At 72.7% G+C, this 54985-nt stretch carries 56 protein-coding genes and 1 pseudogene (1 of these 57 cut by a window edge); 27 read left to right on the top strand and 30 right to left on the bottom strand.

The features are described from left to right. Positions 1-1238 carry the 5' portion of an MFS transporter gene (locus ACYVNR_RS16650; protein ID WP_461049478.1) on the bottom strand. The gene continues 313 nt to the left of window position 1, outside the view, so only the first 1238 of its 1551 coding nucleotides appear in the window; the start codon lies at positions 1236-1238; the stop codon falls past the left edge of the window. A 91-nt stretch (positions 1239-1329) separates the two neighbouring features. Between ACYVNR_RS16650 and ACYVNR_RS16645 the strand changes: the two genes are divergently transcribed. From ACYVNR_RS16645 to ACYVNR_RS16635, 3 genes and pseudogenes are all read left to right on the top strand, one after another. Next, complete coding sequence (locus tag ACYVNR_RS16645) at positions 1330-2127, top strand: deoxyribonuclease IV (protein WP_461049476.1); 798 nt, start codon at positions 1330-1332, stop codon at positions 2125-2127. A 345-nt stretch (positions 2128-2472) separates the two neighbouring features. After that, positions 2473-3183, top strand: a pseudogene (locus ACYVNR_RS16640) (phosphotransferase); the annotation flags it as partial. A gap of 10 nt (positions 3184-3193) precedes the next feature. Then, positions 3194-3595, top strand: a complete 402-nt coding sequence (locus ACYVNR_RS16635; protein ID WP_461049474.1) for a DUF3224 domain-containing protein — start codon at positions 3194-3196, stop codon at positions 3593-3595. A 74-nt stretch (positions 3596-3669) separates the two neighbouring features. On the opposite strand, the gene ACYVNR_RS16630 is transcribed toward ACYVNR_RS16635, so the two are convergent. Beyond that, positions 3670-8790 (bottom strand): GH92 family glycosyl hydrolase, encoded by a 5121-nt coding sequence (locus ACYVNR_RS16630; protein WP_461049472.1) that lies wholly within the window; start codon positions 8788-8790, stop codon positions 3670-3672. 191 nt (positions 8791-8981) lie between these two features. Here ACYVNR_RS16630 and ACYVNR_RS16625 point away from each other — a divergent pair, with 191 nt between their 5' ends. Further along, positions 8982-10013 carry a LacI family DNA-binding transcriptional regulator gene (locus ACYVNR_RS16625; protein ID WP_461049470.1) on the top strand — a complete coding sequence of 344 codons (1032 nt, stop codon included), beginning with the start codon at positions 8982-8984 and terminating at the stop codon, positions 10011-10013. A 59-nt stretch (positions 10014-10072) separates the two neighbouring features. Beyond that, positions 10073-11104, top strand: coding sequence for a class I mannose-6-phosphate isomerase (locus ACYVNR_RS16620; protein WP_461049468.1), 1032 nt, complete (start codon positions 10073-10075; stop codon positions 11102-11104). Positions 11105-11107: 3 nt separating this feature from the next. Here ACYVNR_RS16620 and ACYVNR_RS16615 read toward each other — a convergent pair whose 3' ends face one another. Together ACYVNR_RS16615 and ACYVNR_RS16610 are read right to left on the bottom strand one after the other, a co-directional pair. Then, positions 11108-11965 (bottom strand): ABC transporter permease, encoded by an 858-nt coding sequence (locus ACYVNR_RS16615; protein ID WP_045192080.1) that lies wholly within the window; start codon positions 11963-11965, stop codon positions 11108-11110. Continuing rightward, entirely contained in the window at positions 11962-12975 is a 1014-nt protein-coding gene (locus tag ACYVNR_RS16610) for an ATP-binding cassette domain-containing protein (RefSeq protein WP_461049466.1), read from the bottom strand. The genes ACYVNR_RS16615 and ACYVNR_RS16610 overlap by 4 nt, the downstream gene beginning before the upstream one ends. A gap of 240 nt (positions 12976-13215) precedes the next feature. Between ACYVNR_RS16610 and ACYVNR_RS16605 the strand changes: the two genes are divergently transcribed. Continuing rightward, positions 13216-13602, top strand: a complete 387-nt coding sequence (locus ACYVNR_RS16605) for a helix-turn-helix domain-containing protein (protein ID WP_045192082.1) — start codon at positions 13216-13218, stop codon at positions 13600-13602. 15 nt (positions 13603-13617) lie between these two features. Here the strand turns inward: ACYVNR_RS16605 and ACYVNR_RS16600 are convergent, their stop codons facing one another. The 5 genes from ACYVNR_RS16600 to ACYVNR_RS16580 all read right to left on the bottom strand — a co-directional run bounded on the left by ACYVNR_RS16600 (position 13618) and on the right by ACYVNR_RS16580 (position 17904). Continuing rightward, the gene (locus tag ACYVNR_RS16600; RefSeq protein ID WP_461049464.1) at positions 13618-14571 is read right to left on the bottom strand and encodes a phage tail tip lysozyme; all 954 of its coding nucleotides are present in this window, start codon (positions 14569-14571) and stop codon (positions 13618-13620) included. 4 nt (positions 14572-14575) lie between these two features. After that, the gene (locus ACYVNR_RS16595; protein WP_045192083.1) at positions 14576-15325 is read right to left on the bottom strand and encodes a D-Ala-D-Ala carboxypeptidase family metallohydrolase; all 750 of its coding nucleotides are present in this window, start codon (positions 15323-15325) and stop codon (positions 14576-14578) included. A gap of 105 nt (positions 15326-15430) precedes the next feature. Beyond that, positions 15431-16033 carry a ClpP family protease gene (locus tag ACYVNR_RS16590; RefSeq protein ID WP_045192084.1) on the bottom strand — a complete coding sequence of 201 codons (603 nt, stop codon included), beginning with the start codon at positions 16031-16033 and terminating at the stop codon, positions 15431-15433. Next, positions 16030-16638 carry an ATP-dependent Clp protease proteolytic subunit gene (locus ACYVNR_RS16585; RefSeq protein ID WP_461049461.1) on the bottom strand — a complete coding sequence of 203 codons (609 nt, stop codon included), beginning with the start codon at positions 16636-16638 and terminating at the stop codon, positions 16030-16032. Before ACYVNR_RS16585 ends, ACYVNR_RS16590 begins: the two co-directional genes overlap by 4 nt. Before the next feature lie 15 nt (positions 16639-16653). Beyond that, the gene (locus ACYVNR_RS16580; RefSeq protein ID WP_461049459.1) at positions 16654-17904 is read right to left on the bottom strand and encodes a glycosyltransferase 87 family protein; all 1251 of its coding nucleotides are present in this window, start codon (positions 17902-17904) and stop codon (positions 16654-16656) included. Between the two features lie 10 nt (positions 17905-17914). Here ACYVNR_RS16580 and ACYVNR_RS16575 point away from each other — a divergent pair, with 10 nt between their 5' ends. Beyond that, a complete protein-coding gene (locus ACYVNR_RS16575; RefSeq protein ID WP_045192086.1) occupies positions 17915-19561 on the top strand; it encodes an FAD-binding dehydrogenase in 1647 nt (548 codons plus the stop codon). Positions 19562-19696: 135 nt separating this feature from the next. Beyond that, positions 19697-20185, top strand: coding sequence for an Hsp20/alpha crystallin family protein (locus ACYVNR_RS16570; protein WP_458801236.1), 489 nt, complete (start codon positions 19697-19699; stop codon positions 20183-20185). Positions 20186-20244: 59 nt separating this feature from the next. Here ACYVNR_RS16570 and ACYVNR_RS16565 read toward each other — a convergent pair whose 3' ends face one another. Beyond that, positions 20245-21483 carry an MFS transporter gene (locus tag ACYVNR_RS16565; protein ID WP_045192088.1) on the bottom strand — a complete coding sequence of 413 codons (1239 nt, stop codon included), beginning with the start codon at positions 21481-21483 and terminating at the stop codon, positions 20245-20247. 144 nt (positions 21484-21627) lie between these two features. Here ACYVNR_RS16565 and ACYVNR_RS16560 point away from each other — a divergent pair, with 144 nt between their 5' ends. Next, entirely contained in the window at positions 21628-22065 is a 438-nt protein-coding gene (locus ACYVNR_RS16560) for a MarR family winged helix-turn-helix transcriptional regulator (RefSeq protein ID WP_045192132.1), read from the top strand. 19 nt (positions 22066-22084) lie between these two features. On the opposite strand, the gene ACYVNR_RS16555 is transcribed toward ACYVNR_RS16560, so the two are convergent. The 3 genes from ACYVNR_RS16555 to ACYVNR_RS16545 form a co-directional block, all read right to left on the bottom strand. Beyond that, positions 22085-23167: a DNA polymerase IV gene (locus tag ACYVNR_RS16555; RefSeq protein ID WP_082081032.1), complete on the bottom strand. Its 1083-nt coding sequence runs from the start codon at positions 23165-23167 to the stop codon at positions 22085-22087. 59 nt (positions 23168-23226) lie between these two features. Next, positions 23227-23685, bottom strand: coding sequence for a hypothetical protein (locus tag ACYVNR_RS16550; protein WP_461049455.1), 459 nt, complete (start codon positions 23683-23685; stop codon positions 23227-23229). A 115-nt stretch (positions 23686-23800) separates the two neighbouring features. Further along, a complete protein-coding gene (locus tag ACYVNR_RS16545) occupies positions 23801-25204 on the bottom strand; it encodes a hypothetical protein (RefSeq protein ID WP_461049453.1) in 1404 nt (467 codons plus the stop codon). Between the two features lie 160 nt (positions 25205-25364). On the opposite strand from ACYVNR_RS16545, the gene ACYVNR_RS16540 reads away from it, so the two are divergent. Beyond that, entirely contained in the window at positions 25365-26333 is a 969-nt protein-coding gene (locus tag ACYVNR_RS16540; protein WP_045192092.1) for a glycoside hydrolase family protein, read from the top strand. On the opposite strand, the gene ACYVNR_RS16535 is transcribed toward ACYVNR_RS16540, so the two are convergent. Genes ACYVNR_RS16535 through ACYVNR_RS16525 form a run of 3 tightly spaced genes read right to left on the bottom strand, consistent with a single transcriptional unit; the run spans position 26315 to position 29333 of the window. Continuing rightward, positions 26315-28465: a penicillin acylase family protein gene (locus ACYVNR_RS16535; protein WP_461049451.1), complete on the bottom strand. Its 2151-nt coding sequence runs from the start codon at positions 28463-28465 to the stop codon at positions 26315-26317. The genes ACYVNR_RS16540 and ACYVNR_RS16535 overlap by 19 nt on opposite strands. Beyond that, positions 28462-28890 (bottom strand): TIGR03618 family F420-dependent PPOX class oxidoreductase, encoded by a 429-nt coding sequence (locus ACYVNR_RS16530; RefSeq protein WP_082081034.1) that lies wholly within the window; start codon positions 28888-28890, stop codon positions 28462-28464. The genes ACYVNR_RS16535 and ACYVNR_RS16530 overlap by 4 nt, the downstream gene beginning before the upstream one ends. Then, positions 28887-29333 carry a hypothetical protein gene (locus tag ACYVNR_RS16525; RefSeq protein WP_045192094.1) on the bottom strand — a complete coding sequence of 149 codons (447 nt, stop codon included), beginning with the start codon at positions 29331-29333 and terminating at the stop codon, positions 28887-28889. Before ACYVNR_RS16525 ends, ACYVNR_RS16530 begins: the two co-directional genes overlap by 4 nt. 51 nt (positions 29334-29384) lie before the next feature. Between ACYVNR_RS16525 and ACYVNR_RS16520 the strand changes: the two genes are divergently transcribed. The 3 genes from ACYVNR_RS16520 to ACYVNR_RS16510 all read left to right on the top strand — a co-directional run bounded on the left by ACYVNR_RS16520 (position 29385) and on the right by ACYVNR_RS16510 (position 31362). Then, positions 29385-29780, top strand: a complete 396-nt coding sequence (locus ACYVNR_RS16520; protein WP_045192096.1) for a DUF2237 family protein — start codon at positions 29385-29387, stop codon at positions 29778-29780. Between the two features lies 1 nt (position 29781). After that, the gene (locus ACYVNR_RS16515; RefSeq protein ID WP_461049448.1) at positions 29782-30573 is read left to right on the top strand and encodes a pentapeptide repeat-containing protein; all 792 of its coding nucleotides are present in this window, start codon (positions 29782-29784) and stop codon (positions 30571-30573) included. A 123-nt stretch (positions 30574-30696) separates the two neighbouring features. After that, positions 30697-31362: a hypothetical protein gene (locus ACYVNR_RS16510; protein WP_045192098.1), complete on the top strand. Its 666-nt coding sequence runs from the start codon at positions 30697-30699 to the stop codon at positions 31360-31362. Positions 31363-31404: 42 nt separating this feature from the next. Here ACYVNR_RS16510 and ACYVNR_RS16505 read toward each other — a convergent pair whose 3' ends face one another. Beyond that, positions 31405-32388, bottom strand: a complete 984-nt coding sequence (locus ACYVNR_RS16505; RefSeq protein ID WP_461049445.1) for a DUF389 domain-containing protein — start codon at positions 32386-32388, stop codon at positions 31405-31407. A 121-nt stretch (positions 32389-32509) separates the two neighbouring features. Here ACYVNR_RS16505 and ACYVNR_RS16500 point away from each other — a divergent pair, with 121 nt between their 5' ends. The 4 genes from ACYVNR_RS16500 to ACYVNR_RS16485 are packed head-to-tail and all read left to right on the top strand — an operon-like array spanning position 32510 to position 35685. Further along, positions 32510-32893 (top strand): ArsR/SmtB family transcription factor, encoded by a 384-nt coding sequence (locus tag ACYVNR_RS16500; protein ID WP_461049443.1) that lies wholly within the window; start codon positions 32510-32512, stop codon positions 32891-32893. Next, positions 32890-33813, top strand: coding sequence for a cation diffusion facilitator family transporter (locus tag ACYVNR_RS16495; RefSeq protein WP_461049441.1), 924 nt, complete (start codon positions 32890-32892; stop codon positions 33811-33813). The genes ACYVNR_RS16500 and ACYVNR_RS16495 overlap by 4 nt, the downstream gene beginning before the upstream one ends. Beyond that, complete coding sequence (locus ACYVNR_RS16490) at positions 33810-34442, top strand: cation diffusion facilitator family transporter (RefSeq protein ID WP_461049439.1); 633 nt, start codon at positions 33810-33812, stop codon at positions 34440-34442. The genes ACYVNR_RS16495 and ACYVNR_RS16490 overlap by 4 nt, the downstream gene beginning before the upstream one ends. Before the next feature lie 52 nt (positions 34443-34494). Next, complete coding sequence (locus ACYVNR_RS16485) at positions 34495-35685, top strand: MFS transporter (protein WP_045192101.1); 1191 nt, start codon at positions 34495-34497, stop codon at positions 35683-35685. Here the strand turns inward: ACYVNR_RS16485 and pdxR are convergent. After that, positions 35648-37123, bottom strand: a complete 1476-nt coding sequence (pdxR, locus tag ACYVNR_RS16480) for a MocR-like pyridoxine biosynthesis transcription factor PdxR (RefSeq protein WP_461049436.1) — start codon at positions 37121-37123, stop codon at positions 35648-35650. The genes ACYVNR_RS16485 and pdxR overlap by 38 nt on opposite strands. Before the next feature lie 81 nt (positions 37124-37204). On the opposite strand from pdxR, the gene ACYVNR_RS16475 reads away from it, so the two are divergent. Next, a complete protein-coding gene (locus ACYVNR_RS16475) occupies positions 37205-38506 on the top strand; it encodes an APC family permease (RefSeq protein WP_461049434.1) in 1302 nt (433 codons plus the stop codon). Between the two features lie 44 nt (positions 38507-38550). Then, positions 38551-40470 (top strand): APC family permease, encoded by a 1920-nt coding sequence (locus tag ACYVNR_RS16470; protein WP_461049567.1) that lies wholly within the window; start codon positions 38551-38553, stop codon positions 40468-40470. Between the two features lie 23 nt (positions 40471-40493). Here the strand turns inward: ACYVNR_RS16470 and ACYVNR_RS16465 are convergent, their stop codons facing one another. After that, a complete protein-coding gene (locus ACYVNR_RS16465) occupies positions 40494-41027 on the bottom strand; it encodes a GNAT family N-acetyltransferase (RefSeq protein ID WP_045192105.1) in 534 nt (177 codons plus the stop codon). Positions 41028-41111: 84 nt separating this feature from the next. Between ACYVNR_RS16465 and ACYVNR_RS16460 the strand changes: the two genes are divergently transcribed. The 3 genes from ACYVNR_RS16460 to ACYVNR_RS16450 all read left to right on the top strand — a co-directional run bounded on the left by ACYVNR_RS16460 (position 41112) and on the right by ACYVNR_RS16450 (position 43976). Continuing rightward, positions 41112-42122, top strand: coding sequence for a GTP pyrophosphokinase (locus ACYVNR_RS16460; protein ID WP_045192106.1), 1011 nt, complete (start codon positions 41112-41114; stop codon positions 42120-42122). 123 nt (positions 42123-42245) lie between these two features. After that, entirely contained in the window at positions 42246-42647 is a 402-nt protein-coding gene (locus ACYVNR_RS16455) for a YciI family protein (protein ID WP_045192107.1), read from the top strand. Continuing rightward, positions 42648-43976, top strand: a complete 1329-nt coding sequence (locus ACYVNR_RS16450) for a DUF6596 domain-containing protein (protein WP_045192108.1) — start codon at positions 42648-42650, stop codon at positions 43974-43976. It abuts the gene before it with no gap. Here ACYVNR_RS16450 and ACYVNR_RS16445 read toward each other — a convergent pair. Then, positions 43963-44505: a DinB family protein gene (locus ACYVNR_RS16445; RefSeq protein WP_045192109.1), complete on the bottom strand. Its 543-nt coding sequence runs from the start codon at positions 44503-44505 to the stop codon at positions 43963-43965. The genes ACYVNR_RS16450 and ACYVNR_RS16445 overlap by 14 nt on opposite strands. A gap of 72 nt (positions 44506-44577) precedes the next feature. Here ACYVNR_RS16445 and ACYVNR_RS16440 point away from each other — a divergent pair, with 72 nt between their 5' ends. From ACYVNR_RS16440 to ACYVNR_RS16430, 3 genes are read left to right on the top strand one after another with little or no spacing between them, the layout of a single operon-like run. After that, the gene (locus ACYVNR_RS16440; RefSeq protein WP_045192110.1) at positions 44578-45204 is read left to right on the top strand and encodes a LysE family translocator; all 627 of its coding nucleotides are present in this window, start codon (positions 44578-44580) and stop codon (positions 45202-45204) included. 35 nt (positions 45205-45239) lie between these two features. Continuing rightward, positions 45240-46685 (top strand): FAD-binding oxidoreductase, encoded by a 1446-nt coding sequence (locus ACYVNR_RS16435; RefSeq protein WP_461049430.1) that lies wholly within the window; start codon positions 45240-45242, stop codon positions 46683-46685. A gap of 2 nt (positions 46686-46687) precedes the next feature. Beyond that, complete coding sequence (locus ACYVNR_RS16430) at positions 46688-47989, top strand: class I SAM-dependent methyltransferase (RefSeq protein WP_458801276.1); 1302 nt, start codon at positions 46688-46690, stop codon at positions 47987-47989. On the opposite strand, the gene ACYVNR_RS16425 is transcribed toward ACYVNR_RS16430, so the two are convergent. The 4 genes from ACYVNR_RS16425 to ACYVNR_RS16410 all read right to left on the bottom strand — a co-directional run bounded on the left by ACYVNR_RS16425 (position 47959) and on the right by ACYVNR_RS16410 (position 49665). Next, positions 47959-48471, bottom strand: coding sequence for a hypothetical protein (locus tag ACYVNR_RS16425; RefSeq protein ID WP_045192114.1), 513 nt, complete (start codon positions 48469-48471; stop codon positions 47959-47961). The genes ACYVNR_RS16430 and ACYVNR_RS16425 overlap by 31 nt on opposite strands. 80 nt (positions 48472-48551) lie before the next feature. After that, on the bottom strand, positions 48552-48812 hold the full coding sequence (locus tag ACYVNR_RS16420; protein WP_045192115.1) for a metal-sensitive transcriptional regulator: 261 nt from the start codon (positions 48810-48812) through the stop codon (positions 48552-48554). Between the two features lie 119 nt (positions 48813-48931). Beyond that, on the bottom strand, positions 48932-49267 hold the full coding sequence (locus tag ACYVNR_RS16415; RefSeq protein ID WP_461049427.1) for a YnfA family protein: 336 nt from the start codon (positions 49265-49267) through the stop codon (positions 48932-48934). After that, a complete protein-coding gene (locus ACYVNR_RS16410) occupies positions 49264-49665 on the bottom strand; it encodes a VOC family protein (protein ID WP_461049425.1) in 402 nt (133 codons plus the stop codon). The genes ACYVNR_RS16415 and ACYVNR_RS16410 overlap by 4 nt, the downstream gene beginning before the upstream one ends. A gap of 149 nt (positions 49666-49814) precedes the next feature. Here ACYVNR_RS16410 and ACYVNR_RS16405 point away from each other — a divergent pair, with 149 nt between their 5' ends. Then, positions 49815-50030, top strand: coding sequence for a sigma factor-like helix-turn-helix DNA-binding protein (locus ACYVNR_RS16405; RefSeq protein ID WP_386053758.1), 216 nt, complete (start codon positions 49815-49817; stop codon positions 50028-50030). 5 nt (positions 50031-50035) lie between these two features. Here the strand turns inward: ACYVNR_RS16405 and ACYVNR_RS16400 are convergent, their stop codons facing one another. After that, on the bottom strand, positions 50036-50656 hold the full coding sequence (locus ACYVNR_RS16400; protein WP_461049423.1) for a class I SAM-dependent methyltransferase: 621 nt from the start codon (positions 50654-50656) through the stop codon (positions 50036-50038). A 131-nt stretch (positions 50657-50787) separates the two neighbouring features. On the opposite strand from ACYVNR_RS16400, the gene ACYVNR_RS16395 reads away from it, so the two are divergent. Next, a complete protein-coding gene (locus ACYVNR_RS16395) occupies positions 50788-51312 on the top strand; it encodes a flavodoxin family protein (protein ID WP_461049421.1) in 525 nt (174 codons plus the stop codon). Positions 51313-51331: 19 nt separating this feature from the next. Here the strand turns inward: ACYVNR_RS16395 and ACYVNR_RS16390 are convergent, their stop codons facing one another. The 5 genes from ACYVNR_RS16390 to ACYVNR_RS16370 form a co-directional block, all read right to left on the bottom strand. Further along, the gene (locus tag ACYVNR_RS16390) at positions 51332-52273 is read right to left on the bottom strand and encodes an alpha/beta fold hydrolase (protein ID WP_461049419.1); all 942 of its coding nucleotides are present in this window, start codon (positions 52271-52273) and stop codon (positions 51332-51334) included. Positions 52274-52331: 58 nt separating this feature from the next. After that, on the bottom strand, positions 52332-53603 hold the full coding sequence (locus tag ACYVNR_RS16385) for an RNA polymerase sigma factor (RefSeq protein WP_461049417.1): 1272 nt from the start codon (positions 53601-53603) through the stop codon (positions 52332-52334). Between the two features lies 1 nt (position 53604). Next, entirely contained in the window at positions 53605-53985 is a 381-nt protein-coding gene (locus tag ACYVNR_RS16380) for a YciI family protein (RefSeq protein ID WP_461049415.1), read from the bottom strand. A 133-nt stretch (positions 53986-54118) separates the two neighbouring features. Further along, a complete protein-coding gene (locus tag ACYVNR_RS16375; RefSeq protein ID WP_458801291.1) occupies positions 54119-54490 on the bottom strand; it encodes a VOC family protein in 372 nt (123 codons plus the stop codon). 14 nt (positions 54491-54504) lie between these two features. Next, positions 54505-54985, bottom strand: a 481-nt coding sequence (locus ACYVNR_RS16370; protein ID WP_461049412.1) for a transposase, incomplete at its 5' end; no start/stop codon positions are given.

Here is a 54985-nt window from a genome sequence, read left to right as displayed (position 1 = left end):
GAGGCGACCGAGCCGGCGCGCTCCGGCGGTGCGGACTGCATCATGACGCCCATCGTCAGGGTCGAGGGGACCATGATCCCGAACGAGGTCAGGCACATCCCGAAGACGAGCAGGCCGAGCCCGGTTGCCGCGCCGACCTGCGTGTAGAGCGTGAGGCCGGCGGCGCAGACGAGCAGGCCCGACGCCATGCTGCGGGCGGTGCCGAGGCGTCCCGCGATCCGGGCCGACGTCGACGAGCCGAGCAGGAGGGCGATGTTCGCCGGCAACATCCACAGCCCGGCGCCGAGCGGCGAGAGGCCCGCGACGAGCTGCAGCCACTGCGAGCCGAGGAACGAGACGCCGGCCATGACGACGCCACCGACGAGCATGATCGCGAGCGCGGTCGAGAAGGCGCGGCTGCGGAAGAGCGCCAGGTCGACGAGCGGGTTGGCGATGCGGCGCTGGCGGCGCACGAAGACCAGGCCCATGGCGAGACCGACGCTCGCCGTGGTCAGCGCGACGGTCGTGTTGCCGCCGCGGGCGATCTCCTTGAAGCCGTAGATGACGGGCAGCGTCGTGGCGAGCGAGAGCATTGAGCTCGCGACGTCGACCTTGGTGCCGGCGTGGCGCTCGGACTCCGGCAGCACGCGCCGCCCGACGACCACGAGCAGCACCATGAACGGCACGCCCAGCAGGAAGGCCGAGCCCCACCAGAAGTGGGCCAGCAGCACGCCGCCGACGAGGGGGCCCACGGCCATGCCACCCATGAAGCACGAGTACCAGACGCCGATCGCGGTCATCATCTGCTTCTCGTCGCTGAAGATCGTGCGGATGAGGCCCATCGTCGACGGCATCAGCGTGGCGCCGGCGATGCCGAGCACGGCCCGCCAGAAGACGAGCTGACCCGGACTGCTCGCGTAGGCCGCCGCGGCGCTCGCGACACCGAACGCGACGGCGCCGGCGAGCAGGAGCCGCTTGCGGCCGATGCGGTCGCCGACGGCGCCCATCGTCACGAGGAACCCGGCGAGCACGAAGCTGTAGATGTCGAGCATCCACAGCTGCTGGGTCGTGCTGGCCCCGAGGTCTGCGGACAGCTCGGGCAGTGCGAGGTAGAGCACGCTGACGTCGAGCGACAGCAGCAGCGCGGTGAGGGCGAGGACACCGAGCGCGAGCCACTGGCGGCGCGACGGCGTGCTGGAGGTGCTGCGGGTACTGGCGGTGGTGGTGGGGCGGCCCTGGGGCTCGGTGTTCGTCGTCATGCCCCTACGTCGAACGGCCGGGCGCCGGATCGACACCGCCTCGACTGCGGTCGCGAGAATTCCTGTCGGCGCCACGGCCTACGCTCGGGGCATGGCTCTACACATCGGCGCGCACGTCGACCAGGAGGACCCCATCGCGGAGGCCAGGGCACGCGGCGCCTCCCTGTCGCAGTTCTTCCTCGGCGACCCGCAGAGCTACAAGGGGCCCGTCATCCGGTATGCCGGTGGCGCCGAGGCGCTCAAGGCCGACGCGGAGGCGGCGGGCATCGACCTGTACGTCCACGCGCCCTACCCGATCAACGTCGCCAGCCTCAACAACCGCATCCGCATCCCCGGCCGCAAGCTGCTCCAGCAGCACCTGACGGCGGCCGCCGAGATCGGCGCCAAGGGCGTCATCGTGCACGGCGGCCACCTCGGGGTCGACGAGGACGCCGCCAAGGGTTTCGACAACTGGCGCAAGTGCATCGACGGCCTCGACCTGCCGGTGCCGCTGCTCATCGAGAACACCGCCGGCGGCGACAACGCCATGGCGCGCCGCCTCGAGGCGATCGCCCGGCTCTGGGACGCCATCGGGTCGGCGTCGGGCAGCGACCAGGTCGGTTTCTGCCTCGACACCTGCCACGCCCACGCGGGCGGCAACGACCTCGGCACCGTCGTCGACGAGGTGCTCGCCATCACGGGGCGCATCGACCTCGTGCACGCCAACGACTCCCGCGACGAGTTCGACTCCGGCGCCGACCGGCACACGAACTTCGGTTCGGGCCACATCGCCGGCGAGGCGCTCGCCGGGGTCATCCGGGCAGCCAAGGCGCCGGTCGTCTGCGAGACCCCGGGCGGCCTCGAGGGGCAGGCGAGCGACATCGCCTGGCTGCGGTCGCAGGTCGACTGACCGGCGGACGTACCTCCCTGACCCGCAGCAGCCGAAGTCCTGACCGACTCTTTACCCCACGGGCCCCCGTGGGCCCCTAGGTTCTTCAAGGGTTGCGCGCGGTCCGTCAATGACGCCGGTCCGCGCGTTCTCCTGTGAAGCGTGCCGCGTCCCGCCATCACCTCCTCGGTGGCGGGCCGCGGCTTTCGTGCTTCCGGCCTCGGGTAGAAAGGGCCGCATGTCTCACGCGCGGATGCACGACGACGAGCTCGTGGTCGACGAGGACCTCGTGCGCGCGCTCCTCCGCGAGCAGCTGCCGCACCTCGCCCACCTGCCCGACCGGCGTTTCCCGTCCACCACCTCGCCCCGTCGCTGCCGCTCGCCGTGCCCGAGCCCGTCGCCGCCGGTCGGCCGAGCGACACCTTCCCGCTCGCCTGGGCGGTCTTCCGCTGGGTGCCCGGGTCGCCGTATGCCGTGGGGTCGGTCGACGAGGTGCGCGCGGCCCGCCGTCTGGCCGGCTTCGTCTCGGCTCTGCGCCGCGTGCCCGTTCCCGACGGCGCCCCACCCGGTGGCCGCGCGCCACTGGCGCAGCTCGACGCCGCGACCCGCGACGCCCTCGAACGCTCCCGTCACCTCCTCGACACGGACGCCGCTCTCGTGGCGTGGGACCGTGCCCTCGACGCCCCGGGCTTCGATGCCGAGGCCGAGCACCGGGTCTGGCTGCACGGTGACCTGCTGCCGCCCAACGTCCTCGTCGACGGAGGCGAGCTCGCGGCCGTGCTCGACTTCGGCAGCCTCGGCGCCGGCGACCCGGCGGCCGACACCATCGCGGCGTGGACGATGTTCACCCGACCCGGCCGTACGGCATACCGCGAGGCGCTCGGCGTCGACGACGCCACGTGGGAGCGGGCGCGCGGCTACGCCCTGACCCAGGCTGCGCTGATCGTCCCGTACTACGAGCACACCAACCCCGCGTTCTCGGCCATGGCGAGGCGCACGGTCGCCATGGTCGTCGAGGACGTCGAGGACGTCGAGGACGTCGGGAACGTTCTATCGCAACGCGATTCGGCTCGGTAGCGTCGGCCGCATGCTCAGCACCTCGACCTTCACGACGTCCGACTTCGTCGTCACCGACTACGCACCCGACGTGACGACCGCGCTCCCGACCGGGCACCTGCGGATGCGCAAGACGTATGCCGGCGACGTGGCCGGCCGCAGCGTCACGCAGTTCACGTCGGCCTTCGACCAGACCACGGGCGTCGGCACCTACGTCGCGATGGAGTCGTTCGAGGGGACCGTGGCCGGCCGCCGAGGCGCCTTCAACTTCGTCCACGCCGCCTCGACGAGCGGCGTGGACCGTGCGAACGAGTACGGCGTCATCGTCCCAGGCAGCGGCACCGACGAGCTGGTCGGCATCGAGGGCACGGTGCGCCTGCGCATCGACGACGACGGCACGCACCACATGGACTTCGATCACAACCTCGGCTGATCCCCGGGCGCAGCAGAGCGGCGCGGGGAGGCGTGTTCCCCGCGCCGCTCTGGCTGCATCTCCGGCCTGCTCGGCTACCCGACCGTGACGGTCAGCGTGCTGAGCACGTCGGACCGCGAGTCGGAGACGAGGACCCGCACGGCGTAGGTGCCGGCCGCGGCCCACGTGTGCGCGCCCTCGACCGTCGCCGTGCCGTCGGCCCCGGTGGTCACCGTCGCGTCCTCGGTCACGGTGCCGTCGCCCCATTCGACCCGGGCGGTGTAGCCGCCTGCCGCCGGGACCCCGCCCTTGGCGGTGCCCAGCGTGACGTCACCGGCTTGGCCTGCGGTCGCCGTGGCGTCGCCGCCAGCCGTGACGCCGAGCGCCGAGCCGTTGTCGGCCACCGCGAACACGTGGATCCGGCCGGCCGACTTGGGGTCGCCCGTCTGGGTCGGGAGGGTGATCGACTCGACCGTCTTCCCGGCCGGCACCGTGAGCGGCGCGGTCGCGAAGAGCTTGGCGCGGCAGCTGTCGGTGCCGGTCCCGTTGAGGCGGTAGGCCATCTCGAGGGCGACGACGTTGCCGAACTGGGGCGAGCCGCACCAGTCGCCGTACTGCACCTTGTAGCTCGCCGTGGAGCCGTCGGTGAAGCGGACCGTGGCGGTCGTGTCCTGGTTCTTCTGCGTCGCCGTGCCGATGAGCGAGAGCTGCGTCGCGCCCGGTGCCAGTGTCACGGGCAGGGTCTGGCCGGCGCCGGTGGCGTTGTCCTTCTGGCCGACCGGGATGCCCGGCATCGAGAACCGCAGGTCGGTGCCAGGGACGGTGAGCAGCTTGCCCGGCACCCCACCCGCTGCGGCGAGCGCCTCACGGGACAGGCCCGCCCGGTCGCCGTCACAGGGGACGGAGTCGCCCACGTTGCCGAAGCACACGGAGTCGAACCCCGCGGCGTACGCGGGCACGGATGCCTGGTGCACGGTCGCCGAGCCGAGGGCCGACCCGCTGCCGCCCCCGGCCGTCACCGTGACCTTCGGCCGGTACGGGCCCGGCTTGCTCCACGTGTGGGTGCCGCGGACCGTGAACGAGCCGAGGTCACCGGCTGCGATCGCGCCCTCCGACGTCGTGCCGTCGCCCCAGGCGATCGTCGCCGTGGCCGTGGCCGACGGGTCCTGGCCCTGGCCGACGCCACCCGAGAAGGTCGCGACGGTCCCGGTCCAGGACGTGTCCTCAGAGGTCTCGAACGCCTCGGCCGCCGACACCTTGATGCCGGTGTTCTGGGCCTTGGAGCCGTCGGTGAGCAGCTCGACCTCCGACAGGTTCGCGGCCTCCCCGCCGACCGTCGCCGTGACGACGAGTCGGTAGGTCGTGAAGGTGCCCGTGTGCGGGATCTCGAACGGACGCGTCTGCTGGCGCCACGGGAAGACCTGCCCCGTACGCGTGTCCAGCGTCTGCCACGTGGCGCCGCCGTCCTTGCTGCCCTCGACGCGCCACGCCGACGGGTCGCCGGCCTTCGGACCCGAGGTGAGCGTGTACCAGGTCGCCCGCTGGCCGACGCCCGAGAGCGTGAAGCCGACGGTCGGCGTCGCGGAACTGAACGTCGCCGACGTGCGCGACGTGTTGTCGAAGAGCGCCTTGGCGTCCTGGCCAGAGGCCAGGTCGGTCGCCGTCGCGGTGCCGCGGCCCGGGCCGGTCGCGTCCTTGAGCGGCTTCGGCGCCTCGGTGCCCTGCGTGAGGGACGGCGGGGCGTCCTGGGCGCGCGAGCCGAAGTCGGACGGCTTGTCGCCCATGGCGAAGTCGACCGTGGTCGGGCCGGCGATCTCGCTCTGGTTGATCGAGACGCTCTTGTGCTTGGCGCCGTTGACGGTGACCGACTGCACGTAGATGTTCGTCTCCGAGTTGCCCGGCGCGTTGACGACGAGGTCACCCTGCGTGCGCTTCACCGTCACCTGGTCGAACTTCGGGGACCCGATGGCCCAGTTCGGCGAGCCGACCTGGAGCGGGTAGATGCCGAGCGAGGAGAGCACGTACCAGGCCGACATCTCGCCGTTGTCCTCGTCGCCCGGGTAGCCCTGGCCGATCTCGGACCCGACGTAGAGGCGCCGCATGATCTCGCGCACCTTCTCGGCCGTCTTCCACTGCTGGCCGGTCCAGTCGTACATGTACGCGATGTGGTGCGAGACCTGGTTGCTCTGGCCGAGCTGCCCCATGCGCACGTCACGCGCCTCGAGCATCTCGTGGATGACGCCGCCGTAGCCACCGGGCTTCGTCGCGGTCTCGGGCGTCGAGAAGAACGTGTCGAGCTTCTTGGCGAGCGCGTCGCGGCCGCCGTAGAGGTTCGCCAGGCCGTTGCCGTCGTGCGGTGCGTGGAAGGCGAAGTTCCAGGCGTTCGTCTCGGTGTAGTCGCCGCCCCAGTCCTCCGGGTCGAAGTCCGTCGGGTAGCTGCCGTCGGCGGCGCGGCCCTGGAAGAAGCCGACCTTCGGGTTGAAGAGGTTGCCGTAGTGGGTCGAACGCTCGAGGAAGTACTTCGACTCCTCGGCGAGCTGCGCGCGACGGTCTGCCGGGGTCGCCGGGTCCTTCGCGAGCGTGGCCGCCATCGTGCCGATGCCGAAGTCGTTGATCAACCCCTCGAGGCCCCACGACACGCTCTCACCGGTGTTGGTGCTCGTGTAGCCGAGGAAGGTCGAGGTGTCGAGGCCCTTGCGGCCCACGGCGCTCGACGTCGGCAGCACCGTCGCGTTCTTGACCGCGGCGTCGTACGCGCCGAGCGGGTCGGGCAGCTTGACGCCCTTGACGTACGCGTCGGCGAAGGCCACGTCGGAGCTCGTGCCCGTCATGAGGTCGGCGTAGCCCGGCGAGCTCCAGCGCGCCACCCAGCCGCCGTCGCGGTACTGCTGGACGAAGCCGTCGGCGATCTCGGCCGCCACCTCGGGGTAGAGGAGGCTGTAGGCCGGCCACACGGTGCGGTAGGTGTCCCAGAAGCCGTTGTTGACGTAGATCTTGCCGTCCTTGACAGCGGCGTTCGTCGTCGTCGCGGTGGCCGAACCCGACTTGGCCGCAACGGGACTCGCGTACTGGTAGCGCGGCGCCGCGGCCGTGCCCGTGTTCTCGAACTGGCTGTTCGGGTAGAGGTTCAGCCGGTAGAGGTTCGAGTAGAGGATCGTGCGGTCCGAGTCGTTGGCTCCCTTGACGCCGACGACACCGAGGCGGGCGTTCCACGCCTGCTTCGCGGACGCGCGTACGGCGTCGAAGTCGCGGTCGGCGAGCTCGAGCGCGTGGTTCTTCCTCGCCTGGTCGAGGGAGATGAACGACGTCGAGAGCTTGAGCACGACCTGCTTGTCGCGGCTCGTGTCGAAGCTCGCGTAGCGGGTGCCGGCGTGACCGTTCGGCGCGGTGCCGACGGCCGAGGCCGGGCGGTCGAACGTGCCGTAGACGAACATCCGGCTGCGGCCTGCCGACAAGCCGCTTCCGTTGTCGACCCAACCGGTCATCGTGCCGGTCGCGGCGTCGACGCTGAACGTGCCGTTGACGTCACGGGTGTCGACGACGAGGCTGCCCTTGGCCGCGGACGCCGGGAACGTGAACCGGTAGACGCCGCCGTGATCGGCGGGAGCCGTCTCGGCGGTGAGGCCGCCGGCGAGGACCGCCTTGTAGTAGTCGGGGCGGGCCACCTCGGTCGCGTGGTCGAAGGCGAGGCCTCGGCCGGATGCGCTGCCGGTGGGCGTGCCCGTCGTGGCGGACGGCATCACCGACATCTGGTTGCGGTCGCCCATCCACGGGCTGGGCTCGTGCGAGATCGCAAGCCCTTGCAGCACAGGCAGGTTCGCCGAGTTGTTCTGCGACTGGTAGTTGTACTCCCACGACTGCGAGTTCGCGTCGGTCACCGGCGTGAAGAACGTGAAGCCGTTCGGCACCGCGCTGATCGGCAGGTTGTTGCCGCGGGAGAAGCCGCCCGACGCGTTGGTGCCGCGTCGCACGTCGACGTGGTTCGTGAGGTCCGAGCCGTCGACGACGGCCGGGTCACCCTGGACGGAGATGTCGTCGATCCAGCCGCCGAAGCGCGTGTCCTTGGTCGCGCCGCCCGTGTTGTCGTAGCCGACGAGCACGCGGTCGATCGTCTTGCCCGCGGCGACCTTGCCGACGTCGAGCGAGACGGCGTTCCACTGGTTGGCGTAGAGGATCTTGCCGCTGCCCTGCCCGCTCGGGCTCGCGGCGACGCCGTGCTGGTCGTCGGCTCCGAGGTCCGAGAGGTAGGTGCCGTCGGTGAACCTGAGGTCGAGCGACGCGTACGTCGACGGGTACTCCAGGTCACCGGCGACCATGTCGGGGAAGATCTTGTAGCTCAGCTGCGTCTTCGCGGTGACCGGCAGGTCGACGTCGAAGAGGCGGTTCCACGCGTACCCCCGGCCGTCGGCCGTGTGGCCGCCCGAGTAGCGCAGCGCCTTGACGCCGGTCCACCCGACGAGGGGCTTGATGTTGAAGCCCGAGATCGGGCCGGAGCCGACGACAGTCTTCATCGGCGAGGCCGGGCCCGAGCCCGTCGAGCCGTCGGAGAGGTCCCAGTCGGCGAGCTGCACGGTGCCGCCGGAGTGCACGGCCGTGACGTTGAGGCGGTAGTACGCGTACGTCCCCGGTGTCGTCACCGTGAACGTGCGCGTCGCGAAGCGGCCGGAGAAGTCGATGCCGGTCTGGCGGTCGAGGTCGGTCCACGTCGTGCCGTCCGTCGAGCCCTGGAGGGTGAAGTCCTTGGGGTCCCGCTCGGGCGCGTCGTTGGCCGACGTGAGCGAGTAGCGCACCGCCTTGGCCGGCGTGCTGAGCTGGTAGCGCACCCACGCGCTCGAGGCGAAGGCGAGCCACTTCGAGTCGGGGTTGGCGTCCGCGAGGTTCGCCGCCACCTCGCCCGGGCCGTTCTCGGCGCTCGCGGTGACGCCGGTGACCGAGCCGAGGAGGCTGCCGTCGGTGCTCGCGGTCCCGGAGACGTTCTGCTGCCGCGCGCCGTCGGCGCCGGTCTCCACGGTCGAGAGCTCGGGCTGCGGCTGGCCCGACTCGAACGACGTCGAGAAGTCGCCCGCCCCGGCGTCCGCGGCAGGCGTGATGAGAGAGGGTGAGGCGGACGCGTCGAGCGCCCCCGCCTGGGACGGACCAGCGACCACTCCTGTGGTCGAGGTGGCCAGGACTGCCAGGGCGATGACGCCTCTGCGGATCCCGGATCTGTGGGGCATGGGGTTCCTCCGTGCTCGTCGTTGAGCCGTGCTGTCAACCCGGCGAGACTCGCCGCCGGCGACAAAGGGCGTCAACAGGGCGAAGGGTTCTTGTCCGGTCGAGACATCGAATCGGACAGAACGGCCACTGCGGGCGCCCGAGCCCGCACCACGCGTTGCCTTTTCGGGCGCCCGCTGGTCGGATGGCAGGCATGACAGCGTTGTCTGACCACCGGACAGCCATCCGCCCGACGATGGCCGACGTCGCCGCCGAGGCCCACGTCTCGGTCAAGACGGTCTCGCGCGTGGTCAACCACGAGCCGGGCGTGCGGCCGGACACCGCCGAGCGGGTCCGCGCCGTCATCGAGCGTCTCGGCTTCCGGCGCCACGACGGCGCGCGGATGATGCGCCAGGGCCGCACCTTCACCATCGCCCTCGTCGTCGAGGACCTCGCCAACCCCTTCTACTCGCAGATCGGGGCCGCGGTCGAGCGCGAGGCGCGCATCCGCCAGCACCAGCTCATCACCGCGTCGGCGGAGGGCTCCCCGACGCGCGAGCGGGCCGTCATCGAGGCGCTCATCAACCGCCGGGTCGACGGCATCGTCGTCGTGCCGGCCGACGAGAGCGCCTCCTCGGACGCCGCCGTCGAGGCGAGCCAGACGCCCATCGTCTACATGGATCGCCCTGTGCGCGGCACCCCGCGCGACACCGTCCTCAGCGACAACCACGGCGGCATCCGCAGCGCCGTCGAGCACCTCGTGGCGCACGGCCACCGGAGCATCGCCCTCTTCGGTGACGACCCCGCGTTCTGGACGGCGCGCCAGCGCCGCGAGGCCTTCGTCGCGACCCACCAGTCCCTCGGCCTGCCGGGCAGCGCGCGCGTGTCGATGGGACCCCACTCACCCACGTCGGTGCGCGAGACCCTGACCCGCTGGACCGAGACGGCCGACCCCACGACGGCGGTCATCACCGGCAACAACCGCATCACCATCGCGCTGCTGCTCGCCCTGCGCGACCTCCGGCTGCCCCTGTCGCTCGTCGGCTACGACGACTTCGAGCTCGCCGACCTCGTCGACCCGCCCGTCACCGTCGTGCACCAGGACCCGGCAGCCATGGGGCAGAAGGCCGCCCAGCAGCTCTTCGCCCGGCTGCTCGGTGACGAGTCGCCCGCGCAGACCGTCGTCATGCCGACCCGACTCGTCGTGCGCGGCTCCGGCCTGCGACGGAGCCCCGCCTCGCGATGACGCTGCAACGCGCCCGACCCGCTGCCCCACCCACCGATCCGTCGAGGAGCACCCCGAACGTGTCAGCACCGACCCGCCTCCCGCTCAACACCCCGCGCCGCTTCTACCGCGGCGGGGAGCGGATCCTCGCGTTCCGCGGGCTCGAGACCCCCTCGGACTTCGACGGCCACCGGCCCGAGGACTGGCTCGCCTCGACGACGAGGCTCTTCGCCGAGGGCGGCGGCGGGGTGACCGTCCTGCCCGACGGCACGTCGCTGCCCGAGGCGCTGGCCGCCGACCCGGACCACTGGCTCGGCGCCGACCACGTCGCCGCGCACGGCGTCGAGCCGGGTCTGCTGACCAAGCTGCTCGACGCCGGCGAGCGTCTCCCCGTGCACTCGCACCCGGACCGGGCCTTCGCCGCAGCCCACCTCGACTGCGAGCACGGCAAGACCGAGGCGTGGATCGTGCTCGACGCCGAGCCCGGCGCCAGCGTCTGGCTCGGCTTCCGCGACGAGCTGCCCGCCGACGAGCTCGCTGCGCTCGTGGAGGCCCAGGACGAGCGTCTCCTCGAGGCGCTCAACCGCATCGAGGTGCGGGCCGGCGACACCGTGCTCGTGCCCGGTGGACAGCCGCACGCCATCGGTGAGGGCGTCTTCGTGCTCGAGCTGCAGGAGCCGACCGACCTGTCGGTCATGCTCGAGCACCGCCGCTTCGGCCTCGAGGAGGCGCACGCGTTCCTCGGCCTCACCGCGGCGTGTGCCCTGGAGAGCGTCGACCGCGGACCCCTCACGCAGGAGGACCTGGTCGGCCTGCGGCGTCGCTGGACCGACGTCACCGGCACGGGCCACGCCCTGCCCGAGCAGGCGACGGAGTTCTTCCGGGCCGAGGTGCTGCGCGCGACGCCGGGCTCGCCCGCGACCGGCGACGCGGGCTTCGCCGTCGTCGTCGTCGTGGCCGGATCCGGCACGTTGACGACGGCGGGCGGCGCGACGACGTCGCCCCGCCCCACCGAGGTGGAACGGGGCGACGTGCTGCTCGTGCCCTATGGGGCGGGGAAGGTGGAGCTCGACGGTGACGTCACCGTCGTGCGGTGCCTGCCGCCCGTCTGAGGGTCAGTCGGTGGTGCGGCGGATGTAGGCCCGCACCGCGAGGGGTGCCACGACGGCGGTGATGAGCACCGACCAGGCGATGCTCGCGAGCACCGGATGCTGCAGCGGCAGCGCCGAGTCGCCACGCGGGCCGGGCACGTTGCCCCAGAGCTCGCGCATCGCCTGGACGAGGGCGCTGACCGGGTTCCACTCGGCGATCGTGCGCAGCACCGGCGCCATCGCCTCGGTCGGGGCGAACGTGTTGGCGAGGAAGGTCACCGGGAAGATCGTCGTGAACATCAGGCCGTTGACCGCCTCGACGGAGCGCATCGCCGACCCGACGAGGATGCCGACCCAGATCATGGCGAACCCGAAGAGCAGGAGCAGCGCGAAGGCGAGCACCGCGTTACCGAACCCGTTGCGGATGCGCCAACCGATGACGAGGCCGGTCATCGACATGACGAAGATGCCGATGCTCGAGTGGATGATGCCGTAGAAGCTGCGGCCGATGAGCACGGCGCCACGCGAGATCGGCAGCGACCGGAACCGGTCGATGATGCCCTTCTCGAGGTCCATGTTGAGGCCGTTGGCGACGATGAACGACGAGAACGCCATCGTCTGGGCCATGATGCCCGGCAGCAGCCACTCGCGGTACGAGGCGCTGTCGGTCTGGATGGAGCCGCCGAAGACGAAGGCGAAGAGGACGACGAACATGATCGGCTGGATCGTGACGTCGGTGAGCATCTCGGGCTGTCGCCGCGTGTGCTTGAGGTTGCGCCACACCATCATCGCGACCTGGCGGGCGAGGCTCGGCGTGGGGTAGCCGGGCGCCTGGGCGCGCGGCTCGGTGGTCGTGGTGGTGGTCGTGGACGACTGGGTCATCGGGACTCCCCCGTCTGCTCGGTGGTGGCATCCTGCTCCGCCCGGTGGCCGGTGAGGCCCAGGAACACGTCGTCGAGGCTCGGGCGCTTGAGACCGAGGTCGTCGAGGACGATCTCGGACCGGTCGAAGACGGCCGCGACGCGCGTCATGTCGGACAGGCCCTCGGCGGGCGCTGTGAGCTGCCTGGCGGACTCGTCGACGTGGACCTCACGCACGTGCGAGGCGAGCAGGGCCCGCGCCTCCTCGAGCTGCTCGGGGTGCGACACCGTGAGGACGATCGCGGCCTGGCCGGACTGGTCCTTGAGCTCGAGGGCGGTGCCCTCGGCGATGACCCGGCCGTGGTCGATGACGACGATGCGGTCGGCGAGCTGGTCGGCCTCCTCGAGGTACTGCGTCGTCAGCAGGAGGGTCGTGCCGTCACGGACGAGACCGCGGAGCACCTCCCACAGCTCGACGCGGCTGCGGGGGTCGAGCCCCGTCGTCGGCTCGTCGAGGAAGAGCACGGGTGGCGCCGCGATGAGGCTGACCGCGAGGTCGAGGCGGCGCCGCATTCCGCCGCTGTACTCCTTCGCCACCTTGTTGCCGGACTCGGCGAGCGAGAAGCGCTCGAGCAGCTCGTCCGACAGGCGACGCACCTCGGCACCCGGCAGGCCGTAGAGCGAGCCGATCAGCCGGAGGTTCTCGCGGCCCGTCAGCATCTCGTCGACGGTGGCGGCCTGGCCGGTGAGCCCCATGCTGCGCCGGACGGACTCGGGGTCGCGGGTGACGTCGAAGCCGGCCACACGCGCGGTGCCGCTCGTCGGTGTCGTGAGGGTGGTCATCATGCGGACGGTGGTCGTCTTGCCGGCGCCGTTGGGGCCGAGCAGGCCGAGCACGGAGCCGCGGGGCACGGAGAAGGAGACGTCGTCGACGGCGGTCATGTCGCCGAAGCGCTTGACGAGGTGCTCGGCCTCGATGGCCGGGCCCGTCGACCGGTCGTGCGCCGAGCGCACGTCGGAGGTGATGGTCATGTGAGGGCTCCCCAAGTGGTGTGTGCAGAGGTGAGCTGCCGGTGCGTGGATGCGCACCTTCGAGGGTAGGTGGCGACACCGACAGCGTCACCGATCCATGTGAACGGCGTCAACATCTTTGGTGAGGCCACGAGGCCACGGACGTTCGCCCACGGCGTACGGCCTCGTCGCCCGCAGGGCGGACGAGATCGGCTGTGCGCGTGCGACGCTGGACGGACGCACCCCAGATCGGAGACGGCCATGACCCAGATCGCTCCCCGGACGCCGCTGCTGCGCGAGGTCTACGGCCGCCTGCTCCGCGGCCTGCGCACCCGGCAGGGCCGCACCCTCGCCGAGGTTGCCGCACGCGCCGGCATCTCGGTCGCCTACCTCTCCGAGGTCGAGCGCGGGCTCAAGGAGCCGTCGTCCGAGGTGCTCGAGGCGATCTGCATCTCGCTCGACTCGAGCATCATGAGCCTCGTCGGCGCCGCCCACCGCGACCTTCGCGACCTCGCCGCCGACGGCGCCGTCGGCGGGCGGGTGCTCGACCTCACGTCGCGCGCCGGCTCGAGCCTCGCCGCACCCGCCGACGCACCCGCACCGCACGGGGCGGCGATGACGACCGGCATGGTCGTCATCGCCGCCTGACCTGCGGGACGGGGCTCAGTCGACGAGGCTGCCCCACGTGTTGTTGCCGACGACGCCGTCGACGACGAGGCCCACCTGAGACTGGTAGGACCGCACCGCCGTCGTCGTCGCGGGCCCGAACGAGCCGTCGACGGTCAGCGAGTAGCCGGCGTCGACGAGCTCGCGCTGCAGGCCCTTCACCGCCTCACCGCTGCTGCCCTCACGCAGCACCGGCAGGATCGAGTACCACGTGTTGTCGCCGACGATGCCGTCGACGGTGAGCCCGTGGGCCGACTGGTAGCTGCGCACCGCCGAGTCGGTGCCCGAGCCGAAGACGCCGTCGGCCGTCACGGCCCGACCCGAGGCCCGCAGCATGTACTGCAGCGTGCGCACCGCCGAGCCCGAGCTGCCGTTGCGCAGCACGGGGAGCGCTGTCTCCGTGGCGCCCCCGCCGGCGCCGCCGGTGCCGTACTTCGCGAGGACGTCGTCGGCGTACGCCACGCGCTGGGTGGTCGCGCACGTGCCGCACCGCTCGAACTTCTGCATGAAGACGGTCGTCGCGCTGCTCACGGACGTCGTGCCGCGCAGCTCGGCGAGGCCGTAGCCCGAGAAGGTCGACAGCTCGTACCAGGTGAAGTCGAGCTGGGCGGCCAGGGCGTAGCGGCTGCGCCCCGACAGCCCGGCGTACCAGACCATGTTGTCGCGCGAGTCGGTGTCCCAACGGCCGCCCTCGCTCCACTGGGCGATGCCCATCCCGGGGCCACCGGGCTGGTCGGCGTACGGGTTGATCGGGCTGCCGGACTCCTGGATGAGGTTGCCGACGATGCCCGCGGACTGCTTCTCCGTCAGGCCCTTGCCGACGAAGTAGTCGAAGGCGATCTCGTCGTTCGACGCGGCCGACGCCGACGGCGCCGCCACGACGCCGAGCACGGCGACCGCGACACCCGCGACGAGTCCCGCGATGCCGCGGCGGATCCTGGTGGCGCTCACGGGTTCACCAACCCGCGCACGCGTCGGCGTCCCAGGCGATGCTGGAGCGGATGTCGACGTGGGCGTGGTCGTCGTGCGCCGGGTAGCCGGGGCCGAAGATGCCGCCGAAGCCGGCGTAGCGGGCCTGCTTGGCGATGCTGCAGATCGACGTCGCGCCGTCACCGGGGACGAGGTCGAGCGCCCCGCCGGTGAGGTGGACGCTGTTGCTCGCGCCGCCGACCGAGGCGTTGCAGGCCGAGTCGCGGTAGCCGGACGTGACCTTCAGCGGGTGGTCGCCCAGCTGGTGGCGCAGCGCCTCGGCGCGCCACAGGGCCCGCTTCATGTTCTCCTTCTCCGTGGCCCCGCCCGTGAAGCCCTTGCCGCAGTTGTAGCTCGCCTCGGCGTAGGTGAAGTGGACCGGTGAGCAGTCGGGGTCCTGCAGCTCGTAGATCTTCGCGAAGGTCGCCGGGCCGGCCACGCCGTCGGCGGTGAGGCCGTACGCGCGCTGGAAGTTCGTGACGGCCGTCGTCGTCTGCGAGCCGTAGGACCCGTCGATGCCCATGACCTGTCCGCGGGGCACCCAGCCGGCGACGCGGACCTGCAGCTGCGTGACGTCGCTGCCGGACGCACCCGAGCTCAGGGTGCGGGGCCACGAGTAGCACTCGTCGGCGTGGGCGGTGGGGGCCGAGACGGTCATCGTCGCCGTGGCGACACCGAGGCCGCCGAGCACGAGTGCGACGGCTGCAAAGGCGTGGGTGAGCCTGCTCCTGCGCATTTCAGGTCCTTTCGCGAGGTTTCTGCCTGTACGAAAGAGACTGGCCGAGCCTCGCCGATGTCGCGCGTCGAGCCGATGGGGAGAACTCCCCACCCCGCACGGGCCTCAGGCCCTCGCGGCCTCCGACGCGCGCTCGACGACGTGGTCGACGAGGCCGAAGTCGACGGCTTGCTCGGCGGTCAGCACCTTGTCGCGGTCGGTGTCGAGACGCAGCTGCTCGATGCTGCGGCCGGTGTGCCGGCTCAGCACCTCCTCCACCTGGGACCGCACGCGCAGCAGCTCGTCGGCCTGCAGGGCGAGGTCGCTCACCGTTCCCTGCCCGCCGGCGGACGGCTGGTGCAACAGCACCCGCGAGTGCCGCAGGGCGAACCGTCGCCCCGACTCCCCCGCCGCGAGCAGCACTGCTGCCGCCGAGGCCGCCTGGCCGAGGCAGTACGTCGCCACGGGTGTCGGCACGAACTGCATCGTGTCGTAGATCGCCATGAGCGCCGTGAAGGACCCACCCGGGCTGTTGACGTAGAGCGACACCTCACGGTCCGCCGCCACGTCGGCGAGGTGGAGCAGCTGGGCCATGACCACGTTGGCGACGCCGTCGTCGATCTCGGTGCCCACGAAGATGATCCGCTCCTGCAGCAGCCTGCTGTAGATGTCGAAGCTGCGCTCGCCCGCCGGGGTGCGCTCCACGACGTACGGGATCGTGTAGCTCATCGCAGGCCCACCTTGCGCTCGACGCCCACCGGGCGCACGTCGGCGAGCGAGGTGACGACGTGGTCGACGATCCCGTACGCCTGCGCCTCCTCGGCGCTGAACCACCGGTCGCGCTCACTGTCGTGCGTGATCTGCTCGACCGTCTGCCCGGTGTGCTCGGCCTGCAGCTCGTTGACGCGCCGCTTGACCGCCTTGAGGTTGTTGGCCTGCACCTCGACGTCTGCGGCCGTGCCTTGGATCCCGGCCGACGGCTGGTGCATCATGATGCGCGCGTTGGGGAGGGCGAACCGCTTGCCCGAGGTGCCGGCGCCGAGCAGGAACTGGCCCATCGAGGCCGCGAATCCCACTGCGAGAGTTGACACGTCGTTGGGGATGACGCGCATCGTGTCGTAGATGGCGAGGCCCGCGGTGACCGAGCCGCCGGGGCTGTTGACGTAGAGGCTGATGTCGGTGCGCGGGTCGCGGGCCGAGAGGAGCAGCAGCTGGGCGGTGACCCGGTTGGCGACCGGGTCGTCGACCTCGGCCCCGAGGACGATGATCCGCTGGTGGAGCAGCTGCATCGACAGCTGGTCGTCCAGCAGGGTTGGCGTGAGTGTCTCGGTCATGCGAACCAGCGTTGCTCAGCGCTGCGGCATACGGAATCTCTCTCTGCCACGGGCAGATTCGCCGACAGCGTATGCCGGTCGGTGCGTGAGCGGGAGCACCGCCCAGACGCAGACGGCGAGGGCGGCGAGGAGGTAGACGTTGCCGACGAGGTGCTCGACAGGGCCCCAGGCGTACTCGCGGCGCCCGCCCCACGGAGGCCAGAGGATCGGCCGGGCCACGAAGACCGCGGTCCAGGACGCTGCCGCCCACCGGCTGCGTTCCCAGAGCACGAGGGCGACCGGCACCGCCCACACCCAGTGGTGCGACCACGAGATCGGCGAGACGACGAGCCCGGCGAGCGCCGCCAGGCACGTGGCGAGCAGCACGTCACCGCGATGCCACCGGGCCCGCGCGGTGACGACGATCGCGACGCCGACGGGCAGGGCGACTGCCAGCCACAGCGGCAGGGACGGCCGCGCGTCGAGCAGCCGCGTGAGGGCGCCGTACACGGACTGGTTGTGCGTCAGCGACGGCGGCCCCACCCGGCCCGCGTCGACGAGGCCGTCGGTCCAGTAGGACACGGCCCACCGGGGTGCCACGAGGAAACCCGACGCGACCGTCAGACCGAAGGCCACGAGCGCACGCCGGGCGGTCGCACGACGACCGACGAGGACGAGCAGCACGACGAAGACGAGCGGGGTGAGCTTCACCCCGGCGGCCAGCCCGAGCAGCACGCCGGACCAGCGCCGCTCGGTCCGGAGCAGGTCGACGAGCACGGCCGTCATGACGAGAACGTTGACCTGCCCGAAGGCGAGGTTCTGCCACACGGGCTCCAGAGCCACGGCGCCCCCGGCGACGGCGGCTGCGAGCCAGCCCGGTGCCGGGCGGTCCTGCGCGCGTCGCACCAGGGCGACGGCCGCCGCGAGCGCCGCGGTGGACGCGCCGGTCCAGACGGCAGCCGCGAGCCAGGCCGGCACGAACGCCAGGGGCACCATGACGACCGACGCGAACGGCGGGTAGGTGAACGACAAGCCGGTCACCGGGTCGCGCGGCGCCGTGGCGGGCGGCCCGGCGACCAGGGCCCGACCTGCCTCCTGGTAGACGCCGAGATCGGTGAGGCCGCCACGCAGGCTCGTCAGCACGGCGGCGGCGACGGCAGCGACGAGCACCACCGCTGCGACCGGCGCGGGTCCGGCCAGCAGGCGCACCCACCTCACCCGGGCCGGAGCCAGCACCTTCGCATCGTCGCAGACCACGGGCGCGGACCGGGCCGCACCGGATGACATGATCTGAGCCATGGATGCCGACGCCGTCGTCGTGGGAGCCGGTCTCGCCGGCCTCGTCGCCACCGCCGAGCTCGCCGACCGCGGCAAGCGGGTGGTGCTCGTCGACCAGGAGGGCGAGCAGTCGCTCGGCGGACAAGCCTTCTGGAGCTTCGGGGGGCTCTTCCTGGTCGACAGCCCCGAGCAGCGCCGGATGGGCATCCGCGACAGTCTCGAGCTCGCCACGCAGGACTGGATGGGCTCGGCACAGTTCGACCGCGACGAGGACTTCTGGCCCCGCAAGTGGGCGGAGGCGTACCTGCACTTCGCCGCGGGCGAGAAGCGCTCGTGGCTGCACGAGCAGGGGCACCGCCTCTTCCCCGTCGTCGGCTGGGCCGAGCGCGGCGACGGCCGGGCCGACGGGCACGGCAACTCCGTGCCGCGCTTCCACATCACGTGGGGAACCGGCCCCGGCATCGTCGAGCCGTTCGAGAAGCGCGTACGTGCCGCCGTCGAGAAGGGCCTCGTGACCCTGGCGTTCCGGCACCGCGTCGACGACCTCGTGCTGTCGGGCGGGACGGTGACCGGCGTACGGGGACGGGTGCTGGCGCCCGACGGCGTCGACCGCGGCCGCCCGAGCAGCCGCGAGGAGGTCGGGGACTTCGAGATCGCGGCCCAGGCCGTGGTCGTGACGAGTGGCGGCATCGGCGGCGACCACGACCTCGTGCGCCGGGCATGGCCCGAGCGGCTCGGCACGCCCCCCGCGCGCATGGTCGCCGGGGTGCCCGCCCACGTCGACGGCCGGATGCTCGGCATCACCCAGCAGGCCGGCGGCAACGTCATCAACCCCGACCGCATGTGGCACTACACCGAGGGCCTGCGCAACTGGGACCCCGTCTGGGACAACCACGGCATCCGCATCCTGCCCGGCCCGTCGTCGCTGTGGCTCGACGCGCGCGGCCGTCGTTTCCCGGCCCCCTACTTCCCCGGCTTCGACACGCTCGGCACGCTGGGGCACATCATGCGCACCGGCTACGACTACTCGTGGTTCGTGCTGACGCAGAAGATCATCGAGAAGGAGTTCGCCCTCTCCGGCTCGGAGCAGAACCCCGACCTCACCGGCAAGGACGTACGCCAGGTGCTGGGTCGCGCGCGCAGTGGCGCACCCGCGCCCGTGGAGGCGTTCATGCGCAACGGGGAGGACTTCGTCGTCGCCCGCTCGCTCGACGAGCTGGTCCGGGGGATGAACGCCCTCACCGGTGACGACCTCATCGACCTCGAGTCGCTCCGCCGTACGGTCGTGGCCCGCGACAACGAGATCGACAACGACTTCACGAAGGACGCCCAGATCACCGCCGTGCGTGGGGCACGGCACTACCGCGGCGACCGGCTGATCCGGGTCGCGAGCCCGCACAAGCTGCTCGACCCCAAGGCGGGACCGCTCGTCGCGGTCCGGCTCAACATCCTCACGCGCAAGACCCTCGGCGGGCTCGAGACGGATCTCGCGGGACGGGTGCTGCGGCCCGGCGGCGACCCGCTCCCCGGCGTCTACGCGGCCGGCGAGGTGGCCGGCTTCGGCGGTGGCGGCATGCACGGCTACAACTCGCTCGAGGGCACCTTCCTCGGCGGCTGCCTCTTCAGCGGTCGCACCGCCGGACGCTCGGTGGCGGCGGCCCTCTGACGCTGGGGACGGGGGTCTTGACGACACCCGCGCGGATCGTCTACAACGGGAACAGAGCACGAAGTTGAGCGGTTATCACTCAAGAAAGGTTCACTGAGGCCGATCAGGTCGGCCCCGTTCTCCGAGGAGTAGATCATGAGCACCACCACCTTCGACCCGTTCCGCTCCATCGACCGGACGTTCGACCGCCTGCTGGGCGAGGGCCTGCGCGGGGCATCCGCCTCCGGGTCGATCATGCCGATGGACCTCTACCGGTCCGGCGAGAGCTTCATCGCCCACATCGACCTGCCCGGCGTCGACCCGTCGACCATCGACATCGACGTCGAGGACCGCACGCTCACCGTCCGGGCCGAGCGCCGGTCGCCCGAGGCCGAGGGCGCCCAGTGGCTCTCGCGCGAGCGGCCCGCCGGCACCTTCGCCCGCCAGCTCTCGCTCGGCCGCGGCCTCGCCCTCGACCGCATCGAGGCCGACTACCGCGACGGCGTGCTGTCGCTGACCATCCCGGTCGCCGAGGAGGCGAAGCCGCGCCGCATCACCGTGTCGCACGCAGGCTCGTCGGCCGACGCGCACCGCGAGATCGAGGGGGCCGACACGGAGGCGACGAAGGAACACGCGTCCGCCTGACCAGGACCCGGGGGGCTCGGCGGTGGACCGCCGAGCCCCTGCACCTGTCCGGGTGCGGATCAGGCCGGCGCACCGACCGGGGTGGCGAGCGCTTCACCGTCCACGACCGCGCGGCGCTCGGCCGCGCGGCGCTCGGCGGCGTTGGCCGCGAGGATGACGACGAGGCCGAGGCCGGCGAAGCCTGCCCCCACCCAGAGCGGTGACGTCCAGCCGAGCCCGGCAGCCAGGGCCAGGCCCGAGAGCCAGACGCCCAGGAAGTTGCCGAGGTTGAACGCGGCGATGTTGGCCGACGACGCCATCGTCGGAGCGCCCGCCGCGTGCGCGAGCACCCGCATCTGCAGGCCCGGCACGGTCGCGAAGCCGAAGAAGCCCATCGCCAGCAGCATCGCCGCCGATCCCAGTGGGCTGTGCGCGAGCAGGGCGAAGCCGACGAGCGAGACGCCCAGCGCCACGGTGAGCAGCACGAGGGTGCGGGTGAGCGCCCGGTCTGCCCAGCGCCCGCCGAGCAGGTTGCCGACGAAGAGCCCGACGCCGAAGAGGACGAGCAGCCACGGCACCGCCGACTCGTCGAAGCCGGTGACCCGAGTGAGCAGCGGCTCGACGTACATGAACGCCCCGAACATGCCGCCGAAGACGAGCACCGTCATGCCGAGCGAGAGCCACACCTGGCCGTTGCGAAAGGCCTCGAGCTCGGCCCGGAGGCCGACGGTCGACCGGGAGCTGGGACCAGCCTCGCCGTCGGCCTCGACGTCGCCCGAGTCGGGGACCAGCGCAGCGATGCCGGCGGCCGCGACGACCCCGACGGCGGCGATGACGGCGAAGGTCGCGCGCCAGCCCCACTGCTGGCCGACGAAGGTGCCGAGCGGCACGCCGAGCACGTTGGCGAGGGTGAGGCCGCCGAACATGATCGAGATCGCGCCCGCCTTGCGGTCGGCGGCCACGAGCGAGGCCGCCAGCACGGCGCCGATGCCGAAGAACGCCCCGTGCGCGAGGGCGGCGACGACGCGACCGCCGAGCAGGACGGCATACCCGGGGGCGAGGGCCGAGAGCGCGTTGCCGGCGACGAAGAGTCCCATGAGCACCAGCAGCGCCCGCTTGGGACGCCAGCGCCCGAGCAGCGGCGGGAGCGCCAGCGCGCCGAGGACGACGGCGAGGGCATAGCCGCTGATGAGGTAGCCGGCCGTCGGGATGCTGACCCCGAGGTCGGCCGCGACGGTGCTGAGGAGGCCGGCGATGACGAACTCCGTCAGGCCGATGCCGAAGCCCCCGAGAGCGAGGGCGATGAGACCGAGTGGCATGGGTTCCTGGTCCTTCCGAACAGGTGCGGACGCCGGGGCCGAGCCTCTCTGCCTTCGCCGGTATGCCGCGCGTGCAACTACTTGATGCTGAGCGACGTTAGTTGCACGCGCGGCATATTGCAAACGCGCGCTATGATGATGGGCATGGGAATCGCGGACACCGCCGTCGAGGTGCGCGCCTCCGGGTGGCGCACCCTCGCTGCACTGCACGGGCACATCGAGGCCGCACTCGAGCGTGAGCTCGTTCGCCGGCACGGGCTGTCGGTCGTCGAGTTCACCGTGCTCGACGCGCTGTCACGTCAGGACGGCTGGCACATGCGGATGTCCCAGCTCGCCCGGGCCGCCGCGCTCTCCTCGTCGGCCACGACCCGGCTCGTCAACCGGCTCGAGGACCGCGGCCTGCTCACCCGGGTGCTCTGCGCCGACGACCGGCGAGGCATCTACACCGAGCTCACCCCCTCCGGGCGGCGACTCCACGCCGAGGCGAGCCCCACCCACGACCAGGTGCTGGAGGAGTCACTCGGCAGCGCCGGTGAGGTGCCCGAGCTCGCCGCCCTCGTCGAGTTCCTCCACCGCTCCTGACGACTGCCGATGCGGCGGTTCAGAGCCGCCCGCGGACCGGGGTGCGTTCGACCGGGTCGCCGCCCTCGGGCATGACCATCTCGGCGCGCACGCCGAGCAGCCGCACCTCGCGCTCCGGGTCGAGCGTCGCGGCCAGCTCCACCGCCGCGGCGACGACCTCGTCGCGGTCGGACGTCGGGGCGCGCAGCTTGCGGGCCTTGGTCTGGGTGAAGAACGGCGCGTAACGGACCTTGAGGGTGACCCGGAAGACCGGCCGGCCCTCCTTCGCGGTGTCGTCGAACGCCTGCTCGGCGAGGTCGCGCACCGCGTCACGCACCTCGGCGGGCGTCGTCAGGTTGCTCTGGTAGGTGGTCTCGCGGCTGTGCCCCCGCGCGATCCAGGGCGAGTCGTCGACGACGGCCGAGCCGATGCCCCGCCCCAGCTGGGAGTACCAGACGCCCATGCGAGGCCCGAACTCGCCGACGAGCGTGGCCTCGTCGGCGTCCGCGAGCTGACGCACCGTCTCGATGCCGTGACCTGCAAGGCGCTTCGACACCTTGGAGCCGACTCCCCAGAGGTCGATCGTCGGCCTGTCGCCCATGACCTCGAACCAGTTGTGGCGCGTCAGCCGGAAGACACCGCGCGGCTTGCCGAAGCCCGTGGCGATCTTGGCCCGCACCTTGTTGTCGCCGATGCCGACCGAGCTGTGCAGGTCGGTCGCCTCGAGCACGGCGCCCCGGACCCGCTGCGCGAAGGCTTCGGGGTCGTCGGTCTGCACCCCGAGGAACGCCTCGTCCCAGCCGAGCACCTCGACGACGACGCCGAGGGACCGCAACGTCTCCATGACCCGCTCGGACGCCTCGGTGTATGCCGGCGCGTCGACCGGCAGGATGACCGCGTCGGGTGCCTTGCGGGCGGCCAGACGCAACGGCATGCCCGAGCCGACCCCGAACTCGCGGGCCTCGTAGCTCGCCGTCGACACGACGGCCCGCTCGGTCGGGTCGCCGCGCCCACCGACGATGACGGGCTTGCCGACGAGCTCGGGTCGGCGCAGCAGCTCGACCGCCGCGATGAACTGGTCGAGGTCGACGTGCAGCACCCAACGGGCGGGCCCGGCGCTCATGACGCCATTGTGCCCGCGCGGACCGACAGTGCTGGCGGTGCCGGTGGGCCGGGCGGACGTCAGCCGCGCGTCGGGCGGTCGCGCTTGGCGGGCCGCCGTGGTTGGTCGGTGACCTGCCTGCCGGCCCGGAAGGTGTAGACGGCCGGCGGCTCGGGCGTGCCGGACGACTCGGTCGGTTCGGAGCGATCGACAGGCTCCGAGCGTCGAGGGGCCCCGGCGGCCTTGGGGGCGCTGGGGGCGCTGGGGGCGCTGCGGGTCCGGGTGTCTCCGCCCGTCGGGTCGTCGTCGACGGGCGCCGGGCCGGCGGCGGCGTCCTGCTCACGCGCCGCGAGGACGACACCGTGGAAGAGCATCGCGGCGGCCAGCACCGTGAGGCCGAAGGCGCCGACGGCGAGCGGCACTCCGGTGTGGGCGCCGCCGAGCTCGGAGCGGAGCAGGTGCAGCCCGCCGGCGGCGGCACCGACGACGGCGGAACCGACGAACCAGACGATCGTGCCCCGGGTCATTGAATGCGCCACGAGGTCACTGTGGCACACGCGAGCCGGGTTGGCGCCGAGGCCTGCAGGTTCGGCTCGAGGGACGGGCGGCTGACGGGCGGCTGACGGGCGGCTGACGGGCGGGTCGCGTGGATTGTCAGTGTCCGGACGTCGCCGAGACACCCTTGGCCGCAACGGTCTTCGCCGCCTTGGCGGCGTTCTCGGCGTCCTGTCGCGCAAGCCTCGTGGCGGCCATCACGTCGGCCCTGGCCTGACCGGTGGGGACGGCCGCGCCACCGGACGCCCGGTCGGCCTTCTTCGAAGACCCGAGGATCGCCCGCGATGTGGGGTCGGGTGCGAAGCCCTGCGTTGCCGGCTGGGCCTGGGCGCGCGCCTGGCGGGCCTGCGCCGCAGCCGCCTTGGCGGCCTTGGCGAGGGCAGCCTTGGCTGCCTTCTCGTTCGCCCTGGCGGCCTTGGCAGTCTTGTCGGCGGCCTTCTTCGCGGCCTTGTCGGCAGCCTTGGACGCCTTGTCCGCAGCCTTGTCCGCGGCCTTGGACGCCTTGTCGGACGCCTTGTCGGACGCCTTGTCGGCAGCCTTGGCCGGGCCCTTGTCGGAGCCCTTGCCCGAGTTGTCGTCGGAGCGCTGCCCCGGAGTTCCGGGGCCCTCGGCGTTGCCGGGCCTCGGGTCGAGGGCGTCGAGCGCGAGCGTGAGTCCCGGGGCAACGGCCGACGGGACCGCCGGGGGTGCCTGCACAGGTGGAGCCGGCGGAACCGGCGGTGCCGACGGCGCCGCCGAAGCGGGCACCTCGGCCGGACGCGTCGCGGCCGGCGCCTGGACCGACCCGGCGGACTCGGGTGCCGAGGGCACGGCGGCATACGCGGTCTGGGTGCCGACGGAGAACGGGGAGCTGACGGGCACACCACCGGCCGCCTCGGGCTCGGCACGGCGCTCGTGCGCCGTGACGGACGGCAGGATGAGGGCCGCGACGGCGGCGCCGAGCAGCAGCGCCGCACCACGCTGGCCACCGACGGACGAGAGCGACACGCGCCCGCGGACGAGCGCGGCGATGGCCGCGAGGAGCGTCGAGACGCCGATGACGACGAAGCCTGCGGTGAGGCCACCCACGAGGCAGCTGAAGGCGACGAGGGCGCCGATGACGGCGAAGCCGGAGACCGTGCCCTCGGGCAGGCGGCGCGGCTCGGGGTCGGCGAGCAGGTCGACCGGCTCGGGGGCCAGCAGGCCCGGGCGGGCCGGCAGCGTGAACGAGGGCTCCTCGAGCGCGGCGAAAGCGGACATTTCGGACGTCACGGGGACAGTGTGGACGATCCGGGGCTCCGCGTCACGTCCCAACTCGTTGTCGCCTCCTGAGGTGCCGCCGTCGCCCCCGCGCGAGGACTCGTCACGCAGGGTGCGGGTCGGCGCACCGGCGGCGGCCCAGAGCTGCCAGCCGCGGGGCGGGACGGGCCAGGAGGGGTCGGGCAGCCAGCGGTCGACGTCAGCCGTGGCCGGCCGTCCCGGTCGCATCGGGGCACCGTGCGTGGGCGTCATGGGGGTGGTCACCGAACTCGCCTCTCCTGCGTCAGCGCGGCCCCGCTCCGTCGAGCAGGGCCTCTCATAGCAGAACAGTACGGTGCAGAGTCACGTTTTGTACCGCAAATGGTAAAAGTTGGGCAAAGTCGCCCGTGTCGCCCTCTGTCGCCCGGATGGAAGACTCTGCTCCATGCTGCGACTGGACGACCGGTGGGTCTGGGACGCCTGGACCGTCGACGACGGTGGGCGCACCCACCTGTTCTACCTGCAGGCACCACGGTCCCTCGGCGACCCGAGCCTGCGGCACGTCAACGCCACGGTGGGGCACGCCGTCTCGACCGACTGCGTCGCCTGGGAGGTCGTCGAGGACGCCCTGACCCCGTCGGACAGCGGCTTCGACGACCTCGCGATCTGGACCGGGTCGACCGTGCACGACGGCGAGCGCTGGCGGATGTTCTACACGGCCGTCTCGCGCGCGGGACACCACATCTACGACCAGCGGATCGGCTCCGCGGTCTCCGACGACCTCGTGCACTGGACCCGGGCCTCGAGCGAGCCGGCCCTCCGCATCGACCCGCGGCACTACAAGACGCTGGCCTCGCACCCCGGCCCCACCGAAGGGCCCGACCTCGAGGGCAGCAGCGAGACGTGGCGCGACCCGCTCGTGCTGCGCGACCCCGAGGGTGACGGCTGGCACCTGCTCATCACCGCCCGAGCCCGCGACGCGGCGAAGAACGACGACGGTGTCGTCGCCCACGCCTGGAGTTCCGACCTCGACTCGTGGGAGGTGCGCGGACCCCTCTGCGAGCCGGGCGCCGGCTTCGGGCAGCTCGAGGTCCTGCGCAGCCTCGTCATCGACGGGCGGCCCGTCCTCGTCTTCACCTGCCACCCCGAAGAGATGACCCCGGCGCGCCGTGCCGACGCCGACGGGTGCTGCACGTGGTCGGTGCCGTCGCCGGGCCTGCTCGGCCCGTGGGACCTGTCCCGGGCTCGGCCGTTCCGGGCCGACCCGACGCTCTTCGCGGCCCCGGTCGTGACCCGGCCCGACGGCAGCACCGTGATCTTCGGCTTCCACCACGACGGCCGGGACGGGTCGCTATGGATCGGTGACCCGATGCCGGTGACGCTGGACGCCGCGGGCTACCTCGTGCCCGCCTGACCCGACCGGCCGGCCTCCACGGGATGCAGCCCTCCCACCAGCCACGCCGGGGTCTGGTCGGCGAAGTGGTCGGCCCGGGCGTCGCCGCTCGCCCCGAAGGGCACCACCCACCGGCTCGCGTCACGGTCGGCGAGGTCCCAGACATAGCGGGCGACCGGTCCGCCGTAGCAGCGGTCGGTCACCCCGGGCGCGCTCGCCGCGGCGAGCACGCAGCCCTTGTCGCCGCCGACCGGGTCGCGCGGCACCGACGGCGCCCGGTCGCTGACGTCGAGCGCGTGCAGCGGGTCGAGCCAGTGCCGGTCACTCCACGCGGCGTCCGGGTCGTACTGTCCGGCCACGCTCTCGAGGGCCGCGCGGACCCCGTCGGCGACGTCGATGCCGCGCTCGGGGGCGAGCCGTGCCATGGAGTGCCAGCCGGCGCCGATCTGCGCGACCACCCCGGTCCACGCGGCGAAGATCGGCGAGTGGCCGCTCGGCTCGAGCATCGGCGCGAGGCTCGGGTGGTCCGAGAACCACCGCACCAGGGCGGTGCGCCAACGCGCGAAGACGGCGGCCCCGTGACTGTCGGCGTCGCTGTGGCCGTCCCACGCGAGCAACACCTCGCGCACCTGCGCCGCGCGGCCGCCCACCTCGACGGCCTCGACCAGCTCGCGCATGAGGTCGGCCTGGCCGTTGCGGGTGTCGACGTGGATCGCCGCGCAGTCGTCGACGGTCAGGCCGGTGCGCGACCCGATGAGCGAGCGGATGCGCTCGGCGCGGAACGGCGTCGCGTACTCGACCCCGAGCCCTCCCCCGCTCGCCCGGTCGTTGGCGCTCACCATGACGTCGGGCACGTCGACGGCCGGACCCCGGCGGTAGCCGTGCCAGGTGTGCCTGGAATCCCAGGCAGGCAGCGGCAGCACCATGCCCGCCTCGTCGCGGTCCGGCACCCGTCCGACGACGAGGTGGCGCATGCGTCCGCTCGTGTCGGCGACGAGCGCCGAGTTCACGGGCTCGACCCAGCGCGCGAGCGCCCGCTCGACGTCGCCGACGGTGCGGGCCCGCAACAGGGGCAGCAGCGCGCCGAAGCCGAGGTCGCTCTCGACCTGGGTCGGGGTGCGCAGGCTGAAGGGCGGCGGTCCGCATGCAGCCGCGGCCTCGTCACCGTCGCCGGCGACCGCAGCGGCGCGCTCGAGCTCGGCCTCGAGCCCGGTCACGACCGGGCCGCGCGCCGTCACGACGACGGGCACGTGCAGCTCGCCCTCGCCGCGCACCCGCACCGTCTCGGTCGTGTGCTCGACCGGCTCCCAGCCGTCGAGGCCGCGCGCCACGAGCACGGGGGCGCCGTCCTCCCCCGACCCGTCGCACCGAAGCCTCTCGAGCGTGAGGTCCTGGTAGTCGGCCATCGCGTTCGTGATGCCCCAGGCGACCGACCCCGTGTGGGCGAAGTGCTGCACGCCCGGCACCCCCGGGAACGTGAAGCCGACGACGTCGAACTCGGGGCACGCGAGCCCCACCTGCTGGTAGCAGCCGGGCAGCTCGATGGTGCGGTGCGGGTCGCCCGCGACGAGGGGCAGCCCGCTCGCGGTCTGCGCGCCGCCGATGACCCACGCGTTGCTCCCCGAGCGGTCGACACCCTCGGCGTGGAGCAGCGGCAGCGCGTCCTCCCCGAGCCGGTCGGCGACGTGGGCGTTGAAGAGCTTGGCGGGGAAGGTGCCGAAGAGCAGGTGGATGCCCCAGAAGATGCCGAGCGGCGTCCACGGCGCCCACGGGCGCGGCGCGGCGGCATACGCCTCGAGCCCGAGCGCCTCGACCTCCGGTGTGCCCGTGAGCCCCTCGGCGAGCGCGGAGTCCACCCCGTCGACGTATGCCGTGAGCCACGCCCGCGTCTCGGCGTCGAGCCGCTCGAAGCAGCGTCGCACGGTGGCCTCGAGCCGCACCTGGCGGGCGAAGCGGTCCCAGGGCACCCCGTCCGCGCCGACGTACTCGGCGGTGCGCCCCTCCATGCGCCAGCGGTGGTGCTCGATCTGCCAGCCTCGGTCGAGCGCGGTGACGCGGCCCTGGAGGCGGGCCAGCTCCAGCACGTCGTCGGCGCGCAGGTGCGGGACACCGAGGGCGTCCCTGGTCAGGCCGGCCAGGGGCTCGCGCGTCACGTGGCGTCCTTGAAGCGCCCCCACCCGTGCCACCGGTCGACGTCGATGATCGCCGTGACACGGGCACGGTCGCGCACCCGGTAGGGCTGCCCCGTGTAGTGCGACGCGATGCGGTCGATGTCGCCGAGGTCGCGGTCGTCGAAGAGCTCGACGACGCGGCCCTGGAGGCTGACGTGGGTGATCCAGTTCTCGGGGTCCATGGCGCTGAGGCTCACCCGGGGGTCGGCCCGCAGCCAGTCGAGGCGCTTGCGGCCGGCGTCCATGTTGACGACGACCTTCCCGTCCTCGAAGAGGTACCAGGTGGGCACCGAGACGGGCTGGCCGTCGGGGCGCACGCAGCTGATCGTCGCGTAGTTCGGTCGGCGCAGGAACTCGGCGACCTCCGCGGGCAGAGCGGCCCCGCTCGTGGGTCGGCCGGCCGTCACCGGTCGCCCGACGTCTTGCTCTGGATCTCTCGGAAGAACGCGTCGGAGATGCGACGGAACTGGTGCAGCGTCAGGGTGATCGGGTCGCCGGCCGACAGCCCGAGGACCGTGTGCTCGGGGTCGAGCGCCAGCTCTGGGTCGGCCAGCACCGTGCCGCCGTTCTCGACGAGCGACCGGGCGAGCACGCGCACCTCGTGCAGCGCCTTCCCGGTCTGGCCCTCGGCGGCGCTCAAGCGGTGGATGAAGCAGCCCTCGAGGACGATGAGCATGTTGTTGAAGTACTCGTACTCGAGCGACTCGAGGGCGCCCTCGAGCGCGGAGACGTCGGCGTCGCCGTGGTCACGGGCCGCCTGCGCCACCTCACGGAACATCGCCACCTGCGACTCGACCCGCGAGCGGCAGGCGTCGACGTAGTCGGGCTCGTACTCCTTCGTCCCCAGCATGGGCTCAGCGTAGCGAGCGAGCGGCCACGTTCCGGCGACTAGGTTTGGGCCATGGCAGCGCGTGAACGGAACGTGCTCGGCGGTGAGCTCGAGCCGTGCGGGACCGACCCGGTGACCGGCTTCTACCGCACCGGCTACTGCACGACGGGTCCGGAGGACCGCGGCAGCCACACCATCTGCGTCGTCGTCACCCCCGAGTTCCTCGCCCACCAGCGCAGCGTGGGCAACGACCTCGTCACGCCGCGCCCCGAGTGGCGCTTCCCCGGCCTGACGCCGGGAGACACGTGGTGCGTCGTCGCCGTGCGGTGGCTGCAGGCGCACCAGGACGGCGCGGGCGCACCGGTCGTGCTCGCCGCCACGCACGAGCGGGCGCTCGAGGTCGTGCCGTTGCAGCTGCTCCAGTCGTATGCCGCCGACGTGCCCGACGACCCGAGCTCCCTTCTCTGACATGACGGCTCACGCCCTCCCCCCTCTGGAGGCCGACTGCTCACAGTGCTTCGGGCTCTGCTGCGTCGCCCTGCCCTTCGCGCGGTCGGCCGACTTCCCCGTCGACAAGGCCGGTGGCGATCCGTGCCGCAACCTGCTCGCCGACCACCGGTGCGGCATCCACGACCGGCTCCTCGAGGGCGGTTGGCGCGGCTGCGTGACCTTCGACTGCTTCGGGGCGGGCCAGCAGGTGTCGCAGGTGACCTTCGGCGGCGTCTCGTGGCGCGAGGCGCCCACGACGGCCCCGACGATGTATGCCGTCCTGCCCGTCGTGCGCCAGCTGCACGAGATGCTCGCCCACCTCCTCGAGGCCGTCGCGCTGGGGCCTGACCCCGACACCGCCGCCGCGCTGGACGGGCTCGTCGACGAGGTGGGAGCCGCCACCGCAGCCGATGCCGACACCCTCCTGGCCATCGACCTCGTCGCCCTTCGCGGGCGCGTGGGCGACCTGCTGCGGACCGTGAGCGCGACCGTGCGGGAGAGGCATCGGCGGCGTGACGGCATACGCGGGCGGTCACGGAAGGCCCGGCGGGTCGGCCCCGGCGCCGACCTCGTGGGTGCCGACCTGCGCGGGCTCGACCTGCGGGCGACGGACCTCCGCGGCGCACTGCTCATCGCCGCCGACCTCCGGGGCGCAGACCTGCGGTGGGCAGACCTGCTCGGGGCGGACCTGCGCGACGCCGACCTGCGGGGCGCGGTCGTCGACGGCGCGCTCTTCGTCACCCGGCCGCAGCTCGCGGCCGCACGCACCTGACGGCGGGCGCACTGCGCAGTTGGCGCATTCGGTCGCGCTGCGAGCGGCGAGAGCCCACAATCGAGCCACAGCGACCATCGTGACCATCGTGACCATCCGTCCCGTCGAGCACCGGAGCCGACCGTGCGCCGAGCCAGAGCCGCAGCTGCCGCCGCACTGCCGGCCGCCCTCGTCCTGGGACTGACGGCTGCCCTGACCGCCTGCACCGCAGGCAAGCCCGGCGTCGAGCTGAGCCAGGTGGCCGGATCCGGGGTCACGGGCACGCCCGTGCCGACGCAGACCGTCACGGTGACCGAGATCGACACGCGCACCGTCACCGCGACGACGACCGTCGTGCACTCGACGACCTCGACCGTGGTGGCAACGCCGACCGTCACCGTAACGGCGCTGCCGCGCCCGAGCCTCACCACGAGCACCGTCTTCAACCGCACGACAGCTCTCGCCGACTACGCCAACCTCGTCAACGACGTGCGAGTGCTGGACCGGATCCCCTTGTCTGGCAACGCGGCCGCCGTCCAGCTCGACGCGATGACCCAGCACCTGGCGCGACTCGGCGCCAACGGGCCACCGCCGGGGCTCGACGCGCCCAGCTACTACGGGAGGCTCTTCTCGCTCGGGCTCTTCGCCCGCGCGGGTGCCGACGAGGCCGCGGCCGGGTCGCCCGTCGCGACGAGCCGCTACTCGGTCGTGCGCCAGGAGACCGGCGTGCTGCTCTCGCTCGTCAACGGCGCGCTGTCGACGACCTTCACGCTGCCGCCGCCCGTGCCGCGGTCGACGGCCACTCCCTGAGCGTCAGTGCTGAGCGTCAGTGCTGAGCGTCAGTGCTGAGCGTCAGCGCCTGGGTGGCGGCGGTTCGGCGTGGACGTGCCGGTTCAGCCGCGAGTGCGACCGCGGCGCGGGCACGCGCGACCAGATCGCACGTTGCAGGGCGAGGGTGAGCCAGCCCGCCAGCGCCATCCCGATGATGTTGACGACGAGCTGCAGCCCGCTGCCCCGCACCTCACCCCACGCCCCGAAGGCGAGGCCGAGGGCGACGTTGCCGGCTGCCGGAATCGTCGTGACCGAGATGAAGACGCCGCTGAGCCCGGTGACCCGGGCTGATGTCAGCGACAGCACGCCCGCGGCCGCGGCGAGCACGGCGACGATGAACGACCACTTGTCCGGCGTGTAGATGAACCCCGTCGCGGGCCGCTCGCCGGTGATGTCCTCGAGCGTCACCCAGCCGAGTGCCCGCCCGATGAGCCCGGCCACGCAGGTGACCGCGATCGCGACGGCGAAGCCCACCGCCAGGGCGCGCGCCGCCACGGCGAGCAGCAGCGGCCGGCGCCGCACCAGGGCGACCCCGAGCGCTGCCACGGCACCGAACTCGGGGCCGAGCACCATCGCGCCGATGACGAGGATCTGGGTGTCGAGGACGATGGCGATGCCGGCGATGAGCGTCGCGAGCGACATGAAGGAGAGGAACGTCCAGTTCAGCTCGCTCTCCTCGTAGGAGCGCTGGGCGACCTCGGCCCACACGACGGCGTCGGCGCTGCTGCCGGGCGTCTCCTCGTCGGCCTCGAACCCGGCCCTCGAGACCCAGGTGCTGACCGGCTCGAGCTGCAGCGTGCCGCCCTCGTGGACCCCGAGATCGCGCAGGCTCTCGACGATGGCGTTGGCGCCCTCGCGGGCGACGTCGGCCTGGACCACGTCGCCGACCGGACGCAGCGCGGCTCCTCGCATGACGGCCAGGGTGCTCACCGCCGAGGAGTCGGAGAGCACCCGGGTCACCTCCTCGGTCAGCTCGCTCGGGATCGTCGCGGTGAGTCTGAGCATGCGTGCCAGTCTGCCGCCGGCGGGGCGGTTTGACAGGACGGCGCGCACGGCCCGACAGTGACATCTGAACATCCGTTCAGATGAACGGCCTGACCGGACCGTGCCAGACGAAGCGGAGACCATGAGCACCGTCAGCGGCCTCGACGCCTGCGCCACGCCCTGCGTGCACCCCGAGAAGGTGGCGCTGGCCACCGACAACGCCCCGGGGCCCGACGAGCTGGCCAGGGTGACCAGCGTCTTCAAGCTGCTCGGCGACCCCACCCGGGCACGCCTGCTCTACGCCCTCCTCGAGGCCGGCGAGCTGTGCGTCTGCGACCTGGCCGCTGCGACCGCCACCGCCGAGACCACCGTCTCCCAGGCCCTGCGACTGCTCCGCGCCTCCGCCGTCGTCACCGGCCGGCGCGAGGGACGCAACATCTACTACCGGCTCAGCGACGCGCACGTGCGTCTACTGCTCGACGTCACCCGTGAGCACGCCCTCCACGACGGGAGTCCCCGGCCGTGAGCCACGACCACGGGTCCCACGGGTCCCACGGGTCCTTCGCGGCGCACGCCGGCGGCCGGCACCGCTGGCGGCTCGCCGTCGCCTTCGGGCTCGTCGGCGCCTTCTTCGTCGTCGAGCTCGTCGCCGGCCTGGTGTCGGGGTCGCTCGCCCTGCTCTCCGACGCCGGCCACATGGCCGCCGACGTCGTGACGCTCGGAGCCGCGCTCGTCGCGACTCGCATCGCGACCCGGGCCGACACGACGGGGCGGCGCACCTTCGGCTCCTACCGCGCCGAGGTCTTCGCCTCCGGGCTCGCGGTGCTGCTCATGCTCGGGGTGGCCGTCTACATCGTCGTCGAGGCCCTCGCCCGCATCGGGTCGCCGGCATCGGTCGCCTCGGGCACGATGCTCGCGGTCGGCGCCGTCGGCCTCGCGGTCAACGTCGCCTCGCTGCTGCTGCTCCGCGGTGGCGCCGGCGAGAGCCTCAACGTCAAGGGCGCCTACCTCGAGGTGGTCGCCGACACCGTCGGCTCGATCGGTGTCGTCGTCGCGGCCCTGCTGGTCCGGGCCACGGGCAGCACCTGGTGGGACACGGTGACCGCCCTCGCCATCGCGGTCTTCGTCGCGGTGCGGGCGGTCGGGCTCGGCCGCGAGGTGGTCGCCGTGCTCGGGCAGCACGCCCCGTCCGGCATGGAGCCGACCGAGGTCCTCCGCGCGCTGTGCGACGTGCCCGGCGTCACCGAGGTGCACGACCTCCACGTCTGGACCCTCACCTCCGGCATGGACGTCGCGACGGCGCATCTCGTCACCGCCCGACCCGATGCCGGGGCGGAGGTGCTCGAGGCCGCGAGCCGGATGCTGCGCGAGCGCTTCCACGTCGCACACGCGACCCTCCAGATCGAGACCACCGACCGCAGCCAGTGCCGGGGAGCCGACTGGTGAGCACCCCATCCCTGCCGACCTTCTCGCTGCTGCCACCCTCGCGGCGGGCGGCCCTCGTGCGCCGGGCGCGGCTGCTCGCCGGCGCCTCGGTCGCCTACAACGTCGTCGAGGCCGTCGTCGCCATCGCGTCGGGCCGCATCGCCGACTCGACCGCGCTCGTCGGGTTCGGGCTCGACTCGACGGTCGAGGTGATGAGCGGCCTCGTGATCCTCTGGCAGTTCGGCCACCGCGTCCCCGAGGAGCGCGAGCACCTGGCGCGTCGCCTCATCGCCGTCTCGTTCTTCGCCCTCGCGGCCTACGTGGCCTTCGAGTCGGTGCGGGCCCTCGTGGGTCGGGAGCAACCCGACACGTCCGTGGTCGGCATCGGGCTCGCTGCCCTCTCGCTCGCCGTCATGCCGATCCTGTCGCACTGGCAGCGACGCACCGGGCGCGAGCTCGGCTCGGGAGCGGTCGTCGCCGACGGCACCCAGACCCTGCTGTGCACCTACCTCTCGGCCGTGCTGCTCGTCGGCCTGCTCGCCAACGCGCTGCTCGGCTGGTGGTGGCTCGACGCGATCGCCGCCCTCGTCATCGCCGGGGTCGCCGTCCGCGAGGGCCGCGCGAACTGGCGCGGCGACGCATGCTGCTGACCCGCGTGCGATCTCTTGACGGCGTGGCCCCTGGCCGACAGGGTGACCAACCGTGACACTCCGGGCCGAGTCCTCCCCCCTGCTCCGCGCGCGCCTCGCTGCCGGCACCGCCTTCTTCGTCCAGGGCCTGCTCTTCATCTCGCTGACGACGCGGCTGCCGCAGATCCAGGAGAAGTGGGACCTCGACGAGCTCGCCGTGAGCGGGCTGCTGCTCATGGTCGTGCTCCTCGCGGGCGCGGGCTCCGTCGTGGCCGAGGTCGTCGCGGCCCGCTCGTCGAGCGCCGTCGTCGTGCGCACCGGCCTCGTCGCCGCCACCGTCGGGTTCGCGGTGCTGCTGCTGGCGCCGGCCTTCTGGGTCTTCGTCGCCGGCCTGGCCGTCTACGGGCTCGCGCTCGGTCTCGTCGACGCGTCGTCGAACATGCAGGCAGTCACCGTCGAGCACCTCTACCGCCGCCCGATCCTTCCGTCGTTCCACGCGTTCTGGACGGCCGGTGGCATCCTCGGCACCCTCGTGACGCTCACGACCGTGGACGTCGACCTCGGCCCGGGCCTGCTCCCGCTGCTCGTCCTGCCGCTCGCCGCCCTGGCGGCGCCCTTCGTGCGCCGCGACCAGCTGGCGCAGTCCGACGCGGCGATCGACGTGCCGTGGCGACGCATCGCGCTGCTCGGCCTCGCGATGGTGCTCTTCTACATGGTCGACACGGCCGCCACGACGTGGGGACCGGTCTACCTCAAGGGCGCCCTCGACGCCCCGAGCGGGCTCACCGCGCTCGCGACGCTCCCCTACCTCGTCGCGACGCTGCTCGCCCGCGCGGTCGGCGACGGCCTCGTCGACCGCCACGGTGCGGTGTGGCTGCTGCGCGTCAGCGGGGTCGTCGCCGCGGCCTCGCTGGCCGTCATCGTCTTCGCGCCGACGTGGCTCGTCGCCGTCCTCGGCTTCACGGTGCTCGGCGGAGCCGTCGCGACGATCGCGCCGCTCAGCTTCTCGGCGGCGGGGGCGATCGCCGGTGGCGAGTCGGACTCTGCCGGTGAGCGCATCGACCGCACCGACCAGGTCGTGGCGCGCTTCAACCAGTTCAACTACGTCGGCGCGCTGCTCGGGGCCGTGCTCACCGGGGCCGTGGGGTCCGACGACCTGCGCCTGGGCTTCGCGGTGCCGATGGTCCTCGTGCTCGGCATCGTCCCGCTCGCGTCGCAGTTCGCGATCATCCGCCGGCGAGGCGCTGTGGTCGGGGCGCGCTGACCTCACCGCGCACCTCGTGCATCACGTCGCGCAGCACGGCGAGCCCGGGCCCGATCGCCTCCTCGCGTATGCCGCCGACCCCGAACGCGAGCCCGTGGCGGGTCGGTCGTTCCAGGTGCCTCGGCGAGAGGGGGTCGACGAAGACGCCCGCTGCGAGGGCGCGGTCGGCGACCGCGATGTCGTCGAGGTCTCCGTCGCGCAGGAAGGTGCAGACGTGGAGCCCGGCGGCCGACGGGACGACCTCGAGCCGGTCCTCGACAGCGGCCAGGCCGCGGAGCAGCTCGTCGCGGCGGGCCCGGTAGACCTTCGTCGCGCGCTTCACGTGCGCGGCGTGGTGGCCCTCGGCGAGGAAGTCGGCGAGGGCGCGCTGCGTCACCGCGTCGCCCTCCCACACCGTCACCCGCTTCGCCTCGCGCAGCGCCGGGGTGAGCGAGCTGGGCGCGATCGCGTAGCCGACCCGCAGGCCGGGCAGCAACGACTTCGAGAACGAGCCGACGTAGACGACGCGACCGTCGCGGTCGAGGCTCTGGAGGGGCTCCAGGGGCCGGTCGGCGAAACGGAACTCGCTGTCGTAGTCGTCCTCCACGAGCACGGCGTCGTGCCGGACCGCCCACTCCAGCAGGGCGATCCGGCGCGCGCGTGACATCGCGACACCTGTCGGGTGCTGGTGCGAGGGCGTGACGTAGACGAGACGGGCCGCGTCGGGCAGCGCGTCGACGACGATGCCCTCGCCGTCGACGGGCACGCCGCGCACCGTCGCGCGGTGGGTGCTGAAGAGCCGCGCGGCCGCCGTGTAGCCGGGGTCCTCGACGGCGACCACGTCGCCCGGCTCGACGAGCACCCGGGCGACCAGGTCGAGCGCCTGCTGCGCCCCTGCCGTCGTCACGACGTCGTCGGCGGAGGCGACCACGGAACGCGACACCCCGGCATACCGCGCGATCTCGCCCTCGAGCCGGCTGGCGCCGCGCTCGTCGTACGTGTCCGGGGCGAGCCGTCCGCGCCGCAGGGTGCCGCTGACGATGCGCCGCCACGTCGCGAGCGGGAAGAGGGAGTGGTCGGGCACGCCGACGGAGAAGTCGTACGCCGCGTCGCCCGGGACCCGTGGCGCGGCGGAGGGCGAGCGCCAGGCAGCCGTCGGCGTCACGGCCCCCGGTCGCGTACGCCGTCCCCGCGCCGTCCCCGAGCGAGCGGGCGGCACGCAGCCCGCCGCGACGAAGGTGCCCGACCCGCGCCTGCTCTCGAGGAGCTGCTCGGCGAGGAGCCGGTCGTACGCGGCGGTGACCGTGCCGCGCGAGACCCGCAGGCTGGTGGCGAGCTCACGGGTCGCCGGCACGCGGTCACCACCGGCGAGGCGACCGTCGAGCACCGCCTCGCGCAGCTGCGCGTAGATCTGGGCCGTGAGGTCGCCGGAGCCGGCGAGGGTGACGTGCAGGTCCACGGGGCGAGCCTAGAGTGGCCCAAACCGACGGGCAAGAAGTGGACCTTCTGACCGGTCCACTCGACCGGGAGTCTTGGGACCATGACCGCACCCGTCCGGCCCGCAGCCCAGACCCCGATCCTCCCGGGCGCGGGGGGCCTCACCGTCGCCCAGGGTGCAGCGCTGTCGGTGGGCGCCGTGCTCGGCACCGGGGTCATCACCCTGCCCGCGCTCGCCGCGGAGGCCGCCGGCCCGGCGTCGCTCGTCGCGTGGGCGGCCCTCGTGCTGCTGTCGGTCCCGCTCGCCAGCACGTTCGCGGCCCTCGGCGCCCGACACCCGGACGGCGGTGGCGTGTCGACGTACGTGCGGCGAGCCTTCGGCGAGCGAGCCGCCGGTGCGGTCGGCTGGTGCTTCTACTTCGCCGTGCCGGTGGGGGCGCCGCCGGCGTCGATGATGGCCGGTGGCTACGTGGCCGACGCCGTCGGTGGCGGGCGGGTGACCACCGTCGCGGTGGGCTGCGCCCTCATCGTCGGCACCGGGCTGATGAACCTCGCGGGCCTGCGCTTCTCCGGACGCGTGCAGCTCGGCCTGGCCACGGTGCTCGCGCTGCTCATGACGGCGACGATCGCGTTCGCGCTCCCCCACGGCAGCACCGCCTCGCTGACCCCCTTCGCCCCGAACGGCTGGGGCGCGGTCGGGACGGCGGCTGCTGTCCTCGTGTGGGGCTTCGCCGGCTGGGAGGCCGTCGCGTCGCTCGCCGGCGACTACCGCGACCCGCGCCGCGACGTGCCGAGGGCGACGACGGTCGCGGTCGTCGTGGTCGGCGTCCTCTACCTCGGTCTGGCCACGACGAGCCTCCTCGTGCTCGGACCGGCGACCGGCCGCAGCCAGGCGCCGTTGTCGGACCTCATGGCGATCGCACTGGGCGAGCAGGCGAGGGTCGTCACCGCCGTCGTCGCCGTGCTGCTGACGGTCGGCGCCATGAACGCGTACTTCGCCGGTGGGTCGCGGCTCGGCGCGGCGCTCGCGCGGGACGGCGCCCTGCCCGCGTGGCTCGCCCGGGGCGGCGGCCCCGGAGAGGTGCCGCGCCGCAGCATCGTGCTCGTCATGCTGCTGTCGATGCTGTCGGTCGGGGCCTCGGTCACGCTGGACCTCGGGCTGACGCCGCTCATGCTGCTGGCCACCGGCTGCTTCACGCTCGTCTACGTGCTCGGCACGGGTGCGGCGCTGCGCCTGCTTCCGCGCGGCACCGCCGGGTGGTGGACCGCGCTCCTCGCGTTCGTGTCGGTCCTCGCACTGCTGGTCGCGAACGGGGCCCACGCACTCTGGGCGCTGGGCATCGTCGCGCTCTCGCTCGCCTACCAGCGCTTCACCCGGTCCGAGGTTCCCAGCGCAGCCCCCTAGACTTCGCCGCCGTGACGACGCAGCGCGCTGAGCGCACGCCCCTGATGCGGTGGTTCCTCGACGCCGAGGAGGCCGATCCCGGCGGCTACTACGAGCGGGAGTCGGAGGCGCAGGAGCAGCAGCACGTGCAGCCGTGGTGGCGCGTCATGTGCCTCACCGGTGTCGACTACTTCTCGACACTCGGCTACCAGCCGGGCATCGCCGCGCTCGCCGCCGGCGCGCTGTCGCCGATCGCGACCCTCATCCTCGTGCTCATCACGCTCTTCGGTGCGCTGCCGATGTACCGCCGGGTGGCGGCCGAGAGCCCGCACGGCGACGGCAGCCTGTCGATGCTGGAACGGCTCCTGTCGTACTGGCCGAGCAAGATCCTCGTGCTCAGCCTGCTCGGCTTCGTCGCGACCGGCTTCATCATCACCATCACGCTGTCCGCCGCCGACGCGAGCGCGCACCTCATCGAGAACCCCTACCTCAAGTCGACCCTCACCGGTCACCAGGTGGGCGTCACGCTGACCCTCCTCGTGCTGCTCGCCGCCATCTTCCTCAAGGGGTTCAAGGAGGCCATCGGGCTCGCCGTCGTGCTCGTCGTCGCCTACCTCGGCCTGAGCGCCGTCGTGCTCGTGCGGGGCATCGTCGAGATCGGCGACCACCCGAGCGCGTTCGGAGACTGGGTCGACGCGATGACCGCGGCACACTCCGCCCCGTTCGGCATCATCGGCGCCGCCCTGCTCGTCTTCCCGGCGCTCGCGCTGGGCCTCTCCGGCTTCGAGACCGGTGTCGTCGTCATGCCGCTCGTCAAGGGCGACGCGACCGACACGACGGAGCAGCCGCTGGGCCGCATCCGCAACGCCCGCAAGCTGCTGACGACCGCCGCCCTCATCATGAGCGTGCTGCTCATCGGGTCCTCGCTCGTGACGACGCTGCTCATCCCGCACGAGCAGTTCGAGCCGGGTGGGCAGGCGAACGGTCGTGCCCTCGCCTACCTCGCGCACGAGCTGCTCGGCGAGGGTTTCGGCACGCTCTACGACGCGTCGACGATCGGCATCCTCTGGTTCGCCGGCGCCTCGGCGATGGCGGGTCTGCTCAACATCGTGCCGCGCTACCTCCCGCGCTACGGGATGGCCCCCGACTGGGCCCGGTCGACGCGCCCGCTGGTCCTCGTCCTGTCGTTCATCGCCGCCGTCGTGACGCTCGCGTTCCGCGCCAACGTCGACGAGCAGGCAGGGGCGTACGCCACCGGCGTGCTCGCGCTCATGACCTCCGCCGCGATCGCCGTGTTCCTGACCGAGCTGCGCCGCGGCCACCGGGGGGCCGCCGGCTTCTTCGCCGTCGTGAGCGCGATCTTCGTCTACACGATCACGATCACCATCGAGGAGCGTCCCGAGGGTCTCGTCATCGCCCTCGTCTTCATCGCCCTCATCGTCGTCATCAGCGTCTGGTCGCGGATCGTCCGCTCGACGGAGCTGCGCGTGCAGCGGGTGGTCTACGACGAGGGGGCCAGGGCGATCCTCGACGATGCGGCGCTCGGCCCGCAGCCGCTGCGGTTCATCGCCAACAAGATCAACGCCGGCGACCGCGAGGAGTACCGCGCGAAGTCGCTCGACGTGCGCATGCACAACCACCTCAACGCTCGGCAGGGCGCGATCTTCCTCGAGGTCGAGATCAGCGACGCCAGCGACTTCGCGACGACGGTGCACGTCGGCTCCGCGGTCGTCGGCGGCCACTACATCCTCCGCGCGACCGGGCCGTCGGTGCCGAACGTGCTCGCCGCCGTGCTGCTCGACGTCCGCGACCGGGTGACCAAGCCCCCGCACGTCTACTTCGAGTGGAGCGAGAAGGCCCCGGGGCAGAACGTGCTGCGCTTCCTGCTGGCCGGGGAGGGCGACATCCCACCCCTCACGCACGAGATCATCCGTCGTGCCGAGCCGGATGCGACCAGGCGTCCGCAGGTGCACGTCGGCGGCTGAGGCTCCCGCCATCCAGGCTCCCGTCAGCCGCGTTCCCTCCACGCGTCCGGCGTGGTCCGGTAGACCCGCGACTCGCCCTCGTACCACTTCTCCATGACCCCGAGGTCGTCGAGCCCGAGACGGCGGCAGACGGCCTGGCTCGCGGCGTTCGTGGTGTGGGTGATGGCGTAGATCTCGGGGACCCCCGCGTCGAAGCCGTGCGTGATGACGGCCGTCGCGGCCTCGGTGGCGTAGCCGTGCCCCCACGAGTCGGGGTGCAGGTGCCAGCCGACCTCGACCTCTCCGTCATCGGCGTTCGGAAGCGTCAGCAGGAGCACCGAGCCGGCCACGACCCCCGTCTCGCGCACCTCGACGGCCCAGAAGCCGAGCGGGGGTGCCTCGCTGCGGCGGTGGTAGCGGTCGATCCGTTCGTGGGCCTCGTCGAGGTCCTTCATGAGCACCGGCTCGGCGTCGCCGAGCCATTTCACGACCTCCATCCGGCTCTGGATGTCCAGCACCCGGTCCGCCTCGTCGTGCGACCAGGGTCGGATGGTCAGGCGGGGCGTCTCGAGGTGCATGGCGCCACGCTCGCACCACGGCGCCCGCCGAGTCCACGCCTTTCCCGGCGCACGCCGGAGCCGACTCCAAGGCAGGATGGCCGCATGTCCGACACGCAGCCGGCGACGACGCCCGGCCATGACATCGCCGCGGCCTACGCCGCGGTCCGCCCGGAGGTCGAGGCCCACACCGCCCTCTTCGTCGAGATGGTGCGCGCCCTGCTCGACGAGGCGGGCATCAACTACCTGACGGTGAGCGGTCGCACCAAGACGGTGGCCTCCTTCACGGCCAAGGCCGAGCGCCGCCGCGACGGCGAGCTGCTCTACCCCGACCCGCTGGTCGACATCACCGACCAGGTCGGCGTGCGCGTCATCACCTACGTCCACGACGACGTCGCCGCCGTCGCCGAGCTGCTCGCCGAGGAGCTCGCCGTCCTCGACGACCGCGACATGGGCCTCGAGACCGCCCGCTCGGGGCGCTTCGGCTACGCCAGCCGGCACCTGCTCGTCGCCGTCGACGCGAGCCGCACCATCCCCGCGGCCTACGAGGGGCTGCGCCGCCGCAGCGCCTCCGTCCAGATCCGGACGGTGCTCCAGCACGCGTGGGCCGAGTTCGAGCACGACATCCGCTACAAGGGCACAGTGCCCGAGGAGCACGCCCACGACCTCGACCGGCGCTTCACGCTGGCCGCCGGTCTCATCGAGCTCGCCGACCGCGAGTTCTCCGCCATCCGCGACCGGCTGCAGATGGCGCTGCCCGCCACGCCGCACGACGCCGCCGTCCAGGACCCGCGCATCAGCTCCCAAGACCTCGCGAAGTTCCTCGCCACGAGGTACGCCGACGCAGGCTGGTCGCGCACCGACCACTACGCCTGGGTCTCCGGCCTGCTCCTCGAGCTCGGCATCACCTCGGTGGACCGCCTCGCCGAGGTCATCGAGCCCACCGACGACGCCGACCTCATCGCCCGGATGGGCTACAAGTACCCGCCCGGCGCGGTGCGACGGCTCGACGACGCACTCCTCGCGACGTTCGGTCAGCGCTACCTCGATCTCGAGGGCAACGCCCACCGGCGCGCGTCGCTGGAAGGCCGCCTCGAGCGGCTCGGCCGGGGCTGAGAAGACAAGCACCCCGACGTGTCGATTCCTGAGGGCCGAGTTCGTCAGGATGATGTGGCGAGAGTCGCCGCACCGCGCGCAGCACATCGCAGACTGCGCACCTGAGCAGAGAAGGAGCCGGCCATGACCGACACGTACGTCTACCTCATCCACGAGGGCGACTGGAACTCCGACGCCTACCTCCCCGGGGCTTCGGCACCGGACGACGGCGCCGACTCCATGAACGGCAGCTTCGCCGCCCACGCAGCCTTCGCCAAGGCCGTCGCCGAGATGGGGGCCCGCATCGTGACGGGGGAGGCACTGCAGGACTCGAAGCACGGGGGTCGGGTGGTTCCCGGTGCCGGCGACCGCAAGGTCGAGGACGCCGTCTACACCGACGGGCCCTTCACCGACACGTCCGAGGTGATCTCGGGCCTCTACGTCGTCGAGGCCGACGACGAGGACACCGCACGCCGCATCGCGGCGCTCGTCCCGACGGGCGGCCACATCGAGTGGCGCAAGGTCTTCCCGAAGACGGGGATGTGAGTGCCGTTCGGTCCAGGTGAGTTCGAGGAGGCGTGGCCGCGCATCGTGCGCGCCCTCGCCTCCTTCACCGGGAGCCTCGACGACGCCGAGGAGTACGCCGCCGAGGCCGTCGCCCGGGCGGCCGCCCACGAGCGAGCCGGCGGGGCCGCCATCGAGTCGTATGCCGCCTGGTGCACGTCCGTCGCCAAGCGTGCCTGGCTCGACGACGCCCGCCGGCGCTCGGTGGAGCGGCGGCTCGCGCCGGAGCTCGCCGGTCCCGACACCGATCCCGCCGCCGACCCGGCCACCGAGCGCATCGCCATGGATGCCGACGACCTGTCAGCCCACGCCCTCGAGGAGCTGGACGACCGGCTCGCCCTGCTCTTCGTCGCCTGCGACGAGGCCATCTCGCCCGCTTCGCGGATGGTGCTGGCCCTGCGGGTGGTCTGTGGCCTCACCGTCCCCGAGATCGCGGGCCATCTCGGGGTGCAGGAGACCGCGGCGGCCGCGCGACTGACCCGCGCCAAGCGGGCGCTCTCCGAGGCCCGCGGCACCTTCCACGTGCCCGACGTCGCCGAGCGCGCACGCCGTCTTCCCGTCGTGCTCGCCTGCGTGTCAGGGATGTTCACTGTGGCGCACCGCACCGTGCTCGACCCGGCCGACGCCCTCGCCGACACAGGACGCCAGGCCCTGTCGATCGCCGACGCCCTCGTCGCCTCCTACCCCGACGACACGGAGGTGCGGGGCCTGCGGGCCGTCATCCGGCTCGGGCTCGCGCGCCGACCCGGTCGGGTCGCGGCCGACGGCACCGGCCTCGCCCTCGACGAGGTCGACCGCCGCACGTGGGACCGCGCGCTCCTGCACGCCGGGCTCGACGACGCCACCGTCGCGGCCGCGGGTGACGGCCGGTTCGCCATCGAAGCGGCCATCGCGGGGCTGCACTCGAGCGCGCCCACGTTCGCGAGCACGGACTGGCCCCGCATCGTCCAGCTCTACGGCGCGCTCGAGGAGCGGTGGCCCTCGTCCTCGGTGCGGGTGGCGCGTCTGGTCGCGACCGCCCAGGCGCTGCTCGTCGCCCGGGACGACGACGGCGCCGCCGACGACGGCGCCGACGACACCCCCAACGACACCCTGGTCGCGCTGGCGGAGGTGGAGCGGGAGCTGGCGTCCCTCGAGTCGCACGCTCCGGCATACGCGAGCAGGGACGCCTCCCTCGCTCTCGCCGACCTCGAGTGGCGCACGGGACGGCGGGAGCACGCGGCGGCGCGCTACCGCGACCTCGCCGAGGTCGTCGCTGTCGAGCCCCTGCGCCGGTTCTGCCTGCGGAGAGCCGGACTCACTCCCCCGTGACGCCGTCGACGTTCTCGCGCAGGAAGTCGGCGTGGCCGTTGTGGCGGGCGTACTCCTCGATCATGTGCAGCAGGATCCAGCGCAGCGTGAACTCCTGGTTCTCCTTGCGGCTCAGCGTCGCCGAGCGGAAGTCCAGGCCGCCCTCCGCGAGCGCCGCGTCGATGTCACGACGGGCCTGCTCGACCGACTCGTCCATGACCCGGTGCAGCTCCTCGGGGCTGTCGTCGGCGGCCGAGGTCATCTCCCAGTCACGGTCGGCCTCCCAGTCGGCGCTCGCCCACGGTTCGGGCATCTCACGGCCGTGCAGGACCCGGCCGAACCAGCTCGCCTCGTTGAGCGCGACGTGCTTGAGCAGGGCGCCCAGGGTCAGCGTCGAGGGGGCCAGCCGCGTCCGGAGCTGCTCGGCCGTCAGCCCCTCCGTCTTCATGCGGAGCGTGTCGCGGTGGTAGTCGAGGAACGCGACGAGGGTGGTGGCCTCGTCGGCGGCGAGGGGTGGGTCGGTGCGCTGGGTGCTCGAAGGCGTCGTCATGGCGCCCGACGCTAGTGTCCGCCGGCTGGAAAACGCCTGCCCTTTACGCGCAGGCGGGAGCACACTGGGCGCGTGCCAACGTCGAGCCAGTGGGTCGCCTTCCTCGTCGCGTCGATCCTCTTCATCCAGGTCCCGGGCCCCAGCCTCCTCTTCACGATCGGCCGTGCCCTCACGGTCGGGCGGCGCGAGGCGCTGCTCTCGGTCGTCGGCAACGCCATCGGGGTCACGACCCAGGCGGTGCTCGTCGCGGTCGGCCTCGGCGCGGTCGTGGCCGCGAGCGTCACGGCCTACACCGTCGTCAAGGTGGCCGGTGCGGCATACGTCATCTGGCTCGGCGTGCAGGCCGTCCGCAACCGGCACGAGGCGCGAGAGGCGCTCGAGAAGCAGGTCTCGGCCAAGCGGGGGCACGCCCTCCGCATCGGCATGGTCGTGGGCCTCACCAACCCCAAGACGATCCTCTTCTTCGTCGCCTTCCTCCCGCAGTTCACCAACGCGGCCGCGGGGCACGTCGCCGTGCAGATGGCGGTGCTCGGCGCGGTCTTCGGCGCGCTCGCCATCTGCAGCGACAGCGTCTGGGCGCTGCTGGCGGCCAGAGCGCGGGAGTGGTTCGCGCGCAAGCCTGCTCGCCTCGACAAGCTCGGCGCCACGGGTGGCGTCATGATGGTCGGGCTCGGCGCCGTCATGATCGCCCGAGAGTAGCGGCACGAAGACGCGCCGTTCCCAGACTTCTCTGCTTGACTGCCATCGTGACGACCCCTCAAGTCACCGCAGCCGACCCGAACCCGTCGACTCGGGTTCGGGAGCACGAGCGTGCCGTCGCCGCCGCCCAGAGGGCGTATGCCGCCCTTCCGCCCGACCGGCCGGTGCGGCTCGCGAAGCGCACGTCGAACCTCTTCCGGGTGCGCAGCGACCTCGGCGCCCCGGGCCTCGACCTGTCGGCCCTGCGCGGCGTCGTGGAGGTGCGGCCGGGTGTCGACGGCGCGCCGGCCACTGCACGCGTGGGCGGCGTGACGACCTACGAGCAGCTCGTCGACGAGCTGCTGCCGCACGGCTACGTGCCGCTCGTCGTGCCGCAGCTGCGCACCATCACGATCGGCGGCGCCGTCACCGGCCTCGGCATCGAGGCCGCGTCCTTCCGCAACGGGCTGCCGCACGAGTCGGTGCTCGAGATGCGAGTGCTCACGGGCGCGGGCGAGGTCGTCACCGCGACTCCTGACGGCGAGCACGCCGACCTGTTCCGCACCTTCCCCAACTCCTACGGCTCCCTCGGCTACGCCCTCGACCTCGTCATCGAGCTGGAGCCGGCCCGGCCCTACGTCGCCCTGCGGCACGAGCGCTTCGACTCCGTCGCCGCCCTCACCGACGCGGTCGGCCCCGTCATGGAGTCGCACACCTGGGACGGGGACCGTGTCGACTTCGTGGACGGGGTCGTCTTCGGCCCGACCGAGGCGTACCTGACGCTCGGGCGCTGGACCGACCACCTCGAGGGGCAGGGCCGGCCCAGCGACTACACCGGCGAGCAGGTGTTCTACCGCTCGATCCAGCAGCGCCGCACCGACGTGCTCACCGCCCACGACTACCTCTGGCGCTGGGACACCGACTGGTTCTGGTGCAGCCGCGCGTTCGGCGCGCAGCACCCGACGATCCGGCGCCTCTGGCCCAAGCACCTGCTGCGCAGCGACGTCTACTGGAGGATCGTCGCCTTCGAGAACCGGCACCACGTCATGTCGCGCATCGACCGGCTGCGCGGGCTGCCCGACCGCGAGCGCGTCGTGCAGGACGTCGAGATCCCGCTCGAGCGCACGGCCGAGTTCGTCGACTGGTTCCTGCGCGAGGTCCCCATCGAGCCGGTCTGGCTGTGCCCGATCCAGCTGCGCGACAGGGGAACCGGCACGCCCTGGCCGCTCTACCCGATGGCCCGCGACGAGCGCTACGTCAACGTCGGCTTCTGGTCGTCGGTGCCGATCGAGCCGGGTGCCGTCGACGGTGACGTGAACCGGCGCATCGAGGCCGAGGTGACCCGGCTCGGTGGCCACAAGTCGCTCTACTCCGACGCGTACTACGACGAGGCGACGTTCGCGCGTCTCTATGGCGGCGACGGGTACGCGCCCGTCAAGGACCGCTACGACCCGGGGGGACGTCTCCCCACCCTCTACGAGAAGGCGGTGCAGGCTCGATGACCATGACGGTGGGACAGGCCTTCGACCTCGTTTTCGGTAGCGACGCCCCCGTGCGGCTCGTCGCGTGGGACGGCTCGGCGGGCGGCAGCCCCGACGGGATCGTCATGCGGCTGACGAACCCCGAGGGACTCAACCACCTGCTGACCGGCGGCTCCGAGCTGGGCCTGGCACGCGCGTACCTGCTCGGCGACCTCGTCATCGAGGGCATCGACGAGGCCGACCCGTACGAGGTGCTGCGGCTCATCGGTGACGGCCTCACCCCGCGCCGGCCCAGCGTGACGGAGGCGGCTGAGCTGGCGCGGTTCGTGGCGCGGCACCGGCCGCACCCGCCTCGACTGCCGCGCGAGGAGACACCCAGCCAGCTGCACCGGATGGCGCAGGGGCTGCGGCACGCGAAGGGTCGCGACGCCGCCGCCATCAGCCACCACTACGACGTGTCGAACGCCTTCTACGAGCGCGTGCTCGGGCCGTCGATGACCTACACGTGCGCCTGCTTCCCGACCGAGAACGCCTCGCTCGAGGAGGCCCAGGCCTACAAGTACGACCTCGTCGCGCAGAAGCTCGGCCTCCGACCGGGCATGCGCCTGCTCGACGTCGGCTGCGGCTGGGGTGGGATGGTGCGGCACGCGGTGAAGCACTACGGCGTCACCGCCCTCGGCGTCACGCTGTCGCGCGAGCAGGCGAGCTGGGCCAGGGCCGCCATCGAGGCCGACGGCATCGCCGACCGGGCCGAGGTGCGGCACGGCGACTACCGCGACGTGACGGAGCGTGGCTTCGACGCCATCAGCTCCATCGGGCTCACCGAGCACATCGGCGTCGGCAACTACCCGGCGTACTTCCGGTTCCTGCGGGACCGCCTGCGCGACGAGGGCCGCCTGCTCAACCACTGCATCACCCGGCCCGACAACAGGCACGACGGCCTCCCGTCACGCGGCTTCATCAACCGCTACGTGTTCCCCGACGGCGAGCTCACCGGCAGCGGCCACATCGTGCGCGTCATGGAGGACGAGGGCTTCGAGGTGCGCCACCACGAGAACCTCCGCGAGCACTACGCCCGCACGTGCGCGGCGTGGAACGCGAACCTGCGCAAGCACTGGGACGAGTGCGTCGAGCTGGCCGGCATCGGGACCGCGCGCGTGTGGGGTCTCTACCTCGCCGGTTCGCGACTCGGCTTCGAGAACAACGGGATCCAGCTGCACCAGGTGCTGGCGTCACGCACGAGCGCGGAGGGCGTCTCGGGCTTCCCGCTCCGACCCCAGGTGGAGCCGACGCGTCAGCCGGAGCCGCCCAGGTCGACGTCGTAGGCCTCGTAGACGAGGTCGCCGCCCTTCTGGCGGTGGCGCACGAGCCGGCCCATGAGCACGGTGAGCTCCTCGCGGAAGACGGGCAGGTCGGCCATCGTGCCGCCGTGCTCGAGGACGGCGAGGTAGCCGTGGATCGCCTCGCGCAGGTCCTGGTGCTCGGCGAGCAGCCGGTTGACCTTGCCGATGAGACGTGGGGCCGTGCGCGTGGCTCGGTCGTAGATGCCGCCCGGGCTCTCGGTGAGGGCGACGTGGTCGTCGAAGTCGTGGGCGAGCTCGGCGAGCGCGGCGCGCACGCGTTCGCGGAACATGCCGCCACGCGCGATCGGCGCCTCGAGGGCGAGGTCGACGGCGGCCACGGACTCACGCAGCTCGGCGCGGTGCAGGCGCACCCGCTCGAGGTGGCGCGCGAGGTCTTCCGACGTCACGACGGCCGGATGGTCGTCGACGACGGTCGGGCTGGGGGCGTTCGGCTGCAGGTTCATGGCGCCACCTCCGTGCCCTCCATGGTCCCCCCGGGTGCCCGGTTCGTCCAGACCTCGCACGGGCGCCTCACGGGCGGCCGTCAGGCGAGGGAGAGGAAGAGCTTCTCCATCTTCGCGACGTCGACGCCCTCGCCGTCGGGGTTCGCGAGGCACTCGCGCAGACCGGAGGCGATGACCGCGAAGCCGGCCCGGTCGAGTGCGCGGGAGACCGCCGCCAGCTGGGTGACGACCTCGGCGCAGTCGCGCCCCTCCTCGATCATCCGGACGATGCCACCGATCTGACCGCGGGCGCGGTTGAGGCGGCGGATGACGGACTGCATCTCGTCGAGGTCGAGCTCCACGGCACGCTCCTATGGCAGACAACCCTCGGCGACGTCTCGATGGTACCCGGGGTCGTATGCCGTGCGCGGGCCAATCGACGGGTGCGCCCGGGTCCGCAGGGAGAGGACGCGTCGGCAGGTCAGCCGGACCGTGGCGCGTACATGATGAGGCCGACGCCCACCAGGCAGACGAGCGCCCCGGCGACGTCCCACCGGTCGGGCCGAAAGCCGTCGGCGACCATGCCCCAAGCCAGCGAGCCGGCGACGAACACCCCGCCGTAGGCGGCGAGGATGCGCCCGAAGCTCGCGTCCGGCTGCAGCGTAGCCACGAAGCCGTACGCGCCGAGGGCGATGACACCCGCTCCCGCCCAGAGCCAGCCCCGGTGCTCGCGCACGCCCTGCCAGACGAGCCAGGCACCACCGATCTCGGCGAGGGCGGCGACCACGAAGAGGACGACGGAGCGGGCGACGGTCACGGGATGTCCCCGGCGGCGCGGCGCTCGTCGTCGCTGCGCAGGATGCAGAACTCGTTGCCCTCGGGGTCGGCCATGACCACCCAGCCGCGGCCGTCGTCGGTGCGGCAGTCCTGGTCGACGGTGGCGCCGAGGGCCAGGACGCGCTCGACCTCCTCGTCGCGGGGGCGGTCGGTGGGGCGCAGGTCGAGGTGCACGCGGTTGCGCACCACCTTGGCGTCGTCGACCTGGATGAGCAGCAGCCGGTGGGACCCGTCGGGCGAGAAGATCATGCACTCGTGGTGGCCGGGCTCGTTGGGGTCGTCGGGGTCCTCGTGGTATCCGAGCAGGTCGGCCCACCAGACCGACTGCGCGTAGGCGTCGAGGGCGTTGATCGTCGTGTGCGAGAGGGCCAGTGCCATGCCGCACATCCTGCCGGTGACGCCGTCGGCACAACCACCGGGTTCGTCACCGGACGCGTCAACCCCGGTTGACGAACCCGAGGGGCGACTCGTACCGTTGTCAACACAGGTTGACAACCAGTACGAGGGCGTGAGGACCGGAGCCGACGATGGAGGTCGAGGACATGCTGAAGCTCGCGCGAGCGACCGGCGACGACGACCCGCGCGCGGCGCTCGCGGCCGCGCGCGAGCTGCGCCGCGAGGCCGACCGCACCGAGGCGACCGTCGTGCGCCGGGCCCGCCTGCAGGGTCTGTCGTTCGCCGAGATCGCCGAGGCGCTGGGCGTGAGCCGGCAGGCGGTGCACAAGAAGTACGGCCGCCGCTGACGGGCCTAACCCTCCCGGCGCAGCACGACGACGGTGTCGAGCGCGACCCGCTGTCCGTCGTCGGTGTCGACCGGGCGCTCCCGGATGCCGGACCGCTCGACGGTGACGGGCAGCCCCTGCGCGGCGTCGAGCACCGCGTCGGGGTCGTAGAGCACCGCTGGGTCGCTCGGACCGCCCCAGCCCTCCGCGAGGTTGCGGCCGGCGTGCCCGACGACGACCACGCGCCCACCAGGGCGCACGGCGGTGACAGCGGCCCGCAGCGCACTGCGCCACTCGTCGGCGGGCAGCTGCAGGTAGCTGAGCAGGGCGAGGTCGTACGAGTCGGGGTCGCCGGGCGGCGCCACCGTCGCGTCACCGACGACCGGGGTCAGCCGGTCGGCGTCGTGGCCGAGCCGGTCGGCGGCGAGCGATCGCATCCGCTCCACCGCCACCGCCGAGTAGTCGAGAGCCACGACGGACCAGCCCTGCTCGACCATCCAGATCGCGTTGCGCCCCTCCCCCGCAGCGAGGTCGAGGGCACGACCCGGCGTCATCGGTCCGATGATCTCGGCGACGAACCGGTTCGGCTCGACCGACCACACGAGGTCGTGGGCGGCATACCGCTCGTCCCAGGCCTTGGCGTCCACGGGCTCTCCTCCTGCTTGTCGACCACCCGGTGGCAGCCGCGAATCCCATTGTGACGCCGCCCGTCTCGTTCGTCACGATCCCCGGACACCACCCCAGCCCCGGCGTAGCGTTGAGCGTGGAAGGGGTGCGCATGATGAACGTCCTCATCGTCCACGAGTCCATGTTCGGCAACACCCGGGAGATCGCGGCGGCCATCGCCGCCGGCCTGAGACGCGGCAGACCGGAGGACGACCGGAGCGTGCGGCTCGTCCACGTCGACGACGCGCCCGTCACCATCGACGACGACGTCGACCTGCTGCTCGTCGGGGGCCCCACGCACGCCTTCGGCATGACGCGCCCGGAGACGAGGCAGGACGCCACGACGAAGGGCGCCACCTCGTCCCGCGAGGGCCTGCGCGAGTGGATCGCCTCGCTGACGCCACTGGCGGACCTTCCCGTCGTCACGTTCGACACGCGGGTCCACGTGCGGATGCTCCCCGGATCCGCCGCGCGTTCAGCGGCCAAGGCGTTGCGCCACAAGGGCTTCGAGCGGGCTGAGCAGGGCGAGACGTTCTGGGTCGAGGGAACGCCCGGACCCGTCGTGACCGGGGAGGTCGAACGCGCCGAACGCTGGGGCGCCGAGCTCGCCGCGCGCGTCTCGCACGGCGTCTCGTGAGGCGCCTGCGACCGATCCGCTAGAGCGATCCGAGCCACGGCTCGAGGTGACCGAGAACCTCCTCGGGAGCCTCGAGCTGCGGCGTGTGCCCGATCCCGTCGAGGTATGCCGTCCGCCACGCCGGGTTGAGCCGCGCGGTGCGCTGGGCGGCTCCGACCGGGACGAGCCGGTCGCGGGTGCCGTGCACGAGCAGCACCGGCTGGCGCACGCCGGCGATGAGGGCGTCGTAGCGCCGGGGCCGGCGCAGCATCGCGAGGATCGAGCGCGCCGCGCCGAGGAACTCCGTCTCGGAGATGCCGTGCTCGCGGCGCCAGGCGACGAGGCGCACACCCGCGTCGACGACGTCGGGATCGGCCCGCGTCGGGTCGGCGAAGCAGAGGTCGACGGTGCCGAGCACCCGCTCGCGGTCGGTGTAGCGGGTGTTGAGGCTCCGGACGAAGCGCTCGCCGACCCGAGGCACGGCATACAGGCCGAAGGTGAGCGCCACCTGGGGGTCGGGACGCAGGCCGGGCGTCGGCAGGGACGGGTCGACCAGCGCCAGGCCGGCGACCTGCTCGGGGCGACGGTGGGCGAGCAGGAGCGACACCATGCCGCCCATCGAGTTGCCGACGAGCACGGCCGGGCGGCCGAGCACCTCGTGGACGAAGCGGCTGAGCACCGCGGCGTTGTGGTGCACCGTGGTCGACCGCCCCTCGGCGGGGCTCAGCCCGAAACCGGGCAGGTCGAGGGCGACGACGCGACGCGAGCGGGCGAGCGCCGGCGCGACGCCGACCCAGTTGAGGTGCGAGCCGCCGAGGCCGTGGACGAGCACGGCCGGCGGGTTGCCGACGGAGCCGTCGGGTGCCTGGTCAGGGCCGCCGAAGTCGACCCAGTGCACCGGCCCGTCGAGGTCGAGCGTGTGGCTGCGACCGCCCCACGGGGCGGCGAGACCGAGGGGTGCCGTGGCCGGCAGCGTCGTCATGACCGCACGGTAACCCCTCCGGCCGGGCACCGCCGACCGGTCACGACCGTGCCCGTGGTCACTGCCGCGCCGCTGCGCGCTCCGACGCGTGGGCGGCCCGTGCCCTCAGGTGCCGGGCCTCCGGCGCGTTGCCGGTGAGATCGGCCGCCCGCGACCACTCGGCCGCGGAGTCGGCCCAGCGCCCCACCCGCCCGAGCAGCTCGGCCCGGACGACGTGGAACGGCGTGTAGCCCTCCAGCCCGAGGCGCCCGAGGTCCGACAGCGCTGCCTGCGGCCCGTCGAGCTCGGCCACGGCGACGACGCGGTTGAGGCGCACGACGTCGGTGGGCGCGACGCGCAGCAGGTGGTCGTAGAGCTGCACGATCTGCGCCCAGTCGGTGTCGGCCGCCCTGGTCGCATCGGTGTGCACGGCATTGACGGCGGCCTGCAGCTGGTAGGGCCCGGGAGCGCCCCGGCGCAGGCACCGGCGCACGAGGTCGTGACCCTCCGCGACCATCGCGGCGTCCCACCGCGAGCGGTCCTGGTCGGGGAGCAGCACGAGCTCGCCCGCTGCGTCGGTGCGCGCCGGCCGTCGCGCCTCGGTGAGCAGCATCAGCGCGAGCAGGCCCATGGCCTCGGGCTCGTCGGGCATCAGCTCGACGAGCACGCGCCCGAGCCGGATCGCCTCGAGGGCGAGGTCGGGCCGGCCGAGCTCGTCGCCCGAGCTCGCGGTGTGGCCCTCGTTGAAGACGAGGTAGATGACGGCGAGCACCGCCGCGAGCCGGCCCGGCAGGTCCGCGTCACGCGGCACGCGGTAGGGGATGCCGTTGTCGCGGATCTTCTTCTTGGCCCGCACGATCCGCTGCGCCATCGTCGCCTCGGGCACGAGGAAGGCGTGCGCGATCTCGGGGGTGGTGAGCCCACCGAGGAGGCGCAGCGTGAGGGCCACGCGCGCCTCGGGCGACAGCGCCGGGTGGCAGCAGGTGAAGACGAGGCGCAGCCGTTCGTCCTTCACCGGCCCCTCCTCCCGGGGCTCCGGCGGCGCGTGGACGACGAGGGCCTCCGCGTGTCGGGCCTCGCGCGTCGACTCGCGCCGCAGGCGGTCGATCGCCCGGTGGCGCGCGGTCGTGATGATCCAGCCGGCCGGACTCGGCGGCATACCTTCTCGGGGCCACCGCTCGACCGCCACGGCGAACGCGTCCTGCACGGCGTCCTCGGCGAGGTCGATGTCGCCGAGGGCGCGGATGAGGACGGAGACCGCGCGGCCGTGCTCGGCACGGAAGACGCGCGCGATGTCCGCACCGGTGACGGCACCTCGGGCACCGGCTGCACCGGCCGGGTCGTCGACCACGTCAGCGGTCGGTCGGCTTCTGGCCGGGGTCGTCGTGGTCGACGAAGGGACGCACCTCGACGGGCAGCCCCGTCGCCCCCGCGATGCGCTCGGCCCACCCGAGCACCGCGTCGTAGTCGTCGCACCGCACGATCGTGAAGCCGCCCAGGTGCTCCTTGGCCTCGGCGAAGGGGCCGTCGGTGAGCACCGCGTCCGCCACCGCGTCGGGCTTGCGGATCGTCGTGGCGCTCGCCTGGTCACCGAGGCCGCCGGCGAACACCCAGGCGCCCGCGGCCCGGATGTCGGCGTTGACCACCTCGAGGTCGGCCATGACGCGGCTGAGGTCGAGGTCCTCGGGCGGCGGGCCGTCGGGCGAGAACAGGCTGATCAGGTAGGTCTTCATGGTCGTCTCCTCCTGCCGGGCGAGCCGGCCGGTCGTGGTGGCCGAGGGCGCGCCCTGTGCGCTCCCTCCACCGACTACACGAACGCGGCCGGTCCCGATCGACATCGTCGACACGTCGGCGCGTGACGGTCCTTCAGCCGCGGGGGCGCTGCTCGACGAGCCCCACGAGGTTGCCCTCGGAGTCGACGACGAAGGCCATCCACTCGTCGGTGCCCGCCGGCCCCAGCGTGTCGTCCTCGTGGCCGAAGATGACGTGCGGCTCGCTGCGCACCTCGACGCCGGCGGCGCGGAGCCGCTCGATGGTCGCCCCGAGGTCGTCGACGCCGAGGTAGTGCAGGGCGCTCGGTGCGCCGATGTCGAGCAGGAGGCGTACGCCGCCGACGTCGAAGAAGACGAGGCCCGGCGGGTCGTAGGTCGCGAGCGGCTCGGCGCCGAGCAGGTCGGAGTAGAAGGCGGACGCACGCGCGAGGTCCTCGGCGTGCTGGGCGATCTGGACGAGTGCCATGCGTTTCTCCTATGTCAAGCCGCTGCCGTGAGGCAAGGGGCTTGACGGTTGTGGTGGTCGGCGGTCAGGAGGTTGAAGACGGTTCGTGCGAGGCGTCGTTTGAGGCAGCGGAGGGCTTCGGTGCGCGACTTTCCCTCGGCCAGCTTCTTGTCGTAGTAGGCCCTGCCGAGGGAGCCGGTCAGGCGGATCTGGGTGATGGCGATGCGGTGCAGCGCGCAGTTGAGCTGACGGTTGCCGGATCGGGTCATCCGGACCCGGCCCATGCTGTTCCCGGACCAGACGGGGATGGGCGCAACCCCGGAATGCCGCGCGAACTGCGCCTCACCGGTGAACCGGGTGATCCCGGCGGCCTCGCCCAGCAGCTTGGCAGCGGACAGCTCACCGCACCCCGGCAGGGTCAACAGCTCGGGCACCTGACGACGCGCCAAGGCACCCAGGCGCCGGTCGAAGTCCTTGATCCGCGCCGTCAACGCGATGACGTCCTCGAGCTCGTCC

This window comes from Terrabacter koreensis (genome assembly GCF_054783315.1).
The sequence above is the reverse complement of the archived record's forward strand: the minus strand, read 5'-3'. Positions and strand labels throughout refer to the sequence as shown.

Coding starts and splice junctions, on each gene's coding strand:
- ACYVNR_RS16645 (WP_461049476.1), top strand. CDS start 1,330: ATGGCTCTACACATCGGCGCGCACGTCGACCAGGAGGACCCCATCGCG.
- ACYVNR_RS16635 (WP_461049474.1), top strand. CDS start 3,194: ATGCTCAGCACCTCGACCTTCACGACGTCCGACTTCGTCGTCACCGAC.
- ACYVNR_RS16630 (WP_461049472.1), bottom strand. CDS start 8,790: ATGCCCCACAGATCCGGGATCCGCAGAGGCGTCATCGCCCTGGCAGTC.
- ACYVNR_RS16625 (WP_461049470.1), top strand. CDS start 8,982: ATGACAGCGTTGTCTGACCACCGGACAGCCATCCGCCCGACGATGGCC.
- ACYVNR_RS16615 (WP_045192080.1), bottom strand. CDS start 11,965: ATGACCCAGTCGTCCACGACCACCACCACGACCACCGAGCCGCGCGCC.
- ACYVNR_RS16610 (WP_461049466.1), bottom strand. CDS start 12,975: ATGACCATCACCTCCGACGTGCGCTCGGCGCACGACCGGTCGACGGGC.
- ACYVNR_RS16605 (WP_045192082.1), top strand. CDS start 13,216: ATGACCCAGATCGCTCCCCGGACGCCGCTGCTGCGCGAGGTCTACGGC.
- ACYVNR_RS16595 (WP_045192083.1), bottom strand. CDS start 15,325: ATGCGCAGGAGCAGGCTCACCCACGCCTTTGCAGCCGTCGCACTCGTG.
- ACYVNR_RS16590 (WP_045192084.1), bottom strand. CDS start 16,033: ATGAGCTACACGATCCCGTACGTCGTGGAGCGCACCCCGGCGGGCGAG.
- ACYVNR_RS16585 (WP_461049461.1), bottom strand. CDS start 16,638: ATGACCGAGACACTCACGCCAACCCTGCTGGACGACCAGCTGTCGATG.
- ACYVNR_RS16580 (WP_461049459.1), bottom strand. CDS start 17,904: ATGTCATCCGGTGCGGCCCGGTCCGCGCCCGTGGTCTGCGACGATGCG.
- ACYVNR_RS16575 (WP_045192086.1), top strand. CDS start 17,915: ATGGATGCCGACGCCGTCGTCGTGGGAGCCGGTCTCGCCGGCCTCGTC.
- ACYVNR_RS16570 (WP_458801236.1), top strand. CDS start 19,697: ATGAGCACCACCACCTTCGACCCGTTCCGCTCCATCGACCGGACGTTC.
- ACYVNR_RS16565 (WP_045192088.1), bottom strand. CDS start 21,483: ATGCCACTCGGTCTCATCGCCCTCGCTCTCGGGGGCTTCGGCATCGGC.
- ACYVNR_RS16560 (WP_045192132.1), top strand. CDS start 21,628: ATGGGAATCGCGGACACCGCCGTCGAGGTGCGCGCCTCCGGGTGGCGC.
- ACYVNR_RS16555 (WP_082081032.1), bottom strand. CDS start 23,167: ATGAGCGCCGGGCCCGCCCGTTGGGTGCTGCACGTCGACCTCGACCAG.
- ACYVNR_RS16540 (WP_045192092.1), top strand. CDS start 25,365: ATGCTGCGACTGGACGACCGGTGGGTCTGGGACGCCTGGACCGTCGAC.
- ACYVNR_RS16525 (WP_045192094.1), bottom strand. CDS start 29,333: ATGCTGGGGACGAAGGAGTACGAGCCCGACTACGTCGACGCCTGCCGC.
- ACYVNR_RS16520 (WP_045192096.1), top strand. CDS start 29,385: ATGGCAGCGCGTGAACGGAACGTGCTCGGCGGTGAGCTCGAGCCGTGC.
- ACYVNR_RS16515 (WP_461049448.1), top strand. CDS start 29,782: ATGACGGCTCACGCCCTCCCCCCTCTGGAGGCCGACTGCTCACAGTGC.
- ACYVNR_RS16505 (WP_461049445.1), bottom strand. CDS start 32,388: ATGCTCAGACTCACCGCGACGATCCCGAGCGAGCTGACCGAGGAGGTG.
- ACYVNR_RS16500 (WP_461049443.1), top strand. CDS start 32,510: ATGAGCACCGTCAGCGGCCTCGACGCCTGCGCCACGCCCTGCGTGCAC.
- ACYVNR_RS16475 (WP_461049434.1), top strand. CDS start 37,205: ATGACCGCACCCGTCCGGCCCGCAGCCCAGACCCCGATCCTCCCGGGC.
- ACYVNR_RS16470 (WP_461049567.1), top strand. CDS start 38,551: ATGCGGTGGTTCCTCGACGCCGAGGAGGCCGATCCCGGCGGCTACTAC.
- ACYVNR_RS16465 (WP_045192105.1), bottom strand. CDS start 41,027: ATGCACCTCGAGACGCCCCGCCTGACCATCCGACCCTGGTCGCACGAC.
- ACYVNR_RS16460 (WP_045192106.1), top strand. CDS start 41,112: ATGTCCGACACGCAGCCGGCGACGACGCCCGGCCATGACATCGCCGCG.
- ACYVNR_RS16455 (WP_045192107.1), top strand. CDS start 42,246: ATGACCGACACGTACGTCTACCTCATCCACGAGGGCGACTGGAACTCC.
- ACYVNR_RS16445 (WP_045192109.1), bottom strand. CDS start 44,505: ATGACGACGCCTTCGAGCACCCAGCGCACCGACCCACCCCTCGCCGCC.
- ACYVNR_RS16430 (WP_458801276.1), top strand. CDS start 46,688: ATGACGGTGGGACAGGCCTTCGACCTCGTTTTCGGTAGCGACGCCCCC.
- ACYVNR_RS16425 (WP_045192114.1), bottom strand. CDS start 48,471: ATGAACCTGCAGCCGAACGCCCCCAGCCCGACCGTCGTCGACGACCAT.
- ACYVNR_RS16410 (WP_461049425.1), bottom strand. CDS start 49,665: ATGGCACTGGCCCTCTCGCACACGACGATCAACGCCCTCGACGCCTAC.
- ACYVNR_RS16405 (WP_386053758.1), top strand. CDS start 49,815: ATGGAGGTCGAGGACATGCTGAAGCTCGCGCGAGCGACCGGCGACGAC.
- ACYVNR_RS16395 (WP_461049421.1), top strand. CDS start 50,788: ATGATGAACGTCCTCATCGTCCACGAGTCCATGTTCGGCAACACCCGG.
- ACYVNR_RS16390 (WP_461049419.1), bottom strand. CDS start 52,273: ATGACGACGCTGCCGGCCACGGCACCCCTCGGTCTCGCCGCCCCGTGG.
- ACYVNR_RS16380 (WP_461049415.1), bottom strand. CDS start 53,985: ATGAAGACCTACCTGATCAGCCTGTTCTCGCCCGACGGCCCGCCGCCC.
- ACYVNR_RS16375 (WP_458801291.1), bottom strand. CDS start 54,490: ATGGCACTCGTCCAGATCGCCCAGCACGCCGAGGACCTCGCGCGTGCG.